We start from the raw sequence: 56,757 nt of genomic DNA on the forward strand, positions 1-56,757 counted from the left end.
CTCGAGGCCGCCACGCACCTGCACCGCGAGCCGGCGCGGCCGGTGCTGCTCGTCGTCGGTGACGTGGCGCTGTCGGAGACGTTCGCGCCGCTGGTCGAGGAGCCGGACGCGGCCTATGCGGTGGCGGTGCTGCTGGCCAGCAGTGGCGAGGGCACGGCGCTGAAGTTCGACGTGCGCGGCGAGGACGAAGCGCCGCCGCCGCTGCGGCCCGTGGCCGAGGCCGATGCCGTCGCGCGCGGCTGGCCCGATGCCGCCGAGTTCGTGCGCTGGCTGCATGGCAGCGACGCCGAGCTGGTGCTGCGCGGCAGCGGCCGCAGCTGGCGCTGGCGCCGGTAGCATGTCCGACCGACATCCGCGCGACCGACTGCAGCGTCAGCTGACTCTGTCCGATGCGACGCTGCTGGTGGTCTCCTCCGTCATCGGCGTGGGCATCTTCCTTACGCCAGGCGCCGTGGCCGATGCGCTGCCTCATCCCGCCGCGTTCCTGCTCGCGTGGCTGGTCGGCGGCCTGCTCTCGCTCAGCGGCGCGCTGGCCAATGCCGAGCTCGGAGCCATGTACCCGCATGCCGGCGGCAACTACGTCTATCTTCGCGAGGCGTGGCATCCGGCCGCCGGCTTCGTCGCCGGATGGCTTTCTTTTTTCGTCATCTATGCCGGGACCATCGCCACTCTGGCCGTCGGCTTCGCCGAAGGAATGGCCAACTTCGTCGTGCTCGACGAGACTGGTCGCACGGCGGTAGCCGTGGCGATGACGGCGGCCGCCAGCGCCGTCAACTACCGCGGCGTCAGGCTCGGTGCGACGGTCAACAACGTCACTGCGGTCGCCAAGATCGCCGCGCTGCTGGCGCTGGCGGTCGTGGGGCCTGCTCTCGGCGGCGGCGACGCCGACAATCTCGCGCTGGTGCCGCCCGGCGACGCGAGGGTGTCGCTGGCATCGTTCGGCCTGGCGCTGTCACCGGTGCTCTTCAGCTATCTCGGCTGGAACGCCTCGGTGTTCGTGGCCAGCGAGATTCGCACGCCGGCGCGCAACGTCCCGCGATCGCTGTTCCTCGGGCTCGGCATCTGCATCGGCATCTATCTGCTCGTCAACGTCGCCTATCTGTACGCGCTGCCGATCGAGCAGATGCGAGGGCTGGTGCGATCGGGCGAGGCGGCGGCGCGCGTGCTCTTCGGGGAGGCCGGGGCGGCAATGACGTCGGCCCTCATCCTCGCCTCCATCCTGAGCTGTCTCAATGCGACGATCCTGGTCGGCCCTCGCATCGTCTACGCGATGGCGCTCGACGGCCTGCTGCCCTCGGCCATGTCGCGCGTCCACCCGCGCTATGCCACGCCGCACGTGGCGGTGCTGGCGCAGGCGATCACGGCTATCGTGCTCATCGTCCTGCTTCGCCGCTTCCCCAGCGTTCTCGATTACACCACCTTTGCCATCGTGCTGGCGACGATGGCCGATACGGCGGCGCTGTATGCGCTGCGCAGGAAGCAGCCGCATCACGCGCGGCCCTATCGCGCGTGGGGCTATCCGGTGCTGCCGGCGCTGTATCTGCTCGCCAACGCAGCGGTTGCGGGCGTGATGCTGTGGGGACGGCCGCTCGAGTGCCTGTCGGCACTGGCCGTGGCGTCGACCGCCGTGCCGGCCTACCTGCTCATGCGGCGCCGCAGTGCGCGAGCCTGATCGGCGCGAGTGCATCGACGTCTTCCGGCGAGTCGTGCGTCGAGACGGCCCTCCAGGCATCACCGCACGTTCCGCGCAGCGGCGGCTGCGCCGCGAGCGCATGCGCGGCCGATCGCCTCGCTTCTGCGCGCATGAGCCACGCCTTCGTTCCACAGATGCGGCAGGCGGTGCTCGATCACCGGCAATTCTCGCGCTAGCTATACGGTATGCGCTTTCACGTCTCTCCCCTCCTGCTTCCGATCCCTTCGGCTTTCCTGGCGCTCCTGCTACTGGCCCTCGCGCCCGTCGCCAACGCGCAGCTGCCGGCCACGCATGCGCAGTCGGCGCCGTGCGGCGGCCCGTTCGATGCGTGGCTCGCCGAGTTCCGTGACGAAGCGATCGCCAAGGGAATCAGCTCGCAGACGCTGTCGAAGGCTGCGCCGCTGATGAAGGTCGACCCGGCCGTGCTGGCCAAGGATCGCGGTCAGCAGGTCTTCGCGCAGACGTTCGTCGAGTTCGCCGGGCGCATGGCCGAAGGCTACCGGCTGCCGCAAGGAAAGGAGCGCATCCGCAAGAACGCCGACACGTTCGAGCGCATCGAGCGCCAGTTCGGCGTGCCTGCCGCGGTGATCGTCGCGTTCTGGGCGCTGGAGACGGACTTTGGCGCCAACATGGGCGATGTGCCGACCATTCGCGCGCTGACGACGCTCGCACACGACTGCCGCCGGCCCCAGCTGTTTCGCGAGCAGCTGCTGGCTGCGCTGCGCATCCTGCAGAACGGGGATCTGACGCTCGAGCAGATGAAGGGGCCGTTTGCCGGCGAGCTCGGCCAGCTCCAGTTCCTGCCCACGCACTACTTCGATCATGCCGTCGACTTCGACGGCGACGGCCGCCGAAATCTAATCGGCAGCACGCCCGACGCGCTCGCTTCGGCCGCAAACTACGCCGCCAGCCTGGGCTGGCGGCGCGGCGAGCCATGGCTCGAGGAGGTGCGAGTGCCTGCGGATCTGCCGTGGGAAGAGAGTGGTCTGGACATCGAGCATCCGCGTTCGAGATGGTCGGGCTGGGGCGTGACGCGCGCCGACGGCGGCCGGCTGCCATCCGATGGCCTGCCGGCTTCGCTGCTGCTGCCGATGGGCCGCCACGGCCCGGCGTTCCTGGCCTACCCGAACTTCCGCATCTACCTTCAGTGGAACCAGTCACTCGTGTACGCGACCACTGCCGCCTACCTTGCCACACGCATTGCGCGCGCACCGCGCATGGACACGTCCCGGAAGGTCCCGTCACTGAGCGTCGATCAAATGCGTGCGCTGCAGCAGGAGCTGAAGCGGCGTGGCTACGACGTGGGCAAGATCGACGGCGTGCTCGGTGCGCAGACGCGCATCGCGGTGCGCGACGTCCAGAAGAAGCTCGGCATGCCCGCCGACGCCTACCCTACCACCGAGCTGTTCCAGCGGCTGCGTAGCGAGTGAGAGCCTGCGCTGCGCATCAGTGGATGCGCAGCGCAGGCTCCCCGGCTGTCCCCGTGCGTCCCCTCGGTCAGTCGTCCCAATCGCGGTCGTAGCGATCGTGGTCGCGATACCGGCGCTGCTCGCTACGGTGCCAGCCGCCGTGATCGCGATCGCGTCGCCAGTGATGGGAGTAGGGGCTTCGGTAATAGTGCGTCCGGCGGACCGCGCGTGCCGGAGCGACGTGGTAGACGCCGACCCGGCCGGAGTAGCCGTAGCTGGGATAATACGGATCGTGAACCACGCAGGCAGACACCGCCGTGGATGCGACTAGCGCGGCGATGCCGACGAGAAGGGGTCGCGCTCGCTTCATGGTCATTTGCTCACCTCCCGGGTCGGGTGGTGACGATTTGCCACCTTCCCGGCTGCCGTCTGTGCCTTGGACCCGCCGCCTTCCAGCGATGTTCATGGATGCTGGAACATTGGGCGAGACTGAGTGGCCGGCGGGCGCCGGCGGCGATGGAGGAGCGTGCGCCAATTGCTCAATGCGCCAATAAGGGAAACTTCACGCAGGGCCCTGCCGTCATGTCGCCGGAGGTCCGCGGGCCTGCATCGATGCGTCCGGCGAAGGACCGTAAACCTTTGTATATCAACAGGCTAGGGCTTGCCCGCCACGGACGCTGCGTCGTCCGGATTTTTTTTCATCCGGAACAGTAAATCTCTGGCGCTGCGTCCGCAGCCGGGTACACTACGCGCATGGAAGGTCGCGCATCGCGCGGCCGTCGAGCAGGGAGCAGGCGCCCACGCGCCGGCTCAGGAACGCCTCGCAGCTGGGACTGACCCAGAGCGAGCGGGCGGTAAGAAGGTACGTCCCACCTGGGCCTGCACGGCCCACCGCCGGAACGGAAATTGAAACGCTGGCCTTGGTCCGGGTGTCTCTTGGGGAAGCAACCGGTGTCGAGAGGGAGCGATGCGAAAGCACGAAGGGACATCACGATACGCACATTCGATTGTTCGGCCGATCTCGCAGGCAGTGGCGATGGCGGGCGCGCTGCTGATCGGCACGGCCTCGGCAGCGGCCGCCGAACCAGGCACGGCGCAGGCCGAGACGCAGGACGTGGCCATCTTGCGTGCGCTGCTCGGCGTTGCGCCGCCGCCGGCGGCCGAGCCTGCGCCGGCAGCCGAGCCAGTGGCGCCGGCTCTTCCCGAGCCGGTCATGGCGCGACTGTCCAAGCTGGCGGCCGCACGTCAGACGTCGGCCGAACAGACGCCGCCAGCCGACGGCCAGACGGCTGCAGAGCAGGCCGCACTGGATTCGAGCCTGGCGCAGGCGCAGGCGACCTCCACGCCGGCCGAGGCCGCGCAGGGCACGTCGACGCCGGCCCCGGCGGCGGCCGACGCAGGCGTCGTCGGCACGCCCGGCTTCCAGCTGTCGCGCGCTCTGGCGGCTGCCAAGAATGCGTCCGACCGGCTGCTGGTCGCGGCTCCGTAGCCGCTTCGCGCAGCGGATCGAGGACCGTTGATCGGAGGGACCGGCGGATTGCGCCGGCCCGTATCCTCGTCACCGAGAGGTGCGGTGAGCTTCGGCGCGGCGGGCAAGCTCCTCGCGCATGAGACGCATGTACGCCATTGAGCGGCGGCCGCGCGCAGTTGCCTGCGGTGGAAACACGCGCGCCAGCAATCGATCCAGCGGGCCGCTTCCATAGTAGCGGAACCACGCCTTGCGCCACACGAACTCGAGCGCCACGAACGCTGCCAGCACGCTCCAGAAGATCCATCCGCACCAGGCCTGCCAGGCCTGCTTCCACCCGATGAGCGCCAGCGCGGCGCTGACCGCGGCGCTGATGCCGAAGAGCCACGCCCAAACGACCGTCAGCTTGCGGCAGTAGGGACGGATGAAATCCGGCGCCAGCGGATGCCAGACGCGCGCCGTCCGCTCGATCAGCGATTCCTCCCCTTGCAGGCTGGCCATCATCAGGCGGGCAACGGCGGCATGCACGAGCGCAGGCAGCAGCTGGATCGCCAGCTCGCTGCCGGTCAGCACCGCGATGGCGAGAATTGCCAGCAGCGTGGCGCGCTCATTGGCTGACAGGGAGGCGGTCGCCGGCGCGCCGCGCATCGTGATCGCCGCGACCATCGCCGGCACCAGCATCACCAGTGCGAAGCCGCGCACGCCGAGGCTGTTCAGCGCCCGCCCGCCGGCAACCGAGCTCAGCACGACCATGCCCATCACGGCCAGCAGCCCGATGCCCTGCGCCGGCGTCACGTCGGCCGGCGGCGCGAACATCTGCCGCGCCGTCAGCGGAACGTCGCGGCCGTGGTGCTCGGCGATGTATCGGGCGTGACGGTCGAGCACCTCGCGCCGCGCGTCGTCGATCTCGAAGCGGTCGCCGTCGGGCCCTGCATCGGACGGAACGTCCTCGCCTGCGCGGGCGGCCGCCGATGCGTGGGTGCCGGCGCGATCGCCGTTGCCGCGAGCTTCTGCACGCGGCGCATCGCTGCTGGCGCCATTGCCGCGATCGGAGCTCGAAGCGCTCACGCTCGCCGTACGCTCACAGCATCGGCTGATCGCCGACGAACGCCGTCAGCGGCAGCGGCTGCATGGGCCGGGCCGCCTCGTGGCGGCCGAGCAGCTCCAGCGCGCTGCAGCGCACCGTGTTGAAGATCTGCGCCTGCTTCTCCAGCACGCGCTTGCGCGAGCGGGGAAGGCCCACCTCGCTGATGAAGTCGATGTTCTCCAGTCCGTAGGAGAAGTGGCCGAGGTTCTTGGCGAAGAAGCGCCCGTCCCGCCGCAGCGTACGCGCCACCTCGCAGAAGAGCTCGCCGAAGTTGTTGAGCGCGCTCAGGATCAGCGGCTTCATGCGCAGCTGGCGCTTGAGCCACATCCGGTCGAGGTGCTCGTCGCACATGTACGGCGTCACCCACAGGTTGAAGTAGGAAGCGATGTCGAGGTCCCACTTGACGCGCGACAGCTCGAAGCTGCCCGAGTCGGCATACTGGCCGCGGTACAGCGCCAGCGTCGCCTCGTGCCGAAGCTGCACGAAGTCGTTGTAGAGCATCGTGCGCTCGGCCATCTCCTTGGCCGTGGCGCCGCCCATGTCGCGCGTGATCAGGTCGGTGAGGAAATCGTTCTCGAGCGCGATGAAGTCGGTGCCCGGGCTGTAGAGCGGATCGGCGGAGGTCGCGGCCTCGCCGGTCAGGCCCCAGCGTCCCGTGCTGAAGAACTGGCGCGTGCCATAGGCGATCTGCGTGTAGCTGCCGATGTCGACGGCGGTCGCGCCGCGCAGAAGCGTGCGCACCGCGCCGTGACTGTCCAGGAACGAGCGAAAGCCCTCGATGGTCCGCACCCTCGCGATCTGTTCGGCGCTCAGGCCGACGGCGCCGACGCTGGTGATGCCGCCGCGCAGCGGGATGAACCAGATCCAGTAGCCGGGATACCAGAAGTGCACGGTGGAAAGGCCGCGCACCGAGTGGCGCACGCGCTCGCGAAACGAAGGCGGCCCGTAGCTGTCGATGTCGACGACGTTCTCGAAGCGGCCCCACACCGAGCCGATGCGATGGCCTTCCTCGCGCACCCGCAGGCCCTTGGCGCGCGCGATCAGCTCGGCGCGCCCGCTGGCATCGACGAGCCACCGGGCCGTGTGCTGCTCGGTCCCCGAGCCGCTCTCGACGCTGAAGCGGTGCTCGCCGCCGTCGTCGCGCACGTCGACCGGGCGGGCGACCACGCCGCTTCGCACCTCGATGCCCGCGTCGGCGTTCATGACGGCCAGGTCCTTCTCGATGCGTGCGCGATCGATCTGGAAGGCGGCGTGGAAGGGCAGATTGATCGGCCCGATCTCGCTCAGGCTCTCCAGCGGCGCGTTGCGCTCCTCGTTGTCGAAGAAGTAGCGCAGGCCGTTCTTCGGATAGTGGTGGTCGTACATGTAGCGCAGCAGGCCCTGGCGCCGCACCAGATAGTTGGCACCGATCTCGACGGTGGCCTCTCCGACCTTGAAGCTGGTCTCGGTGGAGCGCTCGAAGACGCCGATGCGCAGGCCCGGCTGCGTGCGCACGAGCTGGCGCGCCAGCATCTGCCCGGCAAAGCCGCCGCCGAGGATGGCAACGTCCCACTTCATCGCTTCGCCACGTCCCGCTTCACAGCATGCCGCCATTGACCGAGATGACCTGGCCGGTGATGTAGGAGGCGCCTTCGGAGAACAGGAATGCGACCGTCGCGGCGACTTCTTCGGGCCGCCCGAGGCGCTTCATCGGGATCATCCTGGTGATCTCTTCGACCGGCGCGCCGGCGATCATGTCGGTGTCGATCAGGCCGGGCGCGACGCAGTTGACCGTGATCGCGCGCTTGGCCAGCTCCTGCGCCACGGATTTGGCAGCGGCGATCACGCCGGCCTTGGAGGCGGCGTAGTTGGCCTGCCCGCGGTTGCCGGCGATGCCGGCGATGGAGGAGATGGCGACGATGCGTCCTCCGCGGCGTGCGCGCACCATGGGCATGACCAGAGGCTGCACGAGATTGTAGAAGCCGTCCAGGTTGGTGCGCAGCACGCTGTCCCATGCCTCCGGCTTCATCGCCGGCAGCGGCGCGTCCGCGTGAATGCCGGCATTGGCCACGACGCCCCAGAAGGGTCCCGCCTCGGCCAGCTCGGCCGCCAGCGCTGCGCCCGTGGCCTCGCGATCGGCCACGTCGAAGCGCAGGAGGCGAGGCGCGCTGCCGGTCGCGCTCTCGATCGCGGCGGCGGTGGCGGCGGCGGCGTCGACGCCGGAGCGGAAGTGCACGACGACGTCGAAGCCGTCGCGCGCGAGCGCCAGCGCGATGGCCGCGCCGATTCCGCCGCTGGCTCCGGTCACCAGCACTCGCCGTCTGGAGCTAGTCTGCATCGTCCCGTTCCTGCCGGCGGAAGTCGCTGGTGAGCGCCTCGAAGCTGTCCACCAGATAAACGTTGAGGATGCCCGACACCAGCACGCTGTCGCCGTCGCGGGCGAGCAGACTGCAGTCGAAGGCCATCATCTGCGCGTTGCCGCGCAGGTGCCGCGCCCTTGCCTCCAGCACCGTGCCCGCTTCGAAGCGATCGACGGCGAACGCGAGCCGGCGCGACCCGAGGAACAATCCGGGCCGTGGCGGCCGCGCGGCGGCGCGGTCGAGGAGGCCGCCGTGCGCCGCCACCGTCTGGGCCATGTACTCCAACCCGATCCATGCCGGTACCGAGCCGTCGGCGCGCGCGAACAGAGTGCTGTCGTCCACGCGCACCAGGCAGCGTGTCTCGCGCTCGTCGTGCCGCAGCACGCGGTGGAGGAGGATGGCCGGGCCGCGGTGCGGGAGCAGCTCGGCCACGGGCGGATACCGGCCTTCAGGCATCGTCGCCGACGCCCGATCGCCGCTGGTGCCCGGCCTTGTCGCCCTGCCAGTAGTCGAAGAAGTTGAACCACTGATACGGCGCTCGGAAACAGCTCCTCTCGAGCTCGGCCACGTACGCTTCCAGCAGCTGGCGCGCGCGCAGCGCGCGGCCGCGGCGAGGGTAGGAGCCGTCGCCGAGCAGGCGCGCGGAAGACTCGTACGTCGCATCGTCGAGCCGCAGGCACTGCGTGAAGATCAGTGGACAGCCGAGCAGCGTGGCCAGCAGGAACGGCGTCAGCGAGAACATCGCCGGCCGTCCGAGAAACGAGATCTCCACCGGGCGGTCGCGGCCGCCCGGATGGATGCGGTCACCGAGGATGCCGACGAACTCGCCGCGATCGATGCACTCCTTGATGACGAACGCCGTGCGCATCGATCCTGGCTCGACCTCGAGCACGCGCACGCGGCTGGTCGGATCGAGCTGCTCGAAGAACGTGTTGATGCGCGCCGCATGCCGCGTGAACATCAGCACGTTGACGGTCATCGTGTACTTGTCGGCGAGCAGCCGCATCATGTCGAAGCTGCCCAGGTGCGCGCCCATCAGGATGGCGCCGCGGCCGGAGGCCGCATGATCGAACAGTATTTCGCTGCCGTCGTGCGTGAAGCGGATCTGACCGAGGCCGCCTCCCCACGCCACCATGCGGTCGAAGATGTTGATCGAGAACTCGTGGATGTGCCGGAACGTCATCGCCAGCCCGGGCTCGCGGCCGAGAGCGGCGCGTCCCTGGGGCGTCTGCCACAGCGTGGCCAGGTATCCGCGCGAGGCTCGGCGCGCGGTTCCGGCGAACAGCGTGAAGTAGAACGCGACCGGATAGAGCACCCACAGGCACGCGCGCCTGCCCAGCCCGCGATAGATCGCGTTCATGATGCGCAGCCACGCCAGCGACCCACGCTCGGGAATGCGTCCCCAGCCGCCGCCCTTGACCGGCGCCGGCGCGGGCTCGACGGCGTCGCCGGCGGCGGCAATGCCCGCCGCCAGCTCGTCGTGCTCGTGCGCCTCGGGCGTTCTCATCGTTCCTGCGACACGCCGGCGGCGAGCTCGCCCCTGTCCTGCTGCATCAGCCGTCTTGCGCGCCGCCGCGCCGCGATGATGCCCGGCGCCGCCAGCGGCAGCTCGGCCAGCAGGCGCGCGTACGTTCCGGCAAGCCGGAGATTGTCCCTGACCATGTCGAAGTGCGAGACGCCGTCGGTGGGGTACGAGACGCGTGTGGGCACCGTCAGGATGGGCGCGCCCGACCAGTACATGCGCACCGCGAACTCGGGGTCGAAGCTCATGCGGTCGCCGGTGTGCCACCGCTCGATGACGGCGAGCGCCGTCGCCAGCGGCAGGGCGCGGTAGCCGCAGAGCGGATCGACGATGGCGCGCGACGCGCACGCTGCCCAGACCAGGCCGCGCGACAGCTGCCGTCCCCACAGCCGGCTGCGCGGAACGTCGTCGCCGAACACCGGCACGCCCATCACGAACGCGTGAGGGTGCCTGCGGATGAGCTCGAGGAAGCGCGGGATGTCGTCGGTGTCGTGCTGGCCGTCGGCGTCGAGCTCGATGCTGTGGCTGAAGCCGGCCTGCCGCGCGGCGCGGTAGCCGGTGCGCTTGGCGGCGCCCTGCCCGCCGTTGACGTCGCGCAGCACCAGGCGCAGCCACGGATGAAGTCTCGCCTGCTCGTGCAGGACCTCGCGGGCCGCATCGTCGCTGCCGTCGTCGACGACGATGCACGGCAGGCCGTGCTTCTGCAGGCGCGCAAGGAGCGGCCCGATGGCGCGCGCATGATCGTAGTGCGGAATCAGCAGGCAGACGTTCACACGCGCGCCTCCGCCGCAGCCGCCAGGACGACGCGACCGCTCGAGAACGTGCGCGCACCGTCGGCAAGCGTGAAATCCGCGCGCGCCGACGCAGCATCGAGCACGAGGCGCAGCGTGAACGTCTGCGCCGGTCGCAGCACGTCCTTGAACTTGACCGCTTCCATGCGCGCCACCGCCGGCATGCTCCCGAGCAGGTCGGCCAGCGCGCGCATCGCCCATTCGATCTGCACCACTCCCTGCACCAGCGGGAACGCCTCGTAGTGGCCTTCGAGGAAGGCCAGATCGCGCGGCACGACCAGCTCGCGCTCGAGCGCGGTCTCATCGCGTTTCTCGGACAGCACGACCGGCGCCAGCACCTGCGGCGCCGCCGCCGTCAGCTCGGCCTGCACCGCCGCGGCGGCGAGCTTGCCGCGTTCGTCGAACGGAAGGCGCTCGGCGAAGCGCCAGCGTCGCGGCAGCGCCAGGCGGTCCCACGTTCGTGCCAGGTGCTCGGCCAGCTCGCCCTGCGCAAGGCGGCGGCCGTTCTGCGCGAGCGCGAGCCGGCCCTGGCGCGACAACACGACCAGCGCTCCGATACGCAGGCCGGTCTTGTCGCCGTAGGTGGCCGCCGCCGCGCTCTCGACCCACGGATGCTGCCGCAAGTCCTCCTCGAGCGCCGGCAGCGAGAATGTCTTCTCGCCGATCTTGGCAACGCGATCGGTGCGCCCCGCTAGACGAAATCCTCCCGCGACCAGCTCGGCGCGGTCGCCCATCGTGAACGTGCACGCAGTGACGTCTTCGCCTTCGGGCGCGGTGACGAATGGGGACTCGACGACCAGTTGCGACTTCGAGTCCAGATGCACGCGCACCGCCGGCATCGTCTGCCACGGCGGCTGCGGTTGCGCCGAGCAGGTGCGGCGGTACGCGACGCCGCCGGTTTCGGTGGACCCGAAGATCTCGATGGGTGCCTGGCCGAGCACGGCCTCGAGTGCGCGCGCCGTGGCTTCCTCCAGCGGGCCGCCCGAGGAGAAGACGGCAGCGATGGACGCGGCCGCTGCAGGAAGACGCGGACACGCCACGAGGTGCCGCAGATGAGCGGGCGTCGACACCAGCGCCACACGGCGGCCGGTTGCCGCCGCCTGCTGCAGCAGCTCGTCCGGCAGCAGCAGGCTCGTGCGAAGGAATGGCCGGCCGTATGCCAGCGGCCACAGCACCCGGAACAGCAGGCCGTAGAGATGGCGGGGCGAGGCCGTCGCCAGCACGGGCGACGCGGGATCGAGTGCGGCTGGTGCGGCCAGCTCGCGCTCGAGCGTGACGACCTCGTCCTCGAGATGCCGCAGGGACTTGATGACGCGCTTGCCGGCGCCGCTGGTTCCCGAGGTGAACAGCTCCACCAGCGGAGCGTCGCGGTCGAGGCTCGCAACGCCACCTCCGCCATCGCGCACCTCGCATCGTGCGGGCTCGAGCGGATCGACGACCTCGGTGCCCGCGACGCTGCCGCGCCGCTCGCTGGAAAGCACGACCGCGCAGTCGGCCGCGAGGCCGCCGATCGTTCCCGGCTGCAGGTTGGGAGGAAGAGCGGCGCGCGCGCCGGCGATTCCTGCCGCGATCACCGTCACCGCCACGCGGTAACCGTCCTCGCTGTCGACGAGCCAGCGCGCGTCGCGCCGACCGCCGAGCCTGCGTGCCAGTGCGGTCGCATCCGCGGCCAGATCGGCGAGCGTGCGAGAGCCTTCGGCGCCGAACGCCACCGGCGTGGCGGCATCGCCTGAGCGGACGAGCAGCTCCGAGAGCGGCCGGCTCACGCGGCCGACGCGCCTCCGAGGCGTTTTTCGAGGGCGTCCAGCACGTCGCCGACGGTTGTCATGGCGGCGATCTCCTCGTCGCTGAGCACCACGCCGAACTGCGCTTCGACGCGCACCGCGATGCTGACCCCGTCGATGCTGTCCAGATCCAGGTCCTCGACCAGGCGCGCCTGCGGCGTGATGGACTGCGCTTCCAGCTCGAATTCCGAAACCAGGATCTCGGTCAGGCGTGCGAGGAGCTCGTTGCGTGTCACGGCTATCGCGTGCGCTCCGCGGTGACGAAATCGGCCAGGCTTGAAACCGACGCGAAGATCTTCTCGTTGCGCTCGGGATCATCCGTCACGAGCACGCCGTACTTCTCCTCCAGCCCCATCGCCAGCTCGAGCGCGTCGATGGAATCGAGGCCGAGGCCTTCGATGAACAGCGGCGCATCGGTCTCGATCTCCTCGGGACGGACGTCTTCCAGAGCCAGGACCTCCACGATCAGCTCTTTGATTTCCTGGTGGAGTTGCTCACGCGTCTGCAAGGTCGGGCTCCTGAAGATAGATCTGCCGAAGGTCATGGGTCAGGCGGCGGGCCTGCAGGGGAAGGCCCTCGCCGCTGTTCGAGTAGTCTTTCGGGTCGATGCGTCTGGCCACGCGCAAGGTGAAGCAGGAAGGGCCCTCGGGAACATCATGCCACTTGCGTGCGCTGCCGAGGAAGCGAGGTCTGCACTGGATCGTCACCGCCACGATCGGCATGCCGCTGGCCAGCGCGATGTACGCGGCGCCGCGATGGTACTTGCCGACCGGCTCGTCGCCGGCGCCAGGGTGGCGCGGCCACGGCGAGCGCGTGCCTTCGGGGAAGACGAGCAGGCTGCGGCCGCGGGCAAGACGCTCGGTACAGTCGTCGACCATCGCTCGCCCGCTGTCGTTGGGCAGATAACCGGCGACCTCGATGGCGCGCGCCAGGAACGGACTGTGGGCGGTCCATCCGGCGTTGACGATGCAGTCCATCTGTTCGAGCAGGCTTCCCATCAGAACCACGTCGATCAGCGTCGGGTGATTGGCCACCACCACGCAGGGTCCGTGCCTCCGCAGCTCGGCCGCCGCGCCGGCCGCATCCACGCGGATCAGGCCGATGGCCTGCCAGAGCCGGACCGACGCGCGAAAGGCGCGGTGGATCACGCGCTGGACGGCCAGCTCCGACTCCTCTCGCGAGCGCGCCCGCCGTCGCAGCACCGGCGCGGCCACGAAGGCCACCGCCAGTGCCGTCAGGCCGAACTGCACGAACGCCGCGCCGAGCCGGACCTGACGCCACCTGCGCCGCGCACGCCATCCCAGGCTCGCTCGAAAGTCGCCTTGCTGGCCCTGGCCGTGGGAGGCGAGGGCACCGGGCCGTGGGGATGGTTGCCGCGACGAGAGGGCGTCCGTTTCGGGCTCGCCGGCCGCTCGCGTACGCGTGGATACGAGGGCCAAGCCGCTGACTCCTGTCTGCGTGGATACCTCATACCGGCGTCTAAGCGAAAGCAGCGACAGCGGAATTTTCCCGGCGCCGGGCGCGGCTGGCGCCCAGGACGACGGGGAGGCGCCCGCGCGCCAGATGGGACTTTCCGCGACCGCCTCCGGCTGGTCGCTCGTGCACGCGGACTCGATTCCGATGGGTCTCTGCCCTATGAGTGGCGATCCATGACGCCTCCGTCCCGCCCAGCGGTCGCTGCACGCCGCAGCGAAGAGCCGCGCATCGTCTTCGGCTCCGCCGGCATCGGCGTCGACGACGTCGTCGCGCTCGCGCATGGGCTGGCGGTGCCGGCGTTGAGCGCCGATCCGCAGTGGCGAGCGCGCATCCAGTCGGGCCGCGACGTCCTGGCACGCGCGCTGGCCGAAGGCCGCACCGTCTACGGTGTCTCGACGGGCGTGGGAGCCTCGGTCGACACCGACATCCCGTCGCGGTTTCAGAGCGATCTGCCGCACAACCTCTTTCGCATGCACGGCTGCGGAACCGGCGCCGCGCTGGATCGCGCCGAGACGGCGGCCGTCGTGGCCGCTCGCCTGGCCTCGCTCTGCCGCGGCTATTCCGCCGTTCGCCTGCAGGTGCTCGAGCATCTGGCGGCGCTGCTGGCGGCCGGAGTGCTGCCGCGCATTCCCGAGGAAGGGTCGGTCGGCGCCAGCGGCGATCTGACGCCGCTCTCGTACGTAGCGGCTCTGCTCGCCGGCGAGGGCGAAGCCGTCGTCGGCGGCGCGCTCGTCGGCGCACCGCAGGCACTGGCCGCGGCCGGCCTGGAGCCGCTGGTGCTGGAGCCGAAGGAAAGCCTGGCGCTGATGAACGGAACCAGCGTCATGGCCGGCATCGGCGCGCTCGCGCTTTCTCGCGCCGACCGCATCGCGCGCGCTGCGTGCGCCGTCACCGCCATGGTCAGCGCCGCCACCGGCGGCAATCGCGAGCACTTCGACGAGCGCATCCTCGGCCTCAAGCCCCACGCCGGAACGTTGGCGGCCGGCGGCTGGATCCGCAGCATGTTCGGCAAGGGCGACGCCGAGCCGGCGCTGCGCGTGCAGGATCGCTACTCCATCCGCTGCGCGCCGCACGTGATCGGCGTGCTGGCCGACGCCGTCACGCTGACGAAGTCGGTTCTCGACATCGAGATCGGCGGCGTCAACGACAATCCCGTCGTCGACGCGGACGGCGACTGCGTCCTGCACGGCGGCAACTTCTACGGCGGCCACGTCGTGTTCGCGCTCGACGCGCTCAAGGGAGCGATGGCCGGCGTGGCCGATCTGCTCGATCGCCAGCTGGTGCTGCTGTGCCTTCCCGAGACCAGCGGCGGCCTGCCCGCGAACCTCGTCGGCAGAAGCGGTGAGGCGGCGGTGGCGCACCACGGCTTCAAGGCCATGCAGATCACGGCCTCGGCGCTTGCCGCCGAGGCGCTCAAGACGAGCCTGCCTGCCGCCGTGTTCAGCCGCAGCACCGAGTCGCACAACCAGGACAAGGTCAGCATGGGGACGATCGCCGCGCGCGAGGCGCGGCGACTTGCCGAGCTGGGCGAGACGGTCGTGGCGATCGTGCTGCTCGGTGCCTGCCAGGCCGTCGACCTTCGGCTGGAGGAAGGCGGCCGCATCCCGGAGCCGCTGATGCGCCTTCACGAAGCGGTGCGCGAGCGCGTGCCGGCGCTGGCGGGCGATCGCCGTCAGGATCGGGACATCGCCGAGGTGCTCGAGCTGCTGCGCGCCGACGCGCTGCCGCTTCCGCCCTCCTCGTACCTGCGAGCACCCGCGGCGCCCGGTCACGCACCGTCGGCATGAGCGAGCGCCTCCACGAAACGTGCGTGGAGCTGGAGGTGCCGTTTCACGACGTCGACCCGCTCGGCATCGTCTGGCACGGGCACTACTACAAGTACCTGGAGATCGCGCGCACCCGCCTGCTGCGGTCGCGCGGCCTCGATGCCGGCGACGTCATCGGCCCGCGCTTCCGTTTTCTCGTCGTCGAGACGCGCTGTCGCTACGCCTGGCCGCTGCGCTACGGGGACCAGCTGCGCGTGTCGGCGTGGTTCGGCGATCTTCGCCACCGCATCCGCATCGCCTACGAAGTCACCAACCTGACGGCGTCGCGGCGCTCGGCGCGGGCTCATACGATTTTGGCGACGACGGATCTGGAAGGGCGCCTGCTGCTGGAGACTCCCGATCGCATCGTTCGGCGCATCCATGGACAGGCCGAATAGGCACCGCCGCAACGGCCTGCCCCGTGCGCCGCTGTGCCTGCACGCAAGCCGGCTGCTCGCGCGTGCAAGCACGCCGCTGCGCGTCGTCGCATTGGCGATCCTCCTCTCGGCCGCGCCTGCGGCGATGCTTGCCGCCGGCGCCGAGCAGGCGCAGACGCTGTCGGCGCTCATGGAAGGCATGCGGTCGACCACCGGCGTGGTGGCGCAGTTCGAGGAGACCAAGCACCTGGCGCTGCTGTCGCAGCCGCTGGTGGCCAGGGGCACGGTCTACTTCGTTCCGCCCGATCGGCTGGTGCGCGAGGTGAGCAGCCCCGGACGCTCGCGGCTGGTCGTCGATGGCGACAAGGTCGTCTTCGAGGACGAGACCGGGCGCAATGCCATGAACCTGTCGGGCAGCCCGATGGCCCGGCAGATGATCGACAGCTTCGTGGTGCTGTTCAACGGCGACGAGAAGCGCCTGCACGAGCTCTACGACGTGCAGTTCTCGGCGGACGCCGGAACCTGGAAGCTGCGTCTGGTGCCGCGCTCGATGCCGCTCAGCCGCATGGTCGCGTCCTTCGAGATGACGGGCCGCCAGGCGCGCATCGATCGCATGGAGATGGCCGAGCCCGACGGCGACCGCACGACCACTGTGTTCGGCACCACCGACTCGTCGCATCGCTTCACTGCGGAGGAGCTGAAGAAGCTGTTCGGGGAAGATCCCGCATCGTGATCCTGCTCATCCGCGCCAGCTTCCTCGCGTTCCTGGCCGCGCTGGCGCTGTTCTGCGCTCGGAACCTCGATTTCAAGTCCGACATCACCAACTTCATGCCCGATCCCGAGAGCGCCGATCTGGCGCTGCTGGCCGGCTACATGACGCGCAGCGATCTGGCGCGCACGATGTTCCTGACGGTCACGACGCGAGCGCGGGCGCACGGCGGCGAGGGTGGAGATGCGGCGCACGGCCGCGGTGATGCGGCGCAGGGTGGCGGCGACGGCGACGACGACAGGATCGCCGTGGCGGTCACCGGGCTCGGCGAGCGGCTGCGCGGCAATTCCGAGGTGGCGTGGCTGCGGATCGCGCCCGAGGACCAGGAGCTCGAGAAGGTCTGGAGCGTCTACTTCTCGCGGCGTTTCGGCCTGATTTCGCTGGCGCCCGAGCGCGAGATTCCCGCGCTGCTGTCGCCGCAGGCGGTGGCGGCCAAGGCGCGCGAGGCCGTCGAGGGGCTGGCCTCGCCGGCAGGCACTCTGGTCAAGCGCACGCTGCCCGCCGATCCGCTCGGCTTCTTCGCGCGCATCCTGGACCGGCTGCGGGCCGAAAGCCCCACGCTGGAGGTGCGCCGCGGCGTGTTCTTCTCCAGCGACGGCTGGGGCGTGGTGATGCTGGCCACGCGGCACTCGTCTTTCGACACCGCACAGCAGGAGCCGCTGCTCGCAGAGGTCGCGGCGGCCTTCGAACAGGTCAACGCGCACGCCGGCGGCGACCTCGTGCTCGAGATGAGCGCCGTCAGCCGCTACGCCATCGCCGCCGAGCAGGCGATGATGGCCGACGTTCCCTGGATCGTCGGCGCATCGACCGTCAGCGTGGCGGTGCTGTTTCTGGCGTTCTTCCGCTCGCTCGGCCGCTTCCTGATCGCGACGCTGCCGATGCTGGCCGGGCTGCTCGTGCCGGCGTCGCTGGGCCTGGTGCTGTTCGGACGCATCGACGGGCTGACGCTCGGCTTCGGCGCCAGCCTGCTCGGCGCCACCATCGACTATCCCACGCACCTGCTGAACCACCTGGCGATGCTCGGCGGCACGCGGGGCGAAGCGGTTTCGCGCGTCGGCGTCTCCATCAGCATGGGCGCGCTGACGACGATGGCGAGCTTTGCGGGGCTGGGGCTGACTTCCTTTCCGGGCTTCCGCGAGATCGCGTTCTTCGCCACCGTCGGAGTCGCGGCTGCGCTGGCAACGACGCTGCTGGTGGTGCCGTGGTTCGTGTCCGAGCACGAGCGGCCGACGCTGGCGGCGGGAGCCAGCGCGCGCGTGATGGGCGCTGCCGTGGCGTGGCTGCGGCGCCATCGCCTGGCGCTGCTGGCGGTGCCGTTGGCGGCGGTGGTCGCCGGCGCGGTGATGCTGCCGCGCACGCAGTGGGAGGATGACCTTACCAGCCTCGGCAGTTTCGATCCGGCCATGGACGTCGAGGAGAAGCGCGTGCGCCAGCGCGTGTCGCCGTTCGAGATGGGACGTGCGGTGATGATGCAGGCCGAGGACGAGGAGCAGGCGCTGGAGCGAACCGAGGAGATCGCGCGCAGGCTGCATCGCCTGCGCGAGGACGGCGCGCTCGACGGCTTTCGCACCGCCGCCGACATCGTATGGTCGCAGCAGCTGCAGCGGCGAAACATCGATGCCGTGGGCGCCGTGCCCGATCTGCCGGCGCGCGTGGAGAGCGCGTTCGCGTCCGCGGGATTCCGCGCCGATGCATTCACTCCGTTCCGCAGCGATCTTGCCGCCGCGCCGCCGCCGCCGCTGACGGTCGCCGACCTGCAGGGTACGGGCCTGGACCGTCTGCTCGCTCCGATGCTGTTCACGCTCGAAGGCCGCTCGGCCACGATCAGCTACATCCGCGGGCCGCGCGACGAAGAGGCGGTGCGCGCCTCGATCGCCGAGATCCCCGGCGCGCGCTACTTCGTGCAGAAGGACTTCGTCAACGAGCTGTACCGCGATTTCCGCGACACCAGCCTGCAGCAGATCCTGATGGGCGGCGTGCTGGTCGTGCTGATCCTGCTGGCACGCTACCGCGCGTGGCGGCCGGCGCTGGCGGCATTCCTGCCTTCGCTGCTGGTGCCGGTGTTCGTGCTGGCGGCATTCGCCGCGCTCGGCATCCCGGTCAACCTGCTGCACGTCATCAGCCTGGTGATGGTCATGGGCATGGGCACCGACTTCGGCGTGTTCATTGTCGATACGCGAAGCGATCCGCGTCAGTTCCAGGCGACGCTCGTCAGCCTGCTGCTGTGCTGCCTGACCACGGTGGCGACCTTCGCCGTTCTCGGAATCTCCACGCACCCGGCGCTGCGGGCGATCGGCCTGACCACCGGCCTCTCGGTCCTGCTCGCGCTCGTGCTCGCGCCGGTCAGTCTGCTGTTGGTGGAAGAAAGCGACGGTGCGGACTCGTAGACGCCTGCGGTCGAGGATCGAAGGACCCTGATTCCGACGCTCGCCGGCGCGCGGCTCGCGCGCCTCGAGATCGGGCACGAAACCGTCAGCTCATGCCCTGACCCGATTCACCACGCGCGAGTCTCGCCGATTTTCAGGAGCCAGGCGCGATCCGCGCTCATGCCGCGGCGGGCAGCCTCGGCCGCGAAGCGGCGCGGCGGCTCATCGAGCGGCTCGTCGGCAAGATCGAACGTGCCGTAGTGCATGGCGACGGCGCGGCGTGCGCCGACATCGAGCACTGCCTGCACGGCTTCCTCGGGATCGACGTGCACCGTGCGCATCATCGCCGACGGCTCGTAGGCGCCGACCGGAACGGCCATCAGATCGATCGGTCCGAGGCGCCTGCCGATCTCGGCGAAGCCGGAGAAGTAGCCGGTGTCGCCGGCGTGATAGAAGCGGCGCGTATCGCCGGCCACCACCCACCCGGCCCACAGCGTCTTGTCGCCATCGGCGATGCCCCGGCGCGAGAAGTGCTGCGCCGGTACGCAGTGCACGGTGACGTTGCCGACGGTGGTCTGCTCCCACCAGTCGAGCTCCGTGAACTGTCCGCCGGCCTCGCGCACGAGCTCGCCGAGGCCGAGCGGGACGAGGAAGTGCGCGCCCATCTCGGCCAGAGCCTGGATCGAATCGAAGTCGCTGTGGTCGTAGTGGTTGTGCGAGAGCGTGACGAAGTCGATCCGCGGCAGCTCGTTCAGCGGCACGCCGGGCTCCACAAGGCGCCGCGGCCCCACCAGAGCAACGGGGCTGGCGGTCTCCGAGAACATCGGGTCGGTCAGGAACGTCACTCCGCTCATGCGCACGAGCATCGTCGAGTGGCCGATCCAGGTGATCGAGGGATTGCGAAGCATCGCCTCGCGGTCGAACGGCACGCGCTCGGCAGCGCCGCTTCTTGGCACCACCGAGGTCCACGCCTTGCGCAGGAAGAACGGCAGCGTGACGTCGACGCCCGCCTCGATGTGCCGGTTTTCGGCGTTGACGAAGCGGTCGCCCTCGCGAGGAGCGCCGCCGTGCGAAGATGCGGGAACGATGGTGGCCATCAGTGCGGTCGAGAAGGAGGCGAGGCGCAGCAAGCTACGCAACGAGAAGCCGGGCACCGCCACGGGCCGCGTCTACCTGGAACCCGCGCCCGCCTCCAACACTCGGAACGAGGTTCAGCGCAGCTGGCAGGCCACCGTCTTCTCGACGAGCACCGTGCCGTCGGCCATGGTTACCTGCGCGGTCACCATCGGCGGGCTGCCCTGCAGGAACGTGGCAGAGATGGCGCTGGCTCCTTCGGCGATGTCGCCGCCGTCGCTGTCGAAGTCGAACTCGACCTGATCGCCGATGGCCGACTGCAGTCCCGAGATCGCCTCGTTGGCACCCGATACGATGCGCGCACGGTAGGAGCCGGCGGCAAAGCCGCTGCCGTCGACCGAGGCGCGCGAGCGGTCGGAACGCTTCTCGCACGAGACGCGCAGGGCCTCGAGTCCGGTGCCCGGAGGAAACGCGTCGGCGCACGCGTCGACGCTGCAGATGCCAGGGCCGATGTCGACGCCGCCTTGCGCCGCGCACTCGCCGGGCGTGCGGTCTTCGCAGTCGATGCCGGAGTCGTCGGGCAGGCAGCAGCGCGTGTCGGGGTCGCTCGAGGGCGTGCCGGCGCACGGGTTTTCCAGACAGCTCGCCGCCTCGACGACCACGCCGCCTTCGGCCGCGCACTCTTCGACGGTGCGATCCTCGCAATCGGGGCCGCTGTCATCGGGAACGCAGCAGACGATGTCGCCGCCGGCCGGTGGCGGCGTGCCGGCACACGGGCTCGGGAGGCAGGTGGTCGCGGTCGTCACCACGCCGCCCTCGGCGGCGCACTCTGCCTCCGTGCGATCCTCGCACTCGGGCCCGTCATCGTCGGGAACGCAGCAGATGATCTCGCCGGCGTCGCTGGAGCCGCTGCCGCCGGCCGGCACGCTGACGGCCAGGACGTCGGAGCCCTCGGCGCTGCGCACCAGCAGCATCGCTCCGCGCGGATCGAAGCCGAGGAAGTTGTCCTTGCTCGAGCGCGGCCGGCTGCGGAAGCGGATGCGGCCGTTGCCCTTGTCGTCGGTCAGGACGTCGGCCACGCGCACGTCGCCGACGATGAGCTCGTAGGCCGACAGTGGCGCCAGCCCGGCGACGCGGACTTCGAGGCGCCCGTCGTCGGCACCGCGGATGCGCAGCTTGATGCGGCCGGCCGCATCGCCGTCGGACGGTGTGGAGGCGAGCTGCAGGTCGAGCTTGCTGCTGCCGGTGCTGGCGGCGACCGGCCCCGCTGCGCCGATCGAGACGAAGGCTGCGGCGGCGAGCGCGCCGAGGCTGCGAAGAAAATGCTGATTCATGAGTCCCCTCTCCCCTTGGGCCGCACGTGGCGGCGTTGTGATGCGTCTGCCCGAGCAAGCGGCGTGCCGCGCGCGCCCCCGCGGAAACGCTGCAGAACCGCATGGCATTGCGAGCTGGAAGGCGCGGGCGGCGGGGCAGGTCGCGCGCGCGGGGCAGGTGACCCGGCCGCGGCGGCGCGGCGAGTCGCGGGCGCGAGCGTCGTCGCCCCGGCTCTCTAGCGTCGCAATCGGAAGATCAGGCCGAGCACGATGAAGATGATGCGAATCGTGTCGACCCAGGGCCGGTAGTAGCTGATGCGCGTGTCGGCCGGAGGGTAGTAGACGCGCACCGGCACGCAGCGAACGGGCATGCCGGCGTTGACCGCCCGAATCAGCACCTCGGTCTCGAAGCCGTAGTGGCTGGCGTAGGCACCGAGCGCGCGCGTGGCCGCCACCGGATAGACACGGAAGCCCGACTGCGTATCGTCGAAGGCGGCGCCGCTGGCGATCTCGACCCAGCGATTGGCGAAGCGATTGCCGAACAGCTTCATCGGCGAGATGTCGTGCTCGTCGCGGCGGCGCTCGCCGAGCACCAGCGCGAGCGGATCCTCCTGCGACGCGCGCAGCATGGCGGGGATCTCCTCGCTCAGATGCTGGCCGTCGCCGTCGATGGCGATGACGTGGGTGAATCCGTTGCGGTGCGCCCACGAAAGACCAATGCTGAGCGCTGCGCCCTTGCCGCGCCGCCGCTCATGTCGCAGCACGTCCGCGCCCGCCGCGCGCGCAGCCTCGCCGGTGCCGTCGGTGCTGCCGTCGTCGATGACCAGCACCGCTGCCACGTGCTGTCGCGCGCCTTCGACCACCGACGCGATCGTGGCCGCGCAATCGAGCGCCGGCACGATCGCGGCGATGCGCGTCGTCGACGTGTGACGGCCACTTGGAGCACCGCCCTCGGCGTGGTACTCAGCGCCTCCGATGATTCCCTCCGAAACGCTTCCGCCCGAGCTTCGCGTCGACGGTTTGTGGTGGCGCAAGTTCGCCTGGCTCGGCTCGGTGTACGGGCCCGAATGGTGGAAGCGCTATTCGCCGCCCGTCATTGCCGCCATCATCTTTTCGGTCGTCGGCCGCAATCGCCGAGGGTGCATCGCCAACATGCGTCGCGTGGTCGGCGACCGCGTGCCGGGCGCGGCGGCGCTGGCGGCGCTGCGCACGTTCGTCGAGTTCGCCAACTGCATGACCGAGACGCTCGAGTACTTCGGTCCCAAACCGCATCCGGTACAGGTCGATCTTCCCGAAGCCGACCTCGTCGAAAAGCTGATCGCCGATGGCCGAGGCCTGGTCGTCGTGACGGGGCACTTCGGCAACTGGGATCTGGCGGCCAAGCGTCTTCTCAGCTACGGGCGGCCGGTGCACGTCGTCATGGCACGCGAGGCCAACGCGAGCATGCATCGCTACCAGCAGCAGCTTCGCGAGTCGGCGTCGATCCGTATCGTGTTCTCGGACACCTCGCTGTTCTCGACGCTCAACCTCGTGCACGCGCTGCGCGCCAACGAGGTGGTGGCGATGCAGCTCGACCGCACGCCACCGCAGGCGCGCACCGTCGACGTGCCGTTCTTCGGGGCTCCGGCGCATTTCGCCGCCGGTCCCTTTCACCTTGCGCGCGTCGCGCGCTCGCCGCTGATCACCGCCTTTGCCGTGCGCATGGGCGTGCGGCACTACGAGATCCGTCTCGGCAGCGCCTACGACGTGCCGCAGTGGGCGCGCGGCAAGCGGCTGGCGTCGGTGGCGGCGCAGGCGGTGGCGGATTTCGAGGCCATCGTGCGCGAGTTCCCGGTTTCAGTTCTCGGATTTCTGGGAAGGGCAGGAGCTCACTCCAGCGCCGCCGCGATCGCTGCGCGCGCCTGATCGGCCAGACGATCTCGCTGGTCGTACGCGAGCCCGCTAGTCGGGATCGCATCCAGCACGATCAGTTCCATGTTGCCGGGCACGATGGACAGATAGCCTCCGGCCGGCATGATGTCGCGACCGCCGCGGCACGCGATGGGCACGATCGGCAGGCCGAGCTCCATGGCGGTGACGAACGCGCCCTTCTTGAACGGCTTCAGATTGCCCGTGCGGCTGCGCGTCCCCTCCGGAAAGAACACGAGGCTGTGATCGCCCGCCCGCAACCGCCTCAGCCGCTCCACCGACTTGCCCGTATCTTCGCGATCGATGGGAACCATTCCCATGGTGCGCATCACCAGGCCGAGCACCGGCTCGCGAAAGAGCTCTTTCTTGGCGGTGAAGCGCGTATAGCCGGGGATGAAGCCGAGGATCGCCGCGATGTCGAAATGACTCTGGTGATTGGCGACGAAAACCACCGGCCCTCGCGGCAGCCGCTCGAGGCCGCGCACGGTGACGTGCACGCCGAGCACTCGGGCGAGGTTGCGCGCCTGCGCCTTGGCAAAGCGCCAGGTCAGGCGCTCGTCGCGGACGACCAGGTGCAGGAACACGGCAATCGACCCCATCGTGAAGAGCATCGATCGGAACAGCAGCCTGTTCAGGAACAGCCGTGCGCGCGAGCTGCCGGGAATGGCCGGATCGACTGCGGGCTGCGCGGTGAGTCGAGCAGCCGTCTCTTCAGGGGAGGCATCAGGCATGTCGAAGCTGGCTGAAATCCGGAAAACGCGGCGCCGAGTCAAGGCACACGCGCCTGCGACGGCTGGCGTCTTCCTCCGCGCTCGCTCCTCGCCGCTTTCCGGGCGGGGCTCGCACGTACGCAGCGGAAGGCGGCGATTGGTGCGCCTGCATTGACTCGCGCGCGAACGCCTTCGATATTAGCTGACCGTGCGCCTTCTCCTGATCTCCCCGACCCATTACGATCGTCGCGGCCAGCTGCACAAGACCACGCGCTACTGGACCAGCGGCACCACGCTGCCCTACCTCAAGGCACTGACGCCGCCGGGGTGGAGCGTGGAGATGGTCGATGAGCTGTTCTACGACGTGCCGACCGATGGCCGGTACGACGTGGTCGGCATCACCGCGATGGGGCCGCAGATCGCCCGTGCCTACGACCTTGCCGACCACTTCCGCGAGCGCGGCGCCAAGGTGGTTCTTGGCGGGACGTGGGTGACGCTGGCCGCGCAGGAGTCGCTCGAGCACGCCGACGCCGTCGTCTCCGGGGAGGCCGAGCAGCTGTGGCCCGAAATTCTCGCCGACCTGGCGGGCGGACGCAGCCGCGGAATCTATCGATCCGAAGGCTGGTTCGACCTTGGCGACATGCCCGAGTTCGACCATCGCGAGCTTCCGCTGCTGAAGTGGGACGCCTTCCAGAAGAGCTGGCTGTATCGCCAGTACTTCCACTGGCCCATCACGTTCTCGCGCGGTTGTCCGCACCCGTGCGAGTACTGCGCCGTGCAGACCTACTACAGGCGCAGCTTCCGCACCCGGCCCGTCGAGGCCGTCATCCACGAGCTGAAGCGCATGAAGTCGCTCGGCGCCGACCGCATCCTGTTCCTCGACGACAATCCCGTCGCGCATCCGGAGAAGGCCAAGGAGCTGTTCCGGGCCATGATCCCGCTTCGCATGAAGTGGGCCAGCCAGAGCACCATCAACATCGCACGCGACGAGGAGCTGCTCGACCTGGCTGCGCGCAGCGGCTGTGTCAGCCTCTCGATCGGCCTGGAGAGCATCAACGAGTCGAGCCTCGCCAGCATCTCCAAGGACTTCAACAAACCTACGCGCTTCGATGAGGACCTGGCCAGGATCCGCCGCAAGGGAATTCAGGTCATCGCGCTGCTGATGATCGGGCTCGACGGCGACACCGTCGACACGTTCCGGCACTCGCTCGAGTTCCTCAACCGCAATCGCGTCTCGTTCCTCAAGCTGTTCACGCCATGTCCGTATCCGGGCACCAAGTACTACGACGACATGATGGAGCAGGAACGCATCCTCGATTTCGACTGGCGCAACTACGACTACGGCAGCGCCATCGTCAAGCCGGCCAACATGACGCCGCAGCAGATGCTCGACGGCTTCAACTACGTGTACCGCGGGTTCTACTCGATCCCTTCGATCATGCGGCGCCTGGTGCCGCCGCGCGGGCGGCGCGGCATGGAGACGGCCGCGTACATGGTCGCCAACCTGAAGGTCAACCGGTTCCTGTCGGCGAACGCCGATGCCTGGGGAACCATCTCCTGACCGGCGCCGGACTCAGAACCAGCTGCGCGGCACCGGCAGGATCTCACGCATGCGCATGTAGAGGCGCAGCCCGATACCGACCAGACGGTGGTTGTCGAAGCCGCGCACGCGCGTCGGATCCAGCGTGATCTGCGCCAGGCCGCGCTTGTGGTTCTCCTCCGCCGTCATCTTCTCGTACTCGCGGCCGCCGACCCTGCCGAGGTAGTGCATCGCCAGCCAGCTGTTGAGGCCGCCTTCGACCGGCGCGTCCTCGATGTCGATCGTGCCGTCGACGATGACCGCGCGGTACGGCGGCACCTCGTCCTGGATCGCCAGGCACGCGCGGCCCTGACGGCGCAGCGCTTTGACCTTGTCGGACTGTCTCGAGGTCAGCATGCGAAAGCGTCCGTCCTGGTACCGGTACCAGATCGGCGCCTGCGACGGAGACCCGTCGCGCTTGGTGTAGGAGAGCATCGCGATTCGCGGCTCGGACACGAATCGCTCCAGCGCGTTCTTCTCGAACGCCGGCTGCGGCGGCATCGGCTGAAAGGGCAGGTCGGTAAGCTTCATCGGGTCCTCCGTTGCATTCCATAGCGAGCGGAGAACGCACGCACGACCTCGGCTGCGCCACCCGGCGGGCGGACTCCGTTGCCGATACGGTGGCGGTGATGCTGGAGGTCGCGGCCGGCACGGTTGGCGATGCGGGCGGCGGCGTGCGCAAGCCGCGCGGCGTCGTGACGTGAGGCGTCTCAGGCCGCGACGGCTTCTCGGGACGAGACCAGCTCGGGCCGCGTAAGGTAGGCCGGCACCTCGCGAAGAACGCTGGCGTGGGAGAGCAGCCCGATGTGCCCGCAGCCGTCGATCACGCGCATGCGCGGCCAGATCTTCGGATCGTTCTTCGGAGTGGCGATGAGCGCATCGTGGCTGGCGAAGATGGATAACTCCTGGTGCGGTCCGTTCTGCGGCAGATAAGGCGAGCCTAATGTGACGAGTCTGCGGATGAGACCGCCGTGCTCGCTTTGAGCCACGTAGCGGCCGATGAGGCCGCCGAGACTGTGGCCGACGACGTCGACGCGGCTGGAGCCGGCGGCGGCGCACACCTGACGAATGGTGTCCACCAGTTGAGGCGCAAGCCGCGCGAAGTCGAGGCGCGGAAGGTACGAGAACGTGGCCCAGTTGCGAATGCCGCGCCCGTGCAGCGACTGCTGCAACGGGACGAAATTGCTGGGGTCGCCGAAGAGCCCGTGCACCAGGACCACCGGCGTCCTGCTGGGCGAGGCGGCGTCGATGTGCATCGACGGCATCACCATCCGCCGCGGAAGATTGCCCACGACTCTGGCGAGAGCGCCGATTTCGGAGCTGACCAGGCGAAGCAGGCTGGACGTCGAAGATGTCTCGTTCTCGGCCACAGGTTCATCCTCTGAACCTGTAGATGCATCGTCGGTGCCAACCGTTGCGCGCCCGCGGTGTGCGGGCGCGCAGAGCGGGCTGATCAGCTGCCGATCAGCGTCTCGAGCGTCGGGAGCTGCTGGTCCCAGCCGACGGTTTCGAAGTAGCCGGACTCCATCGCATGCGCGAACGCGTCGTGGATCTCGTGTGTCGGCGAGGGGATGGGCGTTCCCTCGAACTCCTCGCCCGGGCATGGCGGCGAAGTCACGAGCGGGCGCGGCAGCGCCTCGACGATCTCGGCGGCATCCAGGCGCGGCGCCTGCGTGAAGTCGAGGAGGTCGGTGCCGATGTTGGCGGCGGCCGCGTCGCGCCTGGTCAGCGGCGTCAGGCCAAAGCGCCACTCGATGAACTTCAGGATCGAGGTGTGCTCGTAGAAGCGCGCGGGCGCCTTGACGAACGTCGCCTTGCCGGCGGGGTTCTTCGGGGACTTCAGCCCCAGCACCGTCGTTGCCAGCATGCCCTTGCGCGAGTATGGCGAGATCACCGTGCATGGAACGCGGAAGCCGAGTTGGCCGAAGTCGTTGGCGCCGGCGGGGTCGTTGTCGGTGGCACGATCGTCGGGCATGCGCGGTGGGCGGACGTGGTCGAAAAAGCCGCCCCATTCGTCGTAGTTGATGAACATCGCGCTGCGCGGCCACAGCGGCGATTCGATGATCGCCTTGACCGTGTTGTGCGCGAATGCCTGACCCGCACGCGTATCGCCGAATGGATGTTCATCGGTGCGAAGGCCGGTGGTGAAGCCGGGATCGATGAAAGCCACGTGCGGCAGCGTGCCGGCTGCGGCGTCGGCAAAGAACGCCTCGATGTGTCGAAGCCCTTTGGCCAGGCGCGGCCCCCACAGAAGTGCGGCGGGAAGATCGACGAAATAGTAGGCCCACGAAATGCCGGCCGCTTCGAGCTTGTCCCAGATCGTCGGCCACGTGAATCCGCTGGTGTAGCCGACCTCGGGCGGCAGCGCGTTGTTCTTGATGCCGCCGGACTGGGCCGAATGCATGTACTCGCGATTCGGGAACGTCGGCCCCAGCACCGAACAGAAGTAGTTGTCGCACATCGTGAACTGGCGGGCGAGCTTGGCATAGAACTCGACGTCGCTCTCGAGGTAGTAGCCGATCGCGAACTTGTCGGTGTTGCCGCCCGTCAGAAAGCTCTCGTTGCGGAGCTGCAGGCGCCCTCCGTCCCAGCCGTGCGACGGATCGACGAAGCCGCATCCGCGGTAGTCCGGCGCCAGGTGATGCGTTCCCATCGTCACGCCGTTGAGCGGCTGCGACGGGTCGTCATAGATGCCGGTGTATGTCTGCTGGCTGGTTCCGGTCAGCCAGCCCATGTGATGGTCGAAGGAGCGGTTCTCCATCATCAAGACGAAGATGTGGTCGACCGGGGCGTTGGACGGCGAGGGCAGGCCGATGTCGAGCGGCAGCGTCTGCGCGTCGGCCCATCGTGGCCAGCCCATGGCGGCAGCGCCTCCGGCGAGGGCAAGCTGCTGGAGAAAGCGGCGGCGGGTCAGAGTACGACTCGGCGTTACGACCAGAGGTGCGCGGCGGCTCATGAAAAATCTCCTGCGTCCGCGCACACGACCGTTCGTGTCGCGGGAAAAGAAATTTCCCCCCGAGCCGCCCTGCCGACCACAAAACCACGGCTCCGGCGGGTTAGCCATGCGGTTAACGACAATTTCGTAAGGAACGATCTTGCTGCCTGGGCAGATGGCACATTAGGGTCGAAGCATGCTGAGATTTGCCCTTCGCTGCGCCGTCGTGGCGGCGGGCGCTCTCTGCGTGCCGCTCCTCTCGCTCGATCCTTCCAGCGCGCATGCCGGGACGCCTACTGCCGGAAAGCTCACCGTCGTCGTCGTCGTCGTCGACAGTTTGATGCCCGAGGAGCTCGGGCAGGTCTCGCCGGCAACGCCCGCTCTGACCGCGTTTCGCGATGCGGGAACCAGCTTCGCCGAATCGCGCGCGGTCTTTTCGGGCGAGACGATTCCCAACCACGTCTCGATGATGACGGGCGTCTACCCGGACCGCAGCGGCATTCCGACGAATTCGTACTGGAACCGCACCGGGACTCCCGAGGAGCGCGACCTCTCGCTTCCCTCGGAGTTGGAAGCGTCGACGCTGTTCACGCGCATCCACTCGGCCTGTCCGGAGCTTCGCACCGCAGCGGCGCTGTCGAAGAACTACCTGTACGAAGTCTTCAGCGAGTGCGGCTACTCGGGCACCGACTGCGGCGGCAACGATGCGCCGCACGTCAGCTTCGATCCTTCGCAGGACCCGAGCTACATCGAGCCGTCCGGCCACACGCCCGATCCGACCACGATGCGCGAAGCGCTCGAATACCTGCCCGGCGCGGACTTTCTCTTCATCAATCTCGGCGACGTCGACCGTTCCGGACACATCGACACCAGCGGCCCCTATGGACCGCCGAATGCGCGCTACGCGGCGCTGGCCGACACCGACACGCAGTTCGCCGAGCTGATCCAGGCGTTGCAGGATGCAGGACGCTGGGAGCGCACGGTCATGCTCGTGGTCAGCGATCACGGCATGGACTGGTCGACGCCCTTCGACTTCGTCAATCTCTCGCCCGATCTGCCCGAAGGCCTGTTCGCCATTCAGGCCGGCGGCACCGGCAGCATCTACCTGGTCGATGCGACCGATCCGCTGCGCGATCAGAAGCTCGCCGACGCTCGTGCCCTGGCGCTTGCGCACGAAGGCGTGGCCGCCGCCTGGTATCGCGAGCCCAATCCGCTCGATCCCGGCGCCGATACCGTGCTTCCCGATCATCTGGCGGCGCGGCACGCGAACTTCGGCGACCTGATCGTCATGGCCGCCGACGGCTGGCGCATCAGCGAGCCCAGCTCGTCGTCGAACCCGCTGCCCGGCAACCACGGTCACAAGACGACGCTGCACAACACGTTCATCGTGGGCGGCGGGGTGCCTTTCGTGATCGCGCAGACCGTAGGCGACCCCGACGGCAACGCCGATCATTTCCTGCGTGCAGCGGAGCAGTCCGAGAACATCGACGTTGCGGCCACCGTCGGCTGGTTGCTCGGCCTCGACGTCGGAGACATGGACGGCCGGCCGCTGACGGAGTCGTTCACGCTCGCGGCGCCGCCCAGCGACTGCGGCGTGCTCATCGACACCGACGGCGACGGCGTCGCCGACTACGAGGATCCGTGTCCGCTTCAGGCGGGCGCAACCGATTGTGTGTGTCCGCCGGCCGCCGGCGTCGATTGCGCTTCGTCAGCCGTTGCGAAGATCTCGATGCGCGATGGCGACCGGAAGTCGCTGAAGTTCACGTGGGGTCGCGGCGAGGCAAGTACGACTGCCGACTTCGGTGATCCGACCGCCAGCGACTCCTTGGCGCTGTGCCTCTACGACGAGACGGGTCGGAAGCTCTCGGTCCTTCGCATGCCCGAAGGCAGCGACTGGAGCGCCACCGGCAGCGGCGCTTGGAAGTACAAGGATGCCGAGGCGGCGCCCGACGGCGTGACCTCCGCGCTCCTGAAGCCCGGCGACGACGGCAAGGCCAAGGTCGTCGTCAAGGCCGGCGGAGACGATGTGACCCTGCCCGACCTGCCGCCGTCGCTGCCGTTGCAGGCGCAGGTGCACTCGGAAACCGGGCAATGCTGGGAAGCGACATTCGATTCGGCGGATGTCCGGCGCAGCGAAGAGGACCGGTTCGACGCGGCGAAGTGATGCGGCGGGCTCCGCGACCACGGAGCTTCCGCTGGTTCGCCCCATGTTCCGCCTGGCCCCATTGCCCATCGCTCGAGCGGGGTGAATGAAAGACTGATCGACACGTCACGCACGCATGACACCACCGCTCGAGGAGTAGTACCCATGCTTCCAACAGAGTCCCCATGTCGTGCGGCGTCGATCGCCGTCGCCGCTGCCTCGCTGATCGCTCTCGCATCGCTGCCGGCTGCGGCACAGCACGTGGGCGTCGAGGGAGGCGCCGCAGTGCAAATGGATGAGGAACGCATCCGAACCGGCGCGGGCGTGAATGCCGGTCCGGCCGGTGCGGGCGCAGGCGTCCACGTCGAAGGCGACGAGCATGGCGCTGGCGCGCAAGTCGGTGCAGGCCCGGCCGGCGCAGGCGCAGGCGTACACGTTCGCGGCGAGGAACATGGTGCCGGTGCGCATGTCGGCGCAGGACCCGCTGGCGCGAACGCCGGCGTCGAGGTCGGCGGCGACGAGCACCGGGCACGCATCGGAGTCGGCGCAGGACCGGGCGGCGCCGGCGTCAACGTGGGCGTGGAAGACCACGACCCGCACGACTGATCGCAGCGAGAGAACGGCGCGCGGCGCGGCCGCTTCCGTTCGGGATGCGCACAGAAAACGACCGTTTCAGGAAGGCGCACGTGCCATGTCTGCCGCGCGTGATGGCGCGGCCGGCACGCTGCCTCACTCCTCGAAGCAGTACAGCCGCAGCGACGCTATGTGGCACGAGACGACGCCATGGCTGGTCCACGTGGCGGATCCGACGGGGAAGTCGTTCTTCCCTTGCCGGCCGCTCCAGGTCACGGTGCCGTTGGTCCAGTCGACGCAGTTGGAGCCGGCGATCTTGACGCCGAAGCCGTCGGTGCCGGTCCAGACGTCGGGCGTCCGCACGATGCCGCTCTCGTCGAGCTCGATGTTGGCGTCGATCGAGCCGTCGGTCAGGTCGGCCTTGTTGTTGGCGACGACGACCCGGCCGTTGACCAGCCGGTACTCCGCGTCGGGGATACGGTCCTTCGCATCGACCGTGCTGGTGGAGAGCCACGCGCGCCAGGTGCCGCCGAGATTGGCTGCGTTCGCACGCGCCTGACAGAACGCGTCGCCGCCGGCCAGACCGCCGATGTTTCCGTTGGTGGTCGTGCTGGTGACGAACACGCGCTTGTACGGCAGCTGCTCGAAGCAGTAGAGACGCTGCCCTAGGTTGCACGCGCTCGATCCGGCCGTGGTCCACGTCGCGGTGTTCCCGTTGTTGCCCACCGTCCCACTGCTTCCGAAGGACGCGGACGTCCAGTCCTGACAGGTGGCGGCCGCCGCCGTCCCATCGGCGTTCGTTCCCGTCCATACGTTCGAGCCGGCATTGGTGCCGGTGAACTGATTGCGCGTGATGTTGGCGGTGATGTTGCCGTCGAAAAGGTCGGCGCCCGAGCTGACTGCGACGGTCGTGTCATCAACCAGCCGGTACTCGATGCCCGCGATCCGTTCGCGCGCGGTCTTGGCCGAGGTCGAAAGCCACGCCCGATACGTGCCGCCGAGGCCGCCGCCGCTGGCCTGCGCCTGGCAGAAGCCGTCGGCGCCGGTGAGACCGCCAAGAGCGCCGGTGGTGGTGCCGAGCGTGATGAACGTGCGCGCGCGACGGCAACCGGCCGTGTTGAAGCTGCAGTCGCCGTTGCAGGCAAGGCTGCCGCCGAAGTAGCCGAGCGACAGGCACGATCTGCCGCCGAGATCGGCGCCGTCGCACTCTTCGCCTGGATCAATGGAGTCGCCGTTGCAGGTATCGACTACGGTCTCGCTGCAGAAGTTCTCCGTATCGAGAGTGAATCCTATCGTTTCGGGCCCGCTGCAGCGGCTGCATTCGTCGTTCGCCGGCGAGCATCCGTAGCTCAGGCCCATGTAGTAGTCTCCGTCGCCCTGACAGGCCGAAGTCGCCATCAGGAACGCATCGTGGCGGCAGCGGTACCGATCGAAGGTCTCCGAGGTCTCGTGCACGCAGCCGTCGGACTCGAGCTCCTCCAGGATGAAGCCCGTCGGGTGAACCAGCGAGGTCACGTGCAGCTTGAAAGGCGCGTCCGTCAGCGTCGTGATCTCGACGTTCAGGTGCACCCGGTCGTTCTCGTCGATGCTCGTCAGCTGCTTGGTGATGGCGGCGCGCAGATTGGGCAACAGCTCGGTCGCCACGCATGAGCCGCCACCGTCGCACGTATCGCCGACGCTGCAGGGATCGCCGTCGTTGCAGGGAGCGGTGTTGAAAGGGTAGTTGCAGCCACCGAAGGAGCACTGGTCGTCCGTGCAGACGTCGCCGTCCGAGCAGACGGTGAAGCCGCCGTCGATACAGGTGCCGGTGCCATCGCAGTAGTCGGGATTGCGATAGCTCCCGCTCTGACACTGCGGGTTCTCGCAGATGGTTCCGAGAGGGTAGAGCCCGCACGCGCCGGCACCGTCGCACAGGCCGGAGGTGCCGCACGTCGCTACATCGGCTGCGGCGCACTCGTCGGCGGGATCGATGTCTGCACTGACCGGCAGGCAGGTTCCGTCGGCGCCGCCGGTCTCCGCTCCCACGCATGACCGGCAGGTGCCGTCACAGGTCTCGTCGCAGCAGACGGCGTCGGCACAGAAACCGCTGCGACAATCGAGGCTTTGCGAGCAGCTGGCACCGGCCTGAAATTTCAGCGTTGCGGCACAGCTGTCGTTGTCGGCGCCGTCATCGAAGAGATCGCAGTCGATGCCGGCACCATCGCCGCCGAGATCGTCGACGTCATTGACGCTCTGGCAGAAACGGCAAGCAGCGCGCTCCTCGAGACACTGCGCCAGCGCTGCGCCGGTCTGTCCATTGCAGCTGCCGCCGGCCACGGCTGCGGCCGTCACGCCGTCGGCATCGCACCGATCGATGGCGCCGGCGAGCTTATTCTCGCCCTTGGCGATCTTCCCATCGGAATCGGCAGCAACCGAGCCTTCGGTTCGCGGGTCGGCAACGCACCTGGCAATCTCGCCGGCTGAGGCTGCGCCGCCCTTCAGGACCTCCTTCTTGCAGCTGCGAAAGATCGACCAGCGCGTGCCGGTGAGCTTACCCAGCGCCTTGGCGATTTCCTTCTGACACTTGCATCCGTCTTCGCTGGTCTCGCAGGAGATCGCGGCGGCATCCAGGTCGCTGCCGAAGAGGTCCGCGAACAGTCGCAGTGCGCCCAGCCGGCCGCCGTCGGCAACCGCCGCGGCCCCGCCGAACACAAAATCGGGAACGCTGGCCGCGCATACGTCGGTGACGTGCTGCTCGATCTTGTCGGCCGTTTTGCCGATTGCCCCGGTGCTGTCGGCGCTGAGGCAGGCTTGCGCGCTGCCGCCAAGGGTGTCGCTGCCGGCACCGTCCAGACACTTGAGGGCGGCTTGGTGCTGCTGCCCGGCGATCTTCGAGGCGTCGGCGTTCAAGAGGTTGATGCACTTTCGCTGGGCAGGGGACTGCGTCTGGGCCGACGAGGTCGATGCGAAACAAAGTGCGGCGAGAACGGTGATGGTACCGATGAAGCCATGCGTCGTCATGGCAATCCTCGCCCGAGGCAGGCGCGGCGTCGGTTGCCCCGCGCGCGGCGTCGTCCAGGCTATAGCGGCTTCTCGCACTCGGCCGCAAGCCCCTTGCACGTCGTTGGCGATGGCTCTAGCCACCTTTGCCTGGCAGACGGCCAGCGCAGGCTTGGAGTTTGAGCTATGCCGGCGCAGGCCGCGCCGGCTTGGAGTGTGAGCTATGCCGGCGCAGGCCGCGCCGGATTGGAGTGTGAGCTATGCCGGCGCAGGCCGCGCAGGCCGCTCAAGCAACCGCTGCATGCGCTCCGAGGGCGTCGCGCAATTCCGGTGAGACGTGCAGTGCCGGATCGGCGGCAGCGGCGTGCGGCTCCGCCTGCGAGGCCGTCTCGGCAAAAGGCCCCATCTTTCGCCTCCGCAATTCCGCGGTGAGCAGGCGGCGCACCAGGTCGTTGCGCGTCCACACCAGCAGCACCATGCCGAAGTACCCGTAGGGAAGCTTGGCGCTCTCTTCCCAGTGACGCAGTTGCTGGTAGGGCCGCGCCGCATACGCGTGATGATCGGCGTGACGCGAAAGGCCCACCAGAGTGTAGAGCGTGAATCTCGAGTCGGTGTCCCAGGAGTCCATCGGTCGCACCTTGCGCGAGCTGCGACGCAGGCCCCAGTGCTCGAAGTAATTGACGGCCTCCAGCGCCGCGATGCCGTGAAACGCCTGACCCAGATGCACGAGGAATGCGGCCGGGCCGAACAGCGCCAGGATCGCCGCCGCCAGCGCCCACTCGGCAGCCAGTCCCTGAAGCACGCGATGGCGCAGCCAGAATGCGACGCCGCTGTGGTTGGCGAGTCGCTTGTTCTCGATCTGCCAGGCGCTGGCCAGCTGCGCCGGCACCGTGCGATGGAAGAATTGATGGAAGGTCTCGCCGAAGCGCGCGGTGGCCGGGTCGGCATCGGTGCCGACGCGGGCATGATGGCCGCGTACGTGCTCGGTGCAGAAGTGCTCGTACATCGTCGTCACCATCAGCACGCGTCCGAGCAGCTGCAGGAACGGCGACGCGCGGTGGATGAGCTCATGGCCGACGACGATGGCCGAGTAGCCCGAGTTGACTCCCACCAGCAGCATGGCCACGGCCGCGTCCATGCTGAAGAGGCCGGCCTGGGAGATCATGCGCGCCAGCAGGACGATGTTGACGACCTGCAGCGCCACCAGCACGTAGAGAATCGCGTCGAACGGCCACACCGGCAGATTCGGGTCCGGCTGGCGCGTCTCGGCGCGGCTGTTCATGTCGATGATGACGGAGGCCAGAAGGGGCAGGAGGAAGGCGGGAGCCAGCCACCACGGGTGCGGACCGGTGCTGACGAAGGCCAGCGTGGTCACCGGCAGCACGAAGCACAGGAGATGGGCGGCCCAGGTGCGAAACGGCGAAGAGTGGGTCATGGTCGTGGCGGCGGCTTCCATGGTGTTTCCTCTGTCTCTCCGAGCTCGCATACGAGCCCGTATGTGAAATGAGGGTTCACATACGAATCCGTATGTGTCAATGCGCGTAATGGGCGGCAGGACAAAAACCTCGAAAAAACGCGGAGTCGGGCCGGCCGAGCGGGCCGGTGCCGGACGCGCCTCGGATGGAGGGGTGCCGTTGGCTGCGCGCGAGGAGGCCAAGCGCGAGACCCGCGAGGCGCTGCTGCGGGCCGCTTTCGCCGAGTTCGTGGAGCACGGCTTCGACGTCCCCAGCCTGGATGCCATCTGCGCCCGCGCCGGCTACACGCGCGGCGCCTTCTACGTCCACTTCCGCGACCGCGACGAGCTGATCGTGGCGGTCATGGAGTCCGTGCTCGGAACGTTTCTCGATGCCGTCATCGGCGCGGGAGAAGGTGGCGACGATCTGGAGCAGACCGTGCTGCGGTTTGCCGGGGCCATCGTCGGTGGCAATCCCCTGACCGGCGCCAGTGGCTCGATGCGCACGCACCATCTTCTCGACGTCTGCGCGCGCTCCCCGGTGATCCGCGCGCGATTCCTGGAGATGCTCGAGGAGGCGCAGCGGCGCCTGGCCGAGGCCGCTGCGAGCGGCCAGTCGGCAGGCACGGTGCGAGGCGACGTCAGCGCGGTCGCCATCGGCTCGATGCTGATCGCGCTGGCGATGGGCGTCATCCAGCTCTTCGAGCTGGGCGTGCCGGTGCCGGTGGTCGAGCTGCAGGCGGCGGTGCTGCGCATGCTGACCGCGTCGGCCCGTTGAGAGGACCATGGCAGAGCAGAAGCAGCAGGAACCGAAGAGCCTCGATGAGCTGTGCGATCGCATCGGCGAGGCCGACGCCGAGCCCGATGGCGATGAAGAACGCATAACCTTTCGCGCCGTGATCGACGTGGTGGGGCGCCGCTCGTTCGGGCCGCTTCTGCTGGTGTCGGGTCTTGGCGCATCGGCGCCGGTCATCGGCGACATTCCCGGCGTGCCGACGGCCACCGGGATCATGGTCGTCGTCATCGCCGCGCAGCTGCTGCTGGGGCGTCAATGCTTCTGGCTTCCCGAGTGGATGCTGAAGCGCTCGGTGACGCGCGAGAAGCTGTGCAAGGCGCTCGAATGGATGCGCCCGGTCGCTCGCTTCATCGACAGGCTCACACGGCCGCGGCTGCAGATGCTGACCCACGGGCCCGTCATCTACGTCATCGCGACGGTGTGCGTCGCCATTGCATTTGCGATGCCGGCGATGGAGCTGGTCCCCTTCAGCGCTCAGCTCGCGGGCGCCGCGCTGACGCTGTTCGGCGTCTCGATGATCGCGCACGACGGGCTGGTCGCGCTCTTCGCATTCGCGTTCACCGTGAGCACGTTTGCCGTGGTCGGCTACGGCCTGCTGACGTGAACGCGTGCAGCGCGGCAAAACGCGAAGACCATTGACCGGCCGTCTGCTGCAGACCTCTTCCTTCGCGGAGCGGCTTCCTCTTCAGGTCCGCGTCACGGTCTTACGGCTTCTCCGATGGAAGCGCCGTGCGCGCGGCGTTCAAGGCTGCGCCAGGGTGTAGACGTGCGTCCCGGCCTTGACCGGCACGCGCGCACCCAGGCCGCCGACGATGGCTCCGTCCTCCAGGCATAGCGGCACGCCATCCTCGTAGATCCCGGTGCCGGCCGGGAATGCGCCGTAGAGATCGACGGTGGTATCGCCGTCGGAGTCGGTCGCCAGGACGAGGTCCGATGCCGGGTCGAGCGCCGCGCGCGCAACATCGATCTGGACGGAGCGCAGGTTGGTCAACGTCACCTGCAGCTTGTTCTGGCTCGGAATCGCGGCCGGCGCCGACCAGCTTCGCGAGTATTCCTGGTAGGCGAGCGGCCCCGTGTTGCCGCCGGTCAGCGTGCCGGGCGCGCTGCTCTGCGGCGAGACGGCGGGGTCGGCCAGGCCGAAGCCGAAGCTGAATGCGTCGATCGTTCCCTTGGCCGATTTGCTGCCGCTGGTCGTCGGCTCGCCTTCCGCATCGCGCAGCGTCAGGCGCGAGACCCAGTAGGCGTGATCGTGCACGAGCGTCAGGTCGGCCCGGTCGGTCTCGGGCACGTAGCTGAACGTGACGTGCGCCGGGTTTTCGTCGATCAGCGCATCTCCCAGGAACGAGGCCGCCAGCGGATAGGCGTCATTGACGAAGAGCGTCAGGTGCTCGCCCGTGACGAACTCCTGATAGATGTAGCGATAGCCGAGACCGTCCAGGCTCTGCGCCTCGCCGGAAGGATCGACGCCGCCGATATTCTGCTGGCGGGTGCTGGCCACCGGCACCAGCTCGTCGGTCTGCATCGCCATGTTGTAGAACGGGACGTTGCGCACGTTCTCGAGCCAGTGATTGGTCAGGGTCGAGTAGTCGTCGCCCTTGTCGGAGCTGATGCTGGCGCCGCCGGTTCCGTCCCAGATGCCGGCGGCCGGTGGGCCGACGATGCTCAGGGCCTTGCCGAACAGGTCCGGATACAGTGATGCAAGACGATAGGTGGCGTAGCCGCCCATCGAGTAGCCGGTCATCGCAGTGCGCGTGGCATCGACGTTGTAGTTGCGCAGGACGTCGTTCCACACCTCGAAGTGATCGTACTCGTTGCGCCCGACGTAGAAGCCGTCGGTGGCGCGCGAATTGGGCGTGACCACCAGGCTGCCGCGCACCTCCCCGAGCTGCTGAACGTAGTCGGTGCCGTTGTACTGCCAGTGGAACTGCGCCAGCGAGTGGTTCGCCCAGGTCAGTGGAACAGGAACGGAGGGCGAGTCGTTGCTCGGCACGTAGATGCTGTACGCCTGCAGCGGTCCGTAGAAATACACGCTGTCGTTGGCCGGGACGCTCGGGCCGGCGTTGCTGCGGCCTTCGGCGGGCGTGGTCACCAGGCGGCTGCCGAAGAGGCGCACGAGCGTGCCGCTGGCCGGGACGGTGCTCGAGCTCACCAGCGCCGACAGCTGGTCGAAGTTGACGGCACGTCCGTACTTGGCGAGCGACGGCGTGGTGCCGTTGACGCCGCGCAGATCGATTGCCTGCACCATGTCGCAGGGGCCGTCGAGGAAATGACAGATCTCGCCGGTTCTCCCTGCCTGCCCATTGGCGATGGCGAAGTGGTTGTTCAGGTCGAAGATCGCGCACGGGTTGGGCGCCGCCGTTCCCGCGCCGCCGGGCGTGGTGGCGGTGGCGCCGGAGCCGGGACGGATCCAGCCGTTGCTGGCGTTGCGCAGGCCCGTCATCACCACGTACTTCCAGGTCGTGCCCGTCGGGTTGTGCACCGAGCGCGGGATGAAAGTCGTCAGCTGATTGGCTTCCAGGTCCGCCGTCACGGCCAGCGGCGTGGTGGCGGCGACCGTTCCGTTGCTGTTGTAGCGCACGTGCTCGCCCGAGGTGCCGAAGAGATAGATCACCTCGTCGGTGCCCGCGACGCTGGCCCCGGGGTTGCGAGACAGCGTCGAGCTCCCCGTGTTGGCGCCGTCGCTGTTCCACGCGATGGCCACCATCGTCGTATCGTCGGCGAGCAGGGTGTTGAGCGTGACGCGATAGGCGACGTCCTCGGCGCCGGGGACGATGCGAAGCTCGACGAGGTCGGCCGCGTTGCTGCCGTAGCGCGCCGCGTCGGTCGGGTAGTCGATGTCGCCGGAGTTCGGCACCGCGGAATCCGGCGTCCCCGTTCCGGTCGAGGGACTGGTGATGAAGCTGGTGGTGTAGGGGCTGCCGCTCGTTTCGGCGCCCCAGTCATCGTGCACGTAGTCCTGGTAGATGTACTCGCCCGCCACGTACGCCTCGTGTCCTGCGACCATCAGAGGCGCGGCCTGGAAGCGCGGATGACGATTCTGCAGCTGCGGCAGGTCCGGCGCGTCCTCATAAAGAACGGCCGGGCCTGGCGGCGGGCCCTCCTGGAGCACGAAGCCAGGCTCGCTGACGCTCGTGCACGTGGGCGTCTCCGCTTCGAACGTCGCCACCACGTTCCTCGCCGCGTCCATCGTCACTTCGCAGGCACCGCTGCCGGTGCATGCATCGCTCCAGCCGGTGAAGGTGAAACCGTCGCCGGGCGTGGCGGCAAGGGCCACGACGGTATCCTGCGCGTAGTCCTCGATGCAGTCGGCACCGCAGTCGATGCCGGCAGGGTCGGAGGTGACGGTGCCGCTGCCCAGACGCGTCACGCTCAAACGGTGAAAGGGGATCGGCGCAAAGTTGGCCGTCGCGCTCTTGCTGCCGTCCATCACCAGAACGCATTCACCGTCGCCGGCGCAGTCGCCTTCCCATCCGGCGAACATGTAGCCGTCGCCGGGCTCGGCGGTCAGCGTGACTTCGCTCTGTGCATCGTAGCTCTCGCTGCAGTCGGCGCCGCAATCGATGCCGGCCGGCGAGGAGACGACGCTGCCGTCGCCGACCACGCTGGCGCTGAGCGTATACATCGGCACCGGGCAGCCCTCGCCGCTGGCATGCTGCACCGACCACTGCTCGGCGTCGTCGGCCTTGACGGTTCCGCCGGCGTCGCCGCCGAAGGCGACGCAATAGCTGGCGCCGCCGTTGACGGTGAGGGTGAAACCACCGCTGTCGCCGGGGTCAGGCGGAACGACGTCGATGTCGCCGCCGGCACCGCTCATGCCGAACTTGATCTGGAAGACGCCGCTCGGCGAGCGCGAGATGCTGGCCTTTCGCACCGCGCCGTCACCGGCGAACTTGAAGCCGTTGCCGGAGGCCTTCCATCCCGAGGCCGGAAGCTCGAAGACCTGGTTGCTGCTCTTTGCCCCGGCGGCGATGACTTCCAGCGTCGCGCCGCTGGTGGTCGGATCACCGGCGAGCGTGTCGGGAGATGCCATCTCCCTGGCCAAGCCGCGGATCGTGGCGCGCGCCGGCTCGCCGGCCGGAACCCGGATCTGAAGCTTGCGACCCAGGACGGTCTGAACCGGCTCCCCTGGCGGATAGGCTTGCGACGTGGCCGAGAAGAGCAGGACGGCTACGGCGGCGAGGCCGGCCCGGCGTACCAGATTCATGGTGTTCTCCTTTTCAGGCTCCAGGTTCCTCGCAGCGCCGCTCCCGCACGCTCTCGCTCCTGCCCGGCGGCGGGATGCGCGTCACCACCTCCACGCCGTACTCGTGCGCGCGCTCCAGCAGCAGCGCCGAGGCGCGTTCGGCCATGGCGGCAATGGTCAGCGAGGGATTGACGCACAGCGACGTCGGCACGGCGGCGGCGTCGGTAACGAAGATGCCGGGATGGCCACGCAGCTCGTGCCGGTCGTCGCACGCCGACGTGGCCGGATCGTCGCCGATGCGGCACGAAGACAGCGGATGCGCGCTTTGGACGTTGGGGATCGCCTTCCACAGCAGGTGCTTTCCCAGGCCGTCCTTCTCGATGATCTCGCGCACCGCCTCGTCGGACGTATCGAAGCCGAGCTGCGTCTGCGGCGACGTCGCATAGGTGAGCTGACCGAGCGCGGCGGCGGGCGCGATGCGCACGAAGTTGCCCGTGGGCGGCGGCGCGCCGAAGACGCCTTCGTTGTCGTCCTCGGTCATCGCCAGCACCGTCAGCCACGAGCGCCAGCGCGAGGTCAGGTCCTTCTTGTCGACGCCGAACCAGACCGCGGCGCCTTCGACCTCGTCCTCCGACAGGATGTTGGTGATGGTGGGGAAGTAGATCTGCTGCAGCGAGAAGCGCGTGAACTCCGGCCGCGCCTCGTCCAGGTAGTCGTAGCTGACGGTGCCGATCGGACGGCCGATGGGAAAGGCATCGTAGGCCACGCCCGGCTCGCGCTGCAGGCGCAGAAGCTGCCCGATCTTGCTCTCGTCCATCATGCCGAGCGTGACGCGGTCGCCGTTGGGCGAGAAGTGGCGGCCCACCGCCGGCGGCATCGCGCCGAGGAACTGCTCGGAGCGCTGCAGGATGACCGGCGTCCCCATCGCTCCGCCCGCCATCACGACGATTCTGGCCTCGATGGTGCCGCCGTCGACGATCACGCGGTAGTCATCGGGGTCGAGCACGGAGTAGTGCACGGCGTACCGGTATCCGGACGTGCTCGCGGGCGCGATGGCCTGCACCTCGTGCAGTGCACGCACCTCGGCGCCGCAAGCCTCGGCGCCGGGAATGTAGTTGAGCAGCATCGAGCGCTTGGCGTCGAAGCGGCAGCCGTTGAGCATGAAGTTGCACGCCGTGCATTCTTCGAGATCGACGGCCAAGGGCACCGTGTTGCAGGTGTGGCCGGCGCGGTCGCACGCCGCGGCCCACAGGCCGCCGGCGTAGGAGACGTCGCTCCACCGCTGGCGCTGCACCGGAAGCGCGCGTTCGACGCGCGAGTACCAGCGGTCCATCGTGCGCCGGTTGAGCGCGGCAGGCCACAGCCGCTGCCCCGACGTTCCACGACGCTCGAAGATGAAGCTCGGCGCGCGCAGCGAGGCGGCGAAGTAGATGACGCTGGAGCCGCCCACGCAGTTGCCGACCGTGACGTCGCAACCATCGCCGCGGATGTAGTCGACGATGCGCGTGTACGTCCCGATCTGCAGGTCGTGCGTGAAGTCCTGCGAGGAAAGGCGCGGCCCGCGCTCGAGCATGACCACGCGTGCGCCTCCTGCAGCCAGGTAATAGGCGGGAATGGATCCGCCAAAGCCGGTACCGACGACGACGACGTCCGTAGTCTCGGTTGCCATCATTCGCCTCGCGGCCACGTGTGGAGGATTGGCGTGTTCACTTCCTGGCCCTGATCCCCTTTTTTTCCATTACCAGGGGTTGCCGCGCTTGCCCGTGCGCGGATGCGGTCTGGCCAGCGCGCGCCGGTACGAACTGTCGGGGAAGCGCCACAGATCGTCGTCATCCGGAGACGGGAACCCGAGCGCGGCCATGCCCGGATGTCCGCCGCGGACGGCGTCGGCCAGATGCAGGTGGCCGGCGGTGTGGTAGGCCAGGTACATCAGCGCAGCCACGGCGAAGAAGGCGAGCTGGTCGGGATCGTTTCCGTCCAGCAGCTGGACCAGGAATGCGGTCCGCTGCTCGAAATTCAGCGACACCATCGGCGGCACGGTGGGATCGAGCACGATCGCATTGGCGAGCGCGTAGCCGCTGGCGCGCGCGTTGATGCCGGCGACGATGGCCGGAACGGTCGCGGCCACGCCGGCCGGAGGGAAATTCAAAAGATCGACGGCGCCGGCCTGCACGGCTCCCGGGCCTGCAGCGGCGCCTGCGATGGCGCGATCGCCGGGATGGCGCTTCTCGCCGGGAATGAGCGTATCGGCGAACGCTTCGAGCGTCGGCACGATGGCGGGGTCGTCGGGCGCGGCCTGCGCGAACGCGGCCGGCGGCCGCACCGGCCATGCGGCCGCCTTCCATGCCACGGCCGCCGCAGCCACCGCCTTCAGGAGCTGGCGCCGCGTCAGGTTCATCGTCGCGCCCGCTTCGCCCGCAGTCTCACGTCATCGCAAGGCGGCATCATTCGCACCCCGATACGACGTGCGAGTCGCAGCAGCTGTCGCCCGCACCGACGGTGGCGCTGCCGCCTTCGGGCGCGCGGCAGCGAGTGGGCTTGCGGCGGATCACGCAGCGCGCCTCCTCGCCTTCGCGCGCGACATGGCAGACGGTGGCGTGGTCGCCGCGGCCGCAAGTGGAATTGCGCGCACAGTCGATGACCGATTGTTCGCATGCGGCAGCGAGCCGCCCTGCGGCCACCTCGGCGGCCGTGAACTCGGAGACGCAGCGCATGTGCTCGCGCCGGCTTGCCGCCTCGTCGCATGGACAGGCTTCCTCGGCGCCGGCGCGCGCGGCCGCAACGGCCGGATCGTCGCTGCAGTCGCCTTCTTCGCCCGCGCAGCTCGGATCGCCGTAGCCGAGCAGGAACGTGGATCCGCCGCCGCCGCTTCCGCCTTCGCCGTAGGTGCGGATCACCTCGGCCATCTCCGGATCGACCGCTTCGACGAGGGCCGCAACGGGTTCCGGTTCGGCCGGCTGGCCCTGAATGGCGAAGTTGCGAAGGCGCGCGCCGCCCGTGCCGTTGCGCTTGTTGAACCAGTAGCTTCCGTCCCACTGCACCAGCGGCACGTCGCCGGTCTGCGCCTGAATGCGCCAGTGGTCCTGCTGCCAGTAGCGGCACTTGGGAATGGCGATGGCGAAGCGTGCGGGCTCGGCGGCAAGGAACCGCACGGCGCCGCCGTTCTCGACCGTGATGTCGCGCTTTTCGTACTCGACGCACAGCGGGTCGTCGGTGCACTGGTCGATCGGCGGCACCTCGTGCTCGTCGAAATGACGGATGACGCACAGGCTCTCGAAGGGCGGCTCCACGAACGGAGCCGTCGGCGACGTCTGGCTGCCGGCGCTCGTGGCGGACGCGAGCAGGCAAGCCAGCACGAACGTGCGGAATGGCTTCATGGCGAAAACCCTCCGGGATTTGTCCGAGAGTCTGGAACGGGTCCGAGGAGACAGCCACACGGGTCGGGTGTACCCGCAGGCGGTTTTCCCCGTATGCGGGGGCCGATGCCGCGGGACGAGCGAAGACCGGCGCGCGCTACAGCACGACGATGTCGCTCCCGACGCCGCTCAGACGGATGCTGCGATACGTGCAGCTGCCGGGCAGGCGCTGGAACAGGCTGTTCGCGATCAGCCACACGCGCACGATGCGCGAAGGCGCATCACCGATGTATCGCCGGTAGTCCTCGTGCACATTGCGGCTTTCGGCGAGCCACTGCCCGAGACCGATGGGTCCGCTGCGCACGACGATGTGGAACTCGCGATCCTTCCAGCCGTCCAGCGGGCACCAGTAGCCCATGTCGAAGGGAAGTCGGTTGCTCCAGTAGTAGGTGATGTCGCGTCCGTCGCTGAACTCGACGGCGATGCTCATGTAGTCGTGCGACACCACCGCATCCTCGGCGAACTGCGACGGCAGCGCATCGACCTTCCATTCCCACGAAAGGCGCGTCTGCGGCGTCAGGTCCACCGGCGTCTCGGTCTGCAGGATGCCGACGTTGCCGTTGGTGGTGCACGTGATGCAGCCATCCTGTTGCCGATAGATGTCCGACTGTCCAAGGAACCACAGGTAGTGCCAGCTCGGCGGCGGCGCAGGAGGCGAGGCCAGGCGCTGCGCCTCGGCGGCGATCTCCGCGGCCGCCGCGCCGCCGTCTCCAGCGTCGCGCAGCAGCGCCTGCAGCCCCGCAGCGGCGCTGTGCTTCCACACGATCGCGACCACGGTCAGGCCGCCGTCCACCCTGGCGTACGCGCGGATGTCGCTGCCGACTCGACCGTACCGGTCGCCCCACTGACCCGGGAAATAGCTGGCAACGTACAGGCGCCCCGCCTGCGCGGCCGCAAAGGAATTGCTGGCTCGCGTGCCGTTGAAGATCTCGCCGTTCTCGCCGACGCGCGCCCAGAGCTGGAATTGCGGCGGCACCCAGATGTCCAAAGCCCGCGAGAGGTAGGTTCGGCCGCACCCGAAAAGCGTCACTTCCTGCCCCGCGGCAAGATCGATCCGTGTGTCCGTCCACGGCGGGCGCTGCGACGGAATCTCGAGGACGGCATGCCGCGCGATCGCATCGTTCGACAGTAGACGCGCGAACGCCGTTCGGAACGCCGCGCGATCCGGCTCGGGCGCAAGGCCGCGGCCGCGAACGGTACGCCATCGCTGCGCTGCTCCCCGAAGCTCTTCCATTCGCCCCATCGCTCGCTCCTGCCGGCGGAATCCGTGCGGCCTATAGTGCGGGTGGGCCCGTCACGGCAAACGTCGCCGGCGCGGCGGGAGGATTGCCTGCACGCGCTTCCACCCATAGTCTCGGCGAATGCAGCTCTCGCCGCTGCGCATCTTTGCGACATTCCGCTTCAGCGACTGGACCGACCAGACACAGGATAACCGATGAGCGAGACGTCCCCCGAAACGACGCAGACCGAAACGCCTCACAAGCCGGTTCCGCCGCACACTCCGCTTCGCGAGTACTATGAAGCCGATGAGAAGCGGCATCCGTACGTCATCGACCTCTTCAACCGCACGGCCAGGTACTACAACACCATCGAGGGCATCTTCTTCAACGGCGGCCTGCTTTATCGCCGGCTTTCGCTGCAGATGAACGGCCTGCGGCCCGGCATGAAGGTGCTCGACGTCGCCATCGGCACTGCCGCCGTGGCGCGCGGCGCCACCAGGATCGTCGGCCCCACCGGGCAGGTGATCGGCTGCGACCCCAGCCCCGGCATGATCAAGGAGGCGCGCAAGCACTTCCACGGCCCGATCAGCCGCGGCATCGCCGAGCAGCTTCCGTTCGCCGACGACACCTTCGACTTCGTCACGATGGGCATCGCGCTGCGGCACGTCGCCGACCTGTCGGCCGCGTTCAGCGAATACTTTCGCGTGCTCAAGCCCGGCGGCACCTGCTGGATCCTCGAGAGCCACGTGCCCGAATCCAGGATCGGGCACGACATCACCAAGTTCGTCTGGGCCAAGGTCATTCCCGGGATGACGCTGCTGTACACGGGCAGTCATGACGCCAAGCTGCTCATGGACTTCTACTGGGACACCGTCGAGAAGTGCCTGCCGCCCGAGCAGATCGTGCAGGTGATGCGCGACGTCGGTTTCGACGCGCGCTACAAGGTCGTCGTGCCGGGCGCGTTCTGCGAGTACATCGGAAAGAAGCCGGCGGCGCCGCCGGCATCCTGAGCGGGCGCGCGCGAGACGTCGCGGCGGTCGGGTGCGGCCGCTGCGGTATCGAGCCGGCGGAGGTTCAGCTCGCAGCGGCCGCGTCGCGCTCGCTCGTCGCCTTGCTCCGCGTCGCCGCCTTCCACTCCAGGATCCGCCGGCCGACGTCGCTGCCCTCGGGCGGAAGAAGACGTCGCCAGATGCGATCGGCCCAGCCGTCCTCGTAGTACCGGAATCGCACCTTGCGGTGGACGTATTCGCCGGCTGCCAGCGCGAACGTCAGGACGTAGCAGCCGAAGCCGGTGTAGAACGCCCAAGTGCCCGTCGGCGCCGCAACCGCCAGCCACGCATAGATGACGACATTGGCGCAGAAGAACGTGCACCACACGATCGTGACCTTGCGCGTGTAGGGCACGAGAAAGTCCGGGAAGATTCCGCCGTGCGCGCGGCGCGCGAGCTGCTCGACCAGGCTGGGACCGTCGAGCAGCGAGGAGCCGAACACGTACAGAAGCCAGACGTGCGTGAACACCGGCAGCAGCTTGAGCGCCAGCGGATCGTTGAATGCCACCGCCGCCACGGCCAGAACCGCCAGAACGCCGAATCGACGCAGCACCAGCGGAAGCAGATCGCGGCTGCGTACGGCCGCGGCCGCCACGACGGCGACGACCACGCCGACCACCAGAGTCGCCACCGCGCGCGGGCTTGCCTGTCGCAGCGCCGCCCACATCAGCAGCGGATACACGACGAGCAGCGCGGCGACGGCGGCCTTGGTCATGTCCTGGCGAGCTTGCCCGTCGGCGTCAGTGGAAGCGAGGCCACCACGTCGAACTTGCGCGGGACCATGTAGGCTGCCAGCCGCTCGCGGCACCATGCCGTCAGATCTCGCGCGGCCGGCGGCTGCGCGCCGGGCGCCAGCACGATCTCGGCCGCGGGCAGCTCGCCGAGGTGCGGATGAACGGTGGCGAAGACGCGGCTGCGCTCAATGGCGGGATGCGCGTCCAGAACGGCTTCGACTTCCTCGCAGAAGAACTTCATGCCGGCCATGTTGATGCGCGCGGCGCGACGCCCCACCAGATGAAGATCGCCGTCGGCGTCGAACCAGCCCTGATCGCCGGTGCGGAAGCCATCGGGCTCGAGGATCTGCGTGGAGGGGATCCAGGGGTCGAGGTAGGCGTCGAGCATGCCGGGGCCGCGGATGCAGATCTCGCCGCTGGTCTCGGGGCTGTCGCCCCGCGCGCGCGAGCCGTCCTCGCCTCGCAGCCAGATCTCGTAGTCGGGCTGCGGGCGGCCGAGCGCTTCGGGCTTGGTGGCGGCGCTCGCCGTGTTCATCACTGGCAGACCCGCTTCCATGATGCCGAGTGCCTGGACGATCGGCCGTCCGTAACGCCGCGCGAACGTCTCGGCAACGTCGCCGCGAAGCCCCTCGGCGGTGGAGATGATGAGGCGCATGCTGTCCAGGCGCCGCTGCGAGGCATCCTTGGCCAGCAGCTTCATGTGATACGGCGAGGCGTACAGCACCGTGGCCTGCTCGCGCTCGGCCAGCTCGAGGACCGCCGGCGCCAGCGAGCTCGGCGGCAGCAGGATGGTGGCGCCGTAGCGGAGGTACAGCAGGATCGAGACGACGAAGTGGTGCGCCATCGGCAGCAGCCACAGCACGCGATCCTCGGGCGCGATCGCCAGTCCCTTGTTGGCCGCGGCGAGCCGCTCGTGGATGCGCGCGTGGCCGATGACGACGCCCTTGCGCTCGCTGGTCGTGCCCGAAGTGAAGCGCAGATAGGCGGGGCCGAGGGCAGCGAACTGCGCTTCGGCGGGCAATGTCGACACGGACGTGCCGAGCAGCTGCAGGCGCGCCGCGCCGACGGACGGCGCGGGGTCATCCTCGGAGCGCCCCGTGAAATGGCCGGGGCAGGACTTGACGATGGAGCTGAGCGTCATCTCTTCGGCCAGCAGCGCGTGCAGATGCGCGCGCCGCGCCAGCTCGGCTACCGTGGCCGGTGGATGATCGTCGGCGACCGGCACCATGCAGGCGCCGGCGGCGAGAATGGCGAGCGCCGTCTCGATGAACTCGATGCCCTGCGGCGCGATCATCCCCACGCGCCAGGCGCGGCCGATGCCCGCCGCTTCGAGCTCCAGCGCCCGCGCGCGCACCGCCTCGATGAGCTCGCCGTAGGTGCGCGTGTCGACGTGGCCGCCGGGCGCCACCTGGACGAGCGCCCGGTTCTGCATGCGCGGCCGTGCCTGCTCGCAGATGGTCTCGAAGATGTTCATCGCTGAAGCCTCATCCTCCCTGATGCAACGTCGCGCAAGTTTTGCCGGCCGAGATCACCGAGCGGATGTCTTCGGGCGCAATATCGACGAGGGAGCGCAGATCACGCGCGGCCAGTGCGCACGCGACGCCCGCGGCCTCGCCCATGGCCATCGACGTTCCGATCACGCGCGTCGCTCCTGATGCCTCGTGGCTTGCCGAGGCGCAACGGCCCGCCATCGCCAGCACGTCGCTGTCTGCCGCCACCAGCGCGCCCAGCGGGATCGAGCACGGGCCGGCGCCGGCGCGGAAGGAAAGGCGATCGCTGCGCTCCCACAGCTCCACCGGCCACGTCGACAGGCAGGCCTCGTCCTGGCGGCGGCGGCCGGAGAGAACGTCGTCGAGCTCGAGCCGCTCGCGCCCCCGGACTCGCCGCGTCTCGCGAATGCCGGCGCGCGCAGGCTGCGCACCCATGACCGCATCGGCGAACGGCGGGCGCTCGCGCACGAGGTATTCCAGAATCGCACGCGCGGCCTCGCGTGCGTCGTGATTCATGCGCTCGAGCACCGAGGCATCCAGCGGATCGAAGCGCTGCGGGTCGGGCTTTGGCAGGTTGACCGTGACGAACACGCTCGCGCCAGCCGCCGACGATCGCGATCCCGAAACGCCGGCGACGCCGCGGCGAATCGTGATCGACGCTGCTGCCGGTGGCAATGCGCCGCGGCGTGCCGCGCGCGCGACCGCCGTGCCGGTGCGCGCGCCTTCCATCGCATCGAGGCCGTCGGCGCCGACCCCGTCGACGCGAAAGATGTACGAACAGTGCTGCAGCTCGAGCGGACCTGCCTGCTCGACCGCCGCGCCGGCCAGCGCGGCCACGGCCGCATCGCCGCTGCAGTCGACCACGGTGCGTGCAGCCACCGCATCGCCGTGCTGCACGTGCAGGCGCGACGGCTCGCGCGGCGTCGCGCCGAGCTCGACGGCGGTCAACGTCGAGCGGCAGCGAACGTCCACGCCGGCGCGCGAGCAGCTGTGAAGGGCGAGCTCGGCGAAGGCCATGGGATCGATGGCGAGATAGGCGGCCGTGCCGGCCCAGCCGATGCCGCCGGCGCGGCCGCTCCTCTCCAGCGCGCGGGCAAAGGCCTGCGGAATGCCGGGATGCGCGTGTACGGCCTCGCGCCGTGCCGACGGCAGGTACAGTCCGCAGATCGTGTGCACGAAGGCCTGCGAAACGTTGCCTCCGAGCACGTCCTCCCGCTCGAGCAGCACCGTTGCTGCCCCGCACGCCGACGCCGCCATCGCCGCCGCGATGCCGGCAGGCCCGCCGCCCACGACCGCAACGTCGAACATGTCGACGCCGCCCGCCATCAGCCGCGAAGATCGCTCAGGATCTGCTCGCGCATCAGCTCGAGCTCGCCCTCGTCGACGACGCCGCGCTGATGGACATGGATGACGTCGAGGCCGTCGCGCAGGCAGAACACCAGCGCGCTGCCAGGTGAGGTCGGCACGGACGGCACGTGAAACCCGTCCAGGATCTGCGCTCCGCAGAGCGACCTGGCTTCGGGCGCGAAGACGTCGGTGTAGGCGAAGAAGAACGAGGCAAGCTCGCCGCCGAAATTGCGACGCGCCATGTACGAGTACAACCGCGCCGGCGCGATGCGCGCGAAGTCCATCGCCGCCACGCCCGCCTCCACGAGCTTGCTGCGAATCGCCTCGAGCCGCTGCGCCTTGAGGACCTCGATCAGCGTCGTCAGATCTTCGGCCTGCTCGGGCGTGACCTGGAACCACAGCAGCGAGACGTGCGTGCGGAACACTTCGCCCTGTCCGCCTTTGGGTCGCATGTTGACGGGCAGCGGAACCACCCAGCTCGGCGGCAGCTTCCCGCGCCGCAGCGCCACGGCGCGATGGGCACGGACGGCGACCGCGAGATAGAAGAGCATCGGCGTCAGGAACCCTGCGATCTTCCTGCCGCGCTCGATCACGGCCCTCCCTTCGTCACCGTCCAGACGAAGCTGCCGGTAGCGAAGCTCCTGGCGCTGCCGTCGCAGAGGCCCGGCAAGCGAGGCCGGCGGGCGTGCGGCAAGGCCGTTCATGTAGGCCTGCCACTGTCCGGCCATCTTGCCGCGAACGCCCGCGCCTGCCGGCAGCGCCGCCACGGCGGGCGAGGACACACGCCCCTCGCCGCGATCGATCGCGATGACGCGCGACCGCTGTGCATCGGCCGAGCATGCCGAAAGATGCTCGACGAAGTGCTCGCTGCCCGAGCCATCGAAGAGCATGTGCAGCCAGGTCGCCGCGATGTCCGTTCCCGGATTCGCGCCCAGGCGCGGGACGATGTCGAAGCGCAGCAGGCGCCCGGCGCGCGCATCCATCCGGCTGTTCAGCCGCTGTGCGAAGACGTCGGGCAAAGAGCCCAGCACGGGCGCGCCGGCATGACTGCCGCGTGCCGGCTCGTGCGGCGCGTGCGTCTCCACCGCGATCGTCGAGGGCGCAGCCGGGCGGTCGAGCCTGTACTCGGGCGCGCCAAGCAGCCGGCGGCGCCGGATCGGCGCACGCAGGATCTCGTTGGCCGCAGCGACCTCGGCCAGAAGCCGGCGGCACGCAGTTTCGTCGAAGCCCGGGCCGAGTCGCAGCACGAGCTGGGAGAGGTGGCTCGCCCCGCCCGTGCGACGAACCTCGGCCTCGAAAGCGCGCAGGAAGCAGTCGGCGCCGGTCAGCGGAAGCGGTTCAGGCCTGCTCGAGCTCGCCATGCACGAGAGCAGCCAGGGTCTGGACGCTGGCCAGCGTCTCCTCGGTCAGCTTGCTCTCATCCACCCAGATGCCGGTGGATTCCTCGATGGCGAGCATGAGCTGGGTCAGAGAAAGCGAGTCCAGTCCGGCTTCGATGAGATTGGACTGGCGAGTGAAGCTCGCATCGACGGTCAGGATGTCGTTGCGAACGATGTCGAAGATGCGTTGTTCCAGCTCTTGCCGTGTCATTGCGTGTCTCGCGCGCCGTGCAGCGGGGATGTTTCACCCGAGGCGCGCGTGGCGTCAAACCGCCGACGAGCGCGTGCGATCGCTCGCGGCCGAAGCTTCCAGGGTGCGGCGCCGCTGCGAATTCGCAGCGCATGCTGCGTTGAGTCGCGCGCCCTGCCGCCATATACGGAGCGCGTGTCGCAGCGTACCATTCGTGATGTCGCCGTTCTCGGCGGCGGGCCCGCCGGAGCGAGCCTTGCCACCTACCTGGCGCGTGCCGGTGTCGCAGTCGTCCTGTTCCACAAGCCCAAGCGGCCACCCATCATCGTCGGCGAGTCGCTGGTGCCGGCCGTCGTTCCGTTCCTGCGCCGCCTCGGGCTCGAGCAGCAGGTGGCGGGGTTCAGCGTGTTCAAGCCGGGCGCGACCTTCACGCTGACGCTGGAGAAGGACCAGAGCTTCCGCTTCGACCAGGCCATCGGCGCCGAGGTCGACTACTCGTACAACACCCCGCGCGACCTGTTTGACGCCGCCATTCTCGAAGGCGCGCGCAAGGCCGGCGTCACGGTCATCGAGGGCACCGCCGCCGTCGAGCGAGACGGCAACGCCGATCGCGTCCGACTGTCCAACCGCAGCCTGGAGATGGCCGGCAACGCGTTTGCCGGACAGCCCGATTTCATCGTCGATGCCACCGGCCGCAGCCGCACCATCGGCAAGCTCCTCGGCATTCCCTTCGTCGAGGGCCCGCGAAAGGACGCGGCGCTGCACGCACACATGAAGGGCGTGCCGCTGGTGGTCGAGGGCAACGTGCACACCGACCGGCTGCTGCGCGGCTGGTGCTGGCGCATTCCGCTGCCGGGCCGTGTTTCCGTGGGCCTGGTCGTCAACGAGGAGCACCTTCGACGTTTCGGCGATTCGCCCGAAGACCAGTTCCACGGGACTCTGGCCGAGGAGCCGCTGCTCAAGCGCTGGAGCGAGGGCGCCGAGCGCGTCACGCCGGTCGTCAAGTACAACAACTACCAGCTGCGCTCGCTGCGCGGCGTCGGCGAGAACTGGGCGACCGTGGGCGACGCCTTCGGCTTCGTCGACCCCGTCTTCTCGAGCGGAATGCTGATCGGCTTGGACGGAGCCGACGCCCTGGCCAAGGCGCTGCTCAAGGGCACGCGCCGGGCGCTGGAGGCGTACGAGCGCCGCGTGCTCTACAACCTGACGGTGTGGCAGCGCCTCGTCGACTACTATTACAATGGCAGCCTGTTCACGCTGTTCCAGATCGGCGAGTACAAGTCCAAGCAGTTCAGCTGGGCACTCGTCAATCGGCACTTCGCTCGGCACATGCCGCGCGTCTTTACTGGAGAGGCGACGCGAAGCCGCTACAGCGTGGGAATGGTGGACTTCATGGTGAAGTACGGCGTCTACGGCCATGACATCAACGAGCTGAAGGTGCACTGAGAGCAGTGGCCGGCAAGCGCCAGCCAGGGCCGCTCTTCCACTCCGAGCCTCGCCAGGCCCGCTACGACGTGGTCGTGATCGGCAGCGGCATCGGCGGCCTGACGGCCGCGTCGCTGCTTGCCAAGGCCGGCCGCAGCGTTCTCGTCATCGAGCGGCACGATCGCGTCGGCGGCTACGCGCACGCATTCCGGCGCCGCAAGTACAGGTTCGATTCGGCCGTGCATCTGGTGGGAGGCTGCGGCAGCGCCGGCACCGGCGAGCCCGGGCTCGTGCAGCGCGTGCTCGCGGCCAGCGGCGTAGCGGACGAATGCGAGTTCCTGCGCGTCGATCCGTTCTACGAGGCCTGCTATCCCGACCTGCGCCTGCGCCTTCCGGCGGACACCGAAGGATTCGTCGCAGCGCATGCCGAGCTCTTTCCCGACCGTGTCGACGAGCTGAGGCGCATCATGCGCCTCATCGACCATGTCTACGACGAGACGCGACGGGCGGCCGAAAATACTTCCGCCTTCGATCTCCTGCATGCGTCCGATCGGTTCCCCTCGCTCGTGCGATATCATCGCGCCACGCTCGCGACCGTTCTGGAGACGACGATCGGCGAGCCGCGTCTGGCTGCGCTGCTGGCTACGACCTGGCCTTACGTAGGCCTGCCGCCGTCGCAGGTGTCGTTCCTGTACTGGGCCAACATGGTGGCGACGTACCTGCGCGAAGGGCCGTGGTACTGTCGCGGAACGTTCCAGAAATTCGCCGATGCGCTGGCCGAAGGCGTGCGCCGCTGCGGCGGCGAAGTGCTGCTGCGAAGCTCGGTGCGGCGCATCCTGACCGACGACGGCAGCGTCCGCGGCGTCGTGCTCGAGACGGGGCACCGCGTGCAGGCCGAGCGGGTCATCTCCAATGCCGATGCGCTGCAGACGGCCGAAGAGCTGGTGGGCGAGGCGAGATTTCCGCCGCGCTACATCCGTTCGCTGCGGCGCGCGCGGCCTTCGGTGTCCGCCTTCGTCGTCTACGCCGCCACCGACATGGACCTGGAGCGCGCCGGCGTGGCGCACGAAAGCTTCCAGTTTTCGAGCTGGGACCACGACGCGTCCTTTGCCAGCACCAGCGCAGGGCGGCCGAGCTGGATATCCATGACCGTGCCGACGATGGTGGACGCTTCACTGGCACCGTCCGGTCAGCACGCCATCGTGCTGACCACGCTGATGCCGTACGCGGCCGCGCGCGTCTGGCGCGAGGACAAGCCGCGCCACGTCGAGCGAATGCTGGCGCAGGCCGAGGTGCGCGTGCCGGGTCTGACCGCACACCTTCGGTTCGCCGAGGGCGGCACGCCGCGAACGATGGAGCGGTACACGCGCAATACGGCCGGAGCGATCTACGGATGGGAGCTGACGCCGCGTCAGGTCGGTCTCGGCCGTCTTCCCAACGTCACGCCGATCGACGGGCTGACGCTGGCCGGGCACTGGACGCGGCCGGGCGGCGGAATCTACGGCGTGGTGCTGTCGGGCGTCGAGGCCGCCTGCAGCGTCCTGGATCTGCCGGCGCCCGAGTCTTTGTGGCAGGCGGTCGGTGCCTGAAAAAGCCTCGGCCACCGGTCTTGCGCGCAACCATGATGCCTGCGAAAAAGGGTCGCCGGCCGCCGCACCGGTTCGGAGGGACGACGCGCGAAGCGTCAGCGGCGGCTGCGCAGAGGGGAATCCCATGAGTCGCATTGGACGAAAGCTTGCCTGCGGCGTGGTGGCCGTGCTGTTCGCGGTCGGCGGCGTCGCCCGCGCGGCCGATGACGATCTGTTTGAAGGGATCGACAAGGACTGGGCGAAGAAGGCGGCCGATGCCGGGCGCAAGGCCGCCAACAACACCAATGCCGATGCAGGCAAAAAGGTGGCGGAGTCGCCCGCCGCCGACAAGGCATCGACGAATGCCGACGCCGCAAGAAAACCTGCGGCCAGCAACGTCGATCCCAAGCCTGCCGACCCGGCCAGGCCGGGCGCCCCCGAGACGACCAGGCCGGCCGACGCCGCCAGGCCTGTCAGCGCCGAAACCAAGCAGCCGGCTGCGGCGCCCGCGACCACCAATGCCGATGCGGCCAGGAAGCCGGCGGCGACCACCAATGCCGATGCGGCCAGGACGCCGGCCGCGACCACCAATGTCGATGCGGCCAGGCAGCCCGCCGGATCCACCAGCGCCGACGCCGTCAAGAAAGCCAAGAAGCCGGGCGAGAAGAAGCGAAGATCCAAGAAGAACGGCAAGAAGGCGGCCGATGCCAGGAAGGCTGCGGACGCCAAGAAAGCGGAAGCCGCCAAGCCAGCGCCCAAGCCGGCTCCGGCCAAGAAGCCCTCCGCGACCAAGCCGGCCAGCAAAGCGCCCGCCACCGCCAGCAAGCCTGCGCCGGCCGGCGCCGTCCAGCTCTCCAGGCGCGCGTCGGTGGCGGCCAACGTTCTCGGCAAGGGCGAAATCCTCGACCAATGCCAGATCGAGACCGCGCTGCCGGCCGCAATTGCCGAGCGCAATCCGAACGTCTTCCTCACGGACAAGCCTTCGGCCAGCGGCATCATCCTGACGCTGAAGATCGTCGAGCTGCGTGCTGCCGGCGGCGGCATTCTGTCGGGTCCCAAAGGTCTGACAGTGGACGGTCGGCTGGTGGCCGGCGGCAAGCTCAAGGGCACGTTCGTCGCACGCGACGCCTCGATGGGCTCGGTCAGCAACTGCGGCATGCTCTCCAAGGTCGTCTTCGAGCTGGCCGAGGACATCGCGGGTTGGCTGGATCAGCCGGCGATGAACTCGCGCCTGGGCAGCACGCGCTAGCCGCCCCGAATGCATCTGACGGGCAGGGCAGCTCGCGCTGCCCTGCCTCATCCGGCCCTACGCTTCCGAGGGGCGCCCGCCACGCGGAGGTCTGGCTAATTGAACCGACCTCGTCTTTGATTCGAGTCACTTCTGCAGTGGAGGGGATCCGATGACGCTGCTGGCTCTCGCCTTTTTCGCATGCGCCGCATTGGTCCCGATGGCGGGCCCGGCGTCGGCTGCAATGATCGCGCGCTGGTCGTTCGATGAAGAATCGGGAACGACCGCGTTCAACACCGCGGGCGCCTTCCACGGGACGCTCGGCGGCGGCGCGATGTTCGTGCCGGAGCAGGGTATCGCCGGCGGTGCGGTATCGCTCGACATCGCCACCAACGGTTTCGTCACGATGGGCGATCACTACAACTTCACCGGCTTCGACACCTTCAGCTTCCAGGCCTGGGTCAAGACCACCATGACGACCGGCGGCGTGGTGCTGTCGCGTCACGTCGGCGGCTTCCACAACGGATACTTCATGTCCATCAACGATGTTGGAGACGGCGCAGGGGCGCCCGCCGGCTCCTTCCACTTCTACCAGACCAGCCCTCCGCAGCTCCATTCGGGCGTGCAGAACATCAACGATGGCGAGTGGCATCATCTGGTCGCCACGCGCAGCCAGGCCACGGGCCTGCGGCACTATGTCGACGGCGTCCGCGTCCCCGGTCCGGATTCCTCGACTGCCGCCACCAGCATCACCTCCAGCGTCGCGCCGTTCCTGGTCGGCGGCTATCAGAACGTCCAGACCCCGACCAGCCTCTACACGGGCCTCATCGATGAGGTCCGCATCTGGACCAACGTCCTGAGCGACGAAGAGGTGGCGTGGTTCTACGAGAACCCGACAGCCATCGCGCTGCCGCTGTGCGGCGACGCCAACGAGAGCTCCGACCTCAGCGCCACCGACGCGCTCTTCGCGCTGCGAGCAGCCGTCGGCACGTCGCAGTGCGCGCTGTGCGTGTGCGACGGCAACGACTCGGGATCGGTCACCGCGACCGACTCGCTGCTCATCCTGAAGAAGGCGGTGGGGCAGGCGGTCGAGCTGGGATGTCCTGAGTGTGCGGTGGCGGCCGGGTAGACTGTCAGAGACGGCCGAAGCGCGCGCAGTCACATGCGGTCGAGCGCCGC

The 56,757-nt window shown here is 68.8% G+C and carries 51 protein-coding genes (2 of these 51 cut by a window edge); 19 read left to right on the forward strand and 32 right to left on the reverse strand.

What is annotated here, in order from left to right; genetic code table 11:
- The 3 genes from VEC57_10440 to VEC57_10450 form a co-directional block, all read left to right on the forward strand.
- A protein-coding gene (locus VEC57_10440) for a beta-ketoacyl synthase chain length factor (GenBank protein HYB99535.1) crosses the window boundary here: on the forward strand, positions 1-336 show its end. Its footprint begins 417 nt before the window's first position; 336 of the gene's 753 nt are visible here — the last part of the coding sequence; its start codon lies off the left edge, out of view; its stop codon occupies positions 334-336.
- 1 nt (position 337) lies between these two features.
- Entirely contained in the window at positions 338-1,672 is a 1,335-nt protein-coding gene (locus tag VEC57_10445; GenBank protein ID HYB99536.1) for an amino acid permease, read from the forward strand.
- A gap of 206 nt (positions 1,673-1,878) precedes the next feature.
- Positions 1,879-3,123 (forward strand): lytic murein transglycosylase, encoded by a 1,245-nt coding sequence (locus VEC57_10450; GenBank protein HYB99537.1) that lies wholly within the window; start codon positions 1,879-1,881, stop codon positions 3,121-3,123.
- A gap of 67 nt (positions 3,124-3,190) precedes the next feature.
- Here the strand turns inward: VEC57_10450 and VEC57_10455 are convergent, their stop codons facing one another.
- Entirely contained in the window at positions 3,191-3,478 is a 288-nt protein-coding gene (locus tag VEC57_10455) for a hypothetical protein (protein HYB99538.1), read from the reverse strand.
- A gap of 660 nt (positions 3,479-4,138) precedes the next feature.
- On the opposite strand from VEC57_10455, the gene VEC57_10460 reads away from it, so the two are divergent.
- On the forward strand, positions 4,139-4,591 hold the full coding sequence (locus VEC57_10460) for a hypothetical protein (protein ID HYB99539.1): 453 nt from the start codon (positions 4,139-4,141) through the stop codon (positions 4,589-4,591).
- Positions 4,592-4,660: 69 nt separating this feature from the next.
- On the opposite strand, the gene VEC57_10465 is transcribed toward VEC57_10460, so the two are convergent.
- Genes VEC57_10465 through VEC57_10510 form a run of 10 tightly spaced genes read right to left on the reverse strand, consistent with a single transcriptional unit; the run spans position 4,661 to position 13,343 of the window.
- Positions 4,661-5,638 (reverse strand): hypothetical protein, encoded by a 978-nt coding sequence (locus VEC57_10465; GenBank protein ID HYB99540.1) that lies wholly within the window; start codon positions 5,636-5,638, stop codon positions 4,661-4,663.
- A gap of 13 nt (positions 5,639-5,651) precedes the next feature.
- Entirely contained in the window at positions 5,652-7,214 is a 1,563-nt protein-coding gene (locus VEC57_10470) for an FAD-dependent monooxygenase (protein HYB99541.1), read from the reverse strand.
- A 19-nt stretch (positions 7,215-7,233) separates the two neighbouring features.
- The gene (gene fabG / locus VEC57_10475; protein ID HYB99542.1) at positions 7,234-7,974 is read right to left on the reverse strand and encodes a 3-oxoacyl-ACP reductase FabG; all 741 of its coding nucleotides are present in this window, start codon (positions 7,972-7,974) and stop codon (positions 7,234-7,236) included.
- Positions 7,964-8,452: a hypothetical protein gene (locus VEC57_10480; protein HYB99543.1), complete on the reverse strand. Its 489-nt coding sequence runs from the start codon at positions 8,450-8,452 to the stop codon at positions 7,964-7,966. Before VEC57_10480 ends, fabG begins: the two co-directional genes overlap by 11 nt.
- A complete protein-coding gene (locus VEC57_10485) occupies positions 8,445-9,503 on the reverse strand; it encodes a hypothetical protein (GenBank protein HYB99544.1) in 1,059 nt (352 codons plus the stop codon). The genes VEC57_10480 and VEC57_10485 overlap by 8 nt, the downstream gene beginning before the upstream one ends.
- Complete coding sequence (locus VEC57_10490; protein HYB99545.1) at positions 9,500-10,291, reverse strand: glycosyltransferase family 2 protein; 792 nt, start codon at positions 10,289-10,291, stop codon at positions 9,500-9,502. The genes VEC57_10485 and VEC57_10490 overlap by 4 nt, the downstream gene beginning before the upstream one ends.
- Positions 10,288-12,075 (reverse strand): AMP-binding protein, encoded by a 1,788-nt coding sequence (locus VEC57_10495; GenBank protein HYB99546.1) that lies wholly within the window; start codon positions 12,073-12,075, stop codon positions 10,288-10,290. The genes VEC57_10490 and VEC57_10495 overlap by 4 nt, the downstream gene beginning before the upstream one ends.
- A complete protein-coding gene (locus VEC57_10500; protein ID HYB99547.1) occupies positions 12,072-12,329 on the reverse strand; it encodes an acyl carrier protein in 258 nt (85 codons plus the stop codon). Before VEC57_10500 ends, VEC57_10495 begins: the two co-directional genes overlap by 4 nt.
- A 2-nt stretch (positions 12,330-12,331) precedes the next feature.
- Entirely contained in the window at positions 12,332-12,601 is a 270-nt protein-coding gene (locus VEC57_10505; GenBank protein ID HYB99548.1) for a phosphopantetheine-binding protein, read from the reverse strand.
- Positions 12,588-13,343, reverse strand: coding sequence for a lysophospholipid acyltransferase family protein (locus VEC57_10510; protein HYB99549.1), 756 nt, complete (start codon positions 13,341-13,343; stop codon positions 12,588-12,590). Before VEC57_10510 ends, VEC57_10505 begins: the two co-directional genes overlap by 14 nt.
- A 399-nt stretch (positions 13,344-13,742) precedes the next feature.
- On the opposite strand from VEC57_10510, the gene VEC57_10515 reads away from it, so the two are divergent.
- From VEC57_10515 to VEC57_10530, 4 genes are read left to right on the forward strand one after another with little or no spacing between them, the layout of a single operon-like run.
- Complete coding sequence (locus VEC57_10515) at positions 13,743-15,356, forward strand: aromatic amino acid ammonia-lyase (GenBank protein ID HYB99550.1); 1,614 nt, start codon at positions 13,743-13,745, stop codon at positions 15,354-15,356.
- Entirely contained in the window at positions 15,353-15,772 is a 420-nt protein-coding gene (locus VEC57_10520; protein HYB99551.1) for a thioesterase family protein, read from the forward strand. Before VEC57_10515 ends, VEC57_10520 begins: the two co-directional genes overlap by 4 nt.
- On the forward strand, positions 15,756-16,484 hold the full coding sequence (locus VEC57_10525; GenBank protein ID HYB99552.1) for an outer membrane lipoprotein carrier protein LolA: 729 nt from the start codon (positions 15,756-15,758) through the stop codon (positions 16,482-16,484). Before VEC57_10520 ends, VEC57_10525 begins: the two co-directional genes overlap by 17 nt.
- Positions 16,481-18,907 (forward strand): hypothetical protein, encoded by a 2,427-nt coding sequence (locus VEC57_10530; protein ID HYB99553.1) that lies wholly within the window; start codon positions 16,481-16,483, stop codon positions 18,905-18,907. The genes VEC57_10525 and VEC57_10530 overlap by 4 nt, the downstream gene beginning before the upstream one ends.
- Before the next feature lie 107 nt (positions 18,908-19,014).
- Here the strand turns inward: VEC57_10530 and VEC57_10535 are convergent, their stop codons facing one another.
- From VEC57_10535 to VEC57_10545, 3 genes are all read right to left on the reverse strand, one after another.
- Positions 19,015-19,983 carry an MBL fold metallo-hydrolase gene (locus VEC57_10535; GenBank protein HYB99554.1) on the reverse strand — a complete coding sequence of 323 codons (969 nt, stop codon included), beginning with the start codon at positions 19,981-19,983 and terminating at the stop codon, positions 19,015-19,017.
- Positions 19,984-20,097: 114 nt separating this feature from the next.
- Positions 20,098-21,294: a hypothetical protein gene (locus tag VEC57_10540; GenBank protein HYB99555.1), complete on the reverse strand. Its 1,197-nt coding sequence runs from the start codon at positions 21,292-21,294 to the stop codon at positions 20,098-20,100.
- A 215-nt stretch (positions 21,295-21,509) separates the two neighbouring features.
- Positions 21,510-22,172: a glycosyltransferase family 2 protein gene (locus tag VEC57_10545; protein HYB99556.1), complete on the reverse strand. Its 663-nt coding sequence runs from the start codon at positions 22,170-22,172 to the stop codon at positions 21,510-21,512.
- Positions 22,173-22,248: 76 nt separating this feature from the next.
- On the opposite strand from VEC57_10545, the gene VEC57_10550 reads away from it, so the two are divergent.
- Positions 22,249-23,178 carry a lysophospholipid acyltransferase family protein gene (locus tag VEC57_10550; protein ID HYB99557.1) on the forward strand — a complete coding sequence of 310 codons (930 nt, stop codon included), beginning with the start codon at positions 22,249-22,251 and terminating at the stop codon, positions 23,176-23,178.
- Here VEC57_10550 and VEC57_10555 read toward each other — a convergent pair.
- Positions 23,142-23,912: a lysophospholipid acyltransferase family protein gene (locus VEC57_10555; GenBank protein HYB99558.1), complete on the reverse strand. Its 771-nt coding sequence runs from the start codon at positions 23,910-23,912 to the stop codon at positions 23,142-23,144. The genes VEC57_10550 and VEC57_10555 overlap by 37 nt on opposite strands.
- 187 nt (positions 23,913-24,099) lie before the next feature.
- On the opposite strand from VEC57_10555, the gene VEC57_10560 reads away from it, so the two are divergent.
- On the forward strand, positions 24,100-25,452 hold the full coding sequence (locus tag VEC57_10560; GenBank protein HYB99559.1) for a radical SAM protein: 1,353 nt from the start codon (positions 24,100-24,102) through the stop codon (positions 25,450-25,452).
- A gap of 12 nt (positions 25,453-25,464) precedes the next feature.
- Here VEC57_10560 and VEC57_10565 read toward each other — a convergent pair whose 3' ends face one another.
- Positions 25,465-26,001 (reverse strand): pyridoxamine 5'-phosphate oxidase family protein, encoded by a 537-nt coding sequence (locus VEC57_10565; GenBank protein HYB99560.1) that lies wholly within the window; start codon positions 25,999-26,001, stop codon positions 25,465-25,467.
- Between the two features lie 11 nt (positions 26,002-26,012).
- Here VEC57_10565 and VEC57_10570 point away from each other — a divergent pair, with 11 nt between their 5' ends.
- The gene (locus VEC57_10570; protein ID HYB99561.1) at positions 26,013-26,174 is read left to right on the forward strand and encodes a hypothetical protein; all 162 of its coding nucleotides are present in this window, start codon (positions 26,013-26,015) and stop codon (positions 26,172-26,174) included.
- Positions 26,175-26,180: 6 nt separating this feature from the next.
- Here the strand turns inward: VEC57_10570 and VEC57_10575 are convergent, their stop codons facing one another.
- Together VEC57_10575 and VEC57_10580 are read right to left on the reverse strand one after the other, a co-directional pair.
- Complete coding sequence (locus VEC57_10575; GenBank protein HYB99562.1) at positions 26,181-26,840, reverse strand: alpha/beta fold hydrolase; 660 nt, start codon at positions 26,838-26,840, stop codon at positions 26,181-26,183.
- A gap of 83 nt (positions 26,841-26,923) precedes the next feature.
- Positions 26,924-28,534: an alkaline phosphatase family protein gene (locus VEC57_10580; GenBank protein HYB99563.1), complete on the reverse strand. Its 1,611-nt coding sequence runs from the start codon at positions 28,532-28,534 to the stop codon at positions 26,924-26,926.
- 67 nt (positions 28,535-28,601) lie between these two features.
- Here VEC57_10580 and VEC57_10585 point away from each other — a divergent pair, with 67 nt between their 5' ends.
- The gene (locus VEC57_10585) at positions 28,602-30,569 is read left to right on the forward strand and encodes an alkaline phosphatase family protein (GenBank protein HYB99564.1); all 1,968 of its coding nucleotides are present in this window, start codon (positions 28,602-28,604) and stop codon (positions 30,567-30,569) included.
- 105 nt (positions 30,570-30,674) lie between these two features.
- Here the strand turns inward: VEC57_10585 and VEC57_10590 are convergent, their stop codons facing one another.
- The 3 genes from VEC57_10590 to VEC57_10600 all read right to left on the reverse strand — a co-directional run bounded on the left by VEC57_10590 (position 30,675) and on the right by VEC57_10600 (position 35,556).
- A complete protein-coding gene (locus VEC57_10590) occupies positions 30,675-31,139 on the reverse strand; it encodes a hypothetical protein (protein HYB99565.1) in 465 nt (154 codons plus the stop codon).
- 138 nt (positions 31,140-31,277) lie between these two features.
- Positions 31,278-34,121, reverse strand: coding sequence for a DUF1554 domain-containing protein (locus VEC57_10595; GenBank protein ID HYB99566.1), 2,844 nt, complete (start codon positions 34,119-34,121; stop codon positions 31,278-31,280).
- Positions 34,122-34,386: 265 nt separating this feature from the next.
- Positions 34,387-35,556 (reverse strand): fatty acid desaturase, encoded by a 1,170-nt coding sequence (locus VEC57_10600; GenBank protein HYB99567.1) that lies wholly within the window; start codon positions 35,554-35,556, stop codon positions 34,387-34,389.
- Between the two features lie 178 nt (positions 35,557-35,734).
- Between VEC57_10600 and VEC57_10605 the strand changes: the two genes are divergently transcribed.
- Together VEC57_10605 and VEC57_10610 are read left to right on the forward strand one after the other, a co-directional pair.
- Positions 35,735-36,331: a TetR/AcrR family transcriptional regulator gene (locus VEC57_10605; GenBank protein ID HYB99568.1), complete on the forward strand. Its 597-nt coding sequence runs from the start codon at positions 35,735-35,737 to the stop codon at positions 36,329-36,331.
- Positions 36,332-36,338: 7 nt separating this feature from the next.
- On the forward strand, positions 36,339-36,953 hold the full coding sequence (locus VEC57_10610; protein HYB99569.1) for an exopolysaccharide biosynthesis protein: 615 nt from the start codon (positions 36,339-36,341) through the stop codon (positions 36,951-36,953).
- 138 nt (positions 36,954-37,091) lie between these two features.
- On the opposite strand, the gene VEC57_10615 is transcribed toward VEC57_10610, so the two are convergent.
- From VEC57_10615 to VEC57_10635, 5 genes are all read right to left on the reverse strand, one after another.
- A complete protein-coding gene (locus tag VEC57_10615; GenBank protein ID HYB99570.1) occupies positions 37,092-40,553 on the reverse strand; it encodes an alpha/beta hydrolase-fold protein in 3,462 nt (1,153 codons plus the stop codon).
- 13 nt (positions 40,554-40,566) lie between these two features.
- On the reverse strand, positions 40,567-42,204 hold the full coding sequence (locus VEC57_10620; GenBank protein ID HYB99571.1) for a GMC family oxidoreductase: 1,638 nt from the start codon (positions 42,202-42,204) through the stop codon (positions 40,567-40,569).
- Positions 42,205-42,270: 66 nt separating this feature from the next.
- Positions 42,271-42,930 (reverse strand): DUF5987 family protein, encoded by a 660-nt coding sequence (locus VEC57_10625; protein ID HYB99572.1) that lies wholly within the window; start codon positions 42,928-42,930, stop codon positions 42,271-42,273.
- A 46-nt stretch (positions 42,931-42,976) separates the two neighbouring features.
- On the reverse strand, positions 42,977-43,909 hold the full coding sequence (locus tag VEC57_10630; GenBank protein HYB99573.1) for a hypothetical protein: 933 nt from the start codon (positions 43,907-43,909) through the stop codon (positions 42,977-42,979).
- Between the two features lie 136 nt (positions 43,910-44,045).
- Positions 44,046-45,191 carry a DUF3047 domain-containing protein gene (locus VEC57_10635; GenBank protein HYB99574.1) on the reverse strand — a complete coding sequence of 382 codons (1,146 nt, stop codon included), beginning with the start codon at positions 45,189-45,191 and terminating at the stop codon, positions 44,046-44,048.
- 192 nt (positions 45,192-45,383) lie between these two features.
- Between VEC57_10635 and VEC57_10640 the strand changes: the two genes are divergently transcribed.
- Positions 45,384-46,178 (forward strand): class I SAM-dependent methyltransferase, encoded by a 795-nt coding sequence (locus VEC57_10640; GenBank protein HYB99575.1) that lies wholly within the window; start codon positions 45,384-45,386, stop codon positions 46,176-46,178.
- A 64-nt stretch (positions 46,179-46,242) separates the two neighbouring features.
- Here VEC57_10640 and VEC57_10645 read toward each other — a convergent pair whose 3' ends face one another.
- From VEC57_10645 to VEC57_10665, 5 genes are read right to left on the reverse strand one after another with little or no spacing between them, the layout of a single operon-like run.
- Positions 46,243-46,932: a hypothetical protein gene (locus VEC57_10645; GenBank protein HYB99576.1), complete on the reverse strand. Its 690-nt coding sequence runs from the start codon at positions 46,930-46,932 to the stop codon at positions 46,243-46,245.
- Positions 46,929-48,425: a class I adenylate-forming enzyme family protein gene (locus VEC57_10650; protein HYB99577.1), complete on the reverse strand. Its 1,497-nt coding sequence runs from the start codon at positions 48,423-48,425 to the stop codon at positions 46,929-46,931. The genes VEC57_10645 and VEC57_10650 overlap by 4 nt, the downstream gene beginning before the upstream one ends.
- A 10-nt stretch (positions 48,426-48,435) precedes the next feature.
- The gene (locus VEC57_10655; protein HYB99578.1) at positions 48,436-49,767 is read right to left on the reverse strand and encodes an FAD-dependent oxidoreductase; all 1,332 of its coding nucleotides are present in this window, start codon (positions 49,765-49,767) and stop codon (positions 48,436-48,438) included.
- The gene (locus tag VEC57_10660) at positions 49,767-51,149 is read right to left on the reverse strand and encodes a hypothetical protein (GenBank protein ID HYB99579.1); all 1,383 of its coding nucleotides are present in this window, start codon (positions 51,147-51,149) and stop codon (positions 49,767-49,769) included. The genes VEC57_10655 and VEC57_10660 overlap by 1 nt, the downstream gene beginning before the upstream one ends.
- Positions 51,127-51,378, reverse strand: a complete 252-nt coding sequence (locus VEC57_10665; protein HYB99580.1) for a phosphopantetheine-binding protein — start codon at positions 51,376-51,378, stop codon at positions 51,127-51,129. The genes VEC57_10660 and VEC57_10665 overlap by 23 nt, the downstream gene beginning before the upstream one ends.
- Positions 51,379-51,552: 174 nt before the next feature.
- Between VEC57_10665 and VEC57_10670 the strand changes: the two genes are divergently transcribed.
- The 4 genes from VEC57_10670 (at position 51,553) to VEC57_10685 (ending at position 56,707) form a co-directional block, all read left to right on the forward strand.
- Positions 51,553-52,803 (forward strand): NAD(P)/FAD-dependent oxidoreductase, encoded by a 1,251-nt coding sequence (locus VEC57_10670; GenBank protein ID HYB99581.1) that lies wholly within the window; start codon positions 51,553-51,555, stop codon positions 52,801-52,803.
- A gap of 5 nt (positions 52,804-52,808) precedes the next feature.
- Entirely contained in the window at positions 52,809-54,371 is a 1,563-nt protein-coding gene (locus VEC57_10675) for an NAD(P)/FAD-dependent oxidoreductase (GenBank protein HYB99582.1), read from the forward strand.
- A 124-nt stretch (positions 54,372-54,495) separates the two neighbouring features.
- The gene (locus tag VEC57_10680; protein HYB99583.1) at positions 54,496-55,599 is read left to right on the forward strand and encodes a hypothetical protein; all 1,104 of its coding nucleotides are present in this window, start codon (positions 54,496-54,498) and stop codon (positions 55,597-55,599) included.
- A 151-nt stretch (positions 55,600-55,750) separates the two neighbouring features.
- Positions 55,751-56,707, forward strand: a complete 957-nt coding sequence (locus VEC57_10685; protein ID HYB99584.1) for a LamG-like jellyroll fold domain-containing protein — start codon at positions 55,751-55,753, stop codon at positions 56,705-56,707.
- A gap of 29 nt (positions 56,708-56,736) precedes the next feature.
- Here the strand turns inward: VEC57_10685 and VEC57_10690 are convergent, their stop codons facing one another.
- Positions 56,737-56,757 carry the 3' end of a hypothetical protein gene (locus VEC57_10690; protein ID HYB99585.1) on the reverse strand. Its footprint extends 381 nt past the window's final position, so only the last 21 of its 402 coding nucleotides appear in the window; its start codon lies beyond the right edge, outside the window; it ends in the stop codon at positions 56,737-56,739.

It is taken from the genome of Candidatus Limnocylindrales bacterium (assembly GCA_035626395.1).
GTDB lineage: Bacteria > Desulfobacterota > Binatia > UBA1149 > CAITLU01 > DASPNH01.

What these genes read in the sequence shown, in the direction of transcription:
- VEC57_10445 (HYB99536.1), top strand. Translation starts at nt 338, where the DNA reads ATGTCCGACCGACATCCGCGCGACCGACTGCAGCGTCAGCTGACTCTG.
- VEC57_10450 (HYB99537.1), top strand. Translation starts at nt 1,879, where the DNA reads ATGCGCTTTCACGTCTCTCCCCTCCTGCTTCCGATCCCTTCGGCTTTC.
- VEC57_10455 (HYB99538.1), bottom strand. Translation starts at nt 3,478, where the DNA reads ATGACCATGAAGCGAGCGCGACCCCTTCTCGTCGGCATCGCCGCGCTA.
- VEC57_10460 (HYB99539.1), top strand. Translation starts at nt 4,139, where the DNA reads ATGGCGGGCGCGCTGCTGATCGGCACGGCCTCGGCAGCGGCCGCCGAA.
- VEC57_10470 (HYB99541.1), bottom strand. Translation starts at nt 7,214, where the DNA reads ATGAAGTGGGACGTTGCCATCCTCGGCGGCGGCTTTGCCGGGCAGATG.
- fabG (HYB99542.1), bottom strand. Translation starts at nt 7,974, where the DNA reads ATGCAGACTAGCTCCAGACGGCGAGTGCTGGTGACCGGAGCCAGCGGC.
- VEC57_10480 (HYB99543.1), bottom strand. Translation starts at nt 8,452, where the DNA reads ATGCCTGAAGGCCGGTATCCGCCCGTGGCCGAGCTGCTCCCGCACCGC.
- VEC57_10485 (HYB99544.1), bottom strand. Translation starts at nt 9,503, where the DNA reads ATGAGAACGCCCGAGGCGCACGAGCACGACGAGCTGGCGGCGGGCATT.
- VEC57_10515 (HYB99550.1), top strand. Translation starts at nt 13,743, where the DNA reads ATGACGCCTCCGTCCCGCCCAGCGGTCGCTGCACGCCGCAGCGAAGAG.
- VEC57_10520 (HYB99551.1), top strand. Translation starts at nt 15,353, where the DNA reads ATGAGCGAGCGCCTCCACGAAACGTGCGTGGAGCTGGAGGTGCCGTTT.
- VEC57_10525 (HYB99552.1), top strand. Translation starts at nt 15,756, where the DNA reads ATGGACAGGCCGAATAGGCACCGCCGCAACGGCCTGCCCCGTGCGCCG.
- VEC57_10535 (HYB99554.1), bottom strand. Translation starts at nt 19,983, where the DNA reads ATGGCCACCATCGTTCCCGCATCTTCGCACGGCGGCGCTCCTCGCGAG.
- VEC57_10540 (HYB99555.1), bottom strand. Translation starts at nt 21,294, where the DNA reads ATGAATCAGCATTTTCTTCGCAGCCTCGGCGCGCTCGCCGCCGCAGCC.
- VEC57_10550 (HYB99557.1), top strand. Translation starts at nt 22,249, where the DNA reads ATGATTCCCTCCGAAACGCTTCCGCCCGAGCTTCGCGTCGACGGTTTG.
- VEC57_10555 (HYB99558.1), bottom strand. Translation starts at nt 23,912, where the DNA reads ATGCCTGATGCCTCCCCTGAAGAGACGGCTGCTCGACTCACCGCGCAG.
- VEC57_10565 (HYB99560.1), bottom strand. Translation starts at nt 26,001, where the DNA reads ATGAAGCTTACCGACCTGCCCTTTCAGCCGATGCCGCCGCAGCCGGCG.
- VEC57_10580 (HYB99563.1), bottom strand. Translation starts at nt 28,534, where the DNA reads ATGGCTAACCCGCCGGAGCCGTGGTTTTGTGGTCGGCAGGGCGGCTCG.
- VEC57_10585 (HYB99564.1), top strand. Translation starts at nt 28,602, where the DNA reads ATGCTGAGATTTGCCCTTCGCTGCGCCGTCGTGGCGGCGGGCGCTCTC.
- VEC57_10595 (HYB99566.1), bottom strand. Translation starts at nt 34,121, where the DNA reads ATGACGACGCATGGCTTCATCGGTACCATCACCGTTCTCGCCGCACTT.
- VEC57_10600 (HYB99567.1), bottom strand. Translation starts at nt 35,556, where the DNA reads ATGGAAGCCGCCGCCACGACCATGACCCACTCTTCGCCGTTTCGCACC.
- VEC57_10610 (HYB99569.1), top strand. Translation starts at nt 36,339, where the DNA reads ATGGCAGAGCAGAAGCAGCAGGAACCGAAGAGCCTCGATGAGCTGTGC.
- VEC57_10615 (HYB99570.1), bottom strand. Translation starts at nt 40,553, where the DNA reads ATGAATCTGGTACGCCGGGCCGGCCTCGCCGCCGTAGCCGTCCTGCTC.
- VEC57_10620 (HYB99571.1), bottom strand. Translation starts at nt 42,204, where the DNA reads ATGATGGCAACCGAGACTACGGACGTCGTCGTCGTCGGTACCGGCTTT.
- VEC57_10625 (HYB99572.1), bottom strand. Translation starts at nt 42,930, where the DNA reads ATGAACCTGACGCGGCGCCAGCTCCTGAAGGCGGTGGCTGCGGCGGCC.
- VEC57_10630 (HYB99573.1), bottom strand. Translation starts at nt 43,909, where the DNA reads ATGAAGCCATTCCGCACGTTCGTGCTGGCTTGCCTGCTCGCGTCCGCC.
- VEC57_10635 (HYB99574.1), bottom strand. Translation starts at nt 45,191, where the DNA reads ATGGGGCGAATGGAAGAGCTTCGGGGAGCAGCGCAGCGATGGCGTACC.
- VEC57_10640 (HYB99575.1), top strand. Translation starts at nt 45,384, where the DNA reads ATGAGCGAGACGTCCCCCGAAACGACGCAGACCGAAACGCCTCACAAG.
- VEC57_10645 (HYB99576.1), bottom strand. Translation starts at nt 46,932, where the DNA reads ATGACCAAGGCCGCCGTCGCCGCGCTGCTCGTCGTGTATCCGCTGCTG.
- VEC57_10650 (HYB99577.1), bottom strand. Translation starts at nt 48,425, where the DNA reads ATGAACATCTTCGAGACCATCTGCGAGCAGGCACGGCCGCGCATGCAG.
- VEC57_10655 (HYB99578.1), bottom strand. Translation starts at nt 49,767, where the DNA reads ATGGCGGGCGGCGTCGACATGTTCGACGTTGCGGTCGTGGGCGGCGGG.
- VEC57_10660 (HYB99579.1), bottom strand. Translation starts at nt 51,149, where the DNA reads ATGGCGAGCTCGAGCAGGCCTGAACCGCTTCCGCTGACCGGCGCCGAC.
- VEC57_10665 (HYB99580.1), bottom strand. Translation starts at nt 51,378, where the DNA reads ATGACACGGCAAGAGCTGGAACAACGCATCTTCGACATCGTTCGCAAC.
- VEC57_10680 (HYB99583.1), top strand. Translation starts at nt 54,496, where the DNA reads ATGAGTCGCATTGGACGAAAGCTTGCCTGCGGCGTGGTGGCCGTGCTG.
- VEC57_10685 (HYB99584.1), top strand. Translation starts at nt 55,751, where the DNA reads ATGACGCTGCTGGCTCTCGCCTTTTTCGCATGCGCCGCATTGGTCCCG.